This window comes from Clostridium muellerianum, assembly GCF_012926525.1.
Classification (GTDB): Bacteria; Bacillota; Clostridia; order Clostridiales; family Clostridiaceae; genus Clostridium_AM; species Clostridium_AM muellerianum.
In genome coordinates, this window is sequence record NZ_JABBNI010000009.1 from 57,672 (window position 1) to 115,342 (window position 57,671).

Annotated in this window: 48 protein-coding genes and 1 riboswitch (2 of these 49 cut by a window edge); of the genes, 11 read left to right on the top strand and 37 right to left on the bottom strand. The window is 28.3% G+C overall.

Translation table 11 applies throughout. The features are described from left to right. The 8 genes from dnaK to gpr all read right to left on the bottom strand — a co-directional run. Window positions 1-658 carry the start of a molecular chaperone DnaK gene (gene dnaK, locus HBE96_RS04460; protein ID WP_169296557.1) on the bottom strand. 1,223 nt of this gene lie to the left of the window's left edge, so the window shows 658 of its 1,881 coding nt (coding positions 1-658); its start codon is at window positions 656-658; its stop codon lies off the left edge, out of view. 68 nt (window positions 659-726) lie between these two features. Beyond that, entirely contained in the window at window positions 727-1,362 is a 636-nt protein-coding gene (grpE, locus tag HBE96_RS04465; protein ID WP_169296558.1) for a nucleotide exchange factor GrpE, read from the bottom strand. Window positions 1,363-1,421: 59 nt separating this feature from the next. After that, window positions 1,422-2,459: a heat-inducible transcriptional repressor HrcA gene (gene hrcA / locus HBE96_RS04470; RefSeq protein ID WP_169296559.1), complete on the bottom strand. Its 1,038-nt coding sequence runs from the start codon at window positions 2,457-2,459 to the stop codon at window positions 1,422-1,424. 260 nt (window positions 2,460-2,719) lie between these two features. Continuing rightward, entirely contained in the window at window positions 2,720-3,871 is a 1,152-nt protein-coding gene (gene hemW, locus HBE96_RS04475) for a radical SAM family heme chaperone HemW (RefSeq protein ID WP_169296560.1), read from the bottom strand. 90 nt (window positions 3,872-3,961) lie between these two features. After that, the gene (lepA, locus tag HBE96_RS04480; RefSeq protein ID WP_169296561.1) at window positions 3,962-5,770 is read right to left on the bottom strand and encodes a translation elongation factor 4; all 1,809 of its coding nucleotides are present in this window, start codon (window positions 5,768-5,770) and stop codon (window positions 3,962-3,964) included. A 140-nt stretch (window positions 5,771-5,910) separates the two neighbouring features. Then, on the bottom strand, window positions 5,911-6,261 hold the full coding sequence (locus tag HBE96_RS04485) for a hypothetical protein (RefSeq protein WP_206154829.1): 351 nt from the start codon (window positions 6,259-6,261) through the stop codon (window positions 5,911-5,913). Between the two features lie 131 nt (window positions 6,262-6,392). Further along, window positions 6,393-7,475 (bottom strand): stage II sporulation protein P, encoded by a 1,083-nt coding sequence (locus tag HBE96_RS04490; protein WP_425350702.1) that lies wholly within the window; start codon window positions 7,473-7,475, stop codon window positions 6,393-6,395. A gap of 208 nt (window positions 7,476-7,683) precedes the next feature. Beyond that, window positions 7,684-8,658 carry a GPR endopeptidase gene (gpr, locus tag HBE96_RS04495; protein ID WP_169296562.1) on the bottom strand — a complete coding sequence of 325 codons (975 nt, stop codon included), beginning with the start codon at window positions 8,656-8,658 and terminating at the stop codon, window positions 7,684-7,686. A gap of 386 nt (window positions 8,659-9,044) precedes the next feature. Here gpr and rpsT point away from each other — a divergent pair, with 386 nt between their 5' ends. After that, on the top strand, window positions 9,045-9,311 hold the full coding sequence (gene rpsT / locus HBE96_RS04500; protein ID WP_169296563.1) for a 30S ribosomal protein S20: 267 nt from the start codon (window positions 9,045-9,047) through the stop codon (window positions 9,309-9,311). 34 nt (window positions 9,312-9,345) lie between these two features. Here the strand turns inward: rpsT and holA are convergent, their stop codons facing one another. The 15 genes from holA to HBE96_RS04575 form a co-directional block, all read right to left on the bottom strand. Beyond that, window positions 9,346-10,368 (bottom strand): DNA polymerase III subunit delta, encoded by a 1,023-nt coding sequence (gene holA, locus HBE96_RS04505; RefSeq protein ID WP_169296564.1) that lies wholly within the window; start codon window positions 10,366-10,368, stop codon window positions 9,346-9,348. Between the two features lie 202 nt (window positions 10,369-10,570). Next, window positions 10,571-12,349, bottom strand: a complete 1,779-nt coding sequence (locus tag HBE96_RS04510) for a ComEC/Rec2 family competence protein (RefSeq protein WP_169296565.1) — start codon at window positions 12,347-12,349, stop codon at window positions 10,571-10,573. 45 nt (window positions 12,350-12,394) lie between these two features. Next, a complete protein-coding gene (locus tag HBE96_RS04515) occupies window positions 12,395-14,992 on the bottom strand; it encodes a cation-translocating P-type ATPase (RefSeq protein ID WP_169296566.1) in 2,598 nt (865 codons plus the stop codon). Window positions 14,993-15,190: 198 nt separating this feature from the next. Further along, window positions 15,191-16,978 carry a tetratricopeptide repeat-containing glycosyltransferase family 2 protein gene (locus HBE96_RS04520; RefSeq protein ID WP_169296567.1) on the bottom strand — a complete coding sequence of 596 codons (1,788 nt, stop codon included), beginning with the start codon at window positions 16,976-16,978 and terminating at the stop codon, window positions 15,191-15,193. A gap of 50 nt (window positions 16,979-17,028) precedes the next feature. Continuing rightward, window positions 17,029-18,828: a glycosyltransferase gene (locus HBE96_RS04525; RefSeq protein ID WP_169296568.1), complete on the bottom strand. Its 1,800-nt coding sequence runs from the start codon at window positions 18,826-18,828 to the stop codon at window positions 17,029-17,031. A 78-nt stretch (window positions 18,829-18,906) separates the two neighbouring features. Continuing rightward, window positions 18,907-20,148, bottom strand: a complete 1,242-nt coding sequence (locus HBE96_RS04530) for a DUF6385 domain-containing protein (RefSeq protein ID WP_169296569.1) — start codon at window positions 20,146-20,148, stop codon at window positions 18,907-18,909. Between the two features lie 176 nt (window positions 20,149-20,324). Next, window positions 20,325-20,888, bottom strand: a complete 564-nt coding sequence (locus tag HBE96_RS04535) for an acyltransferase (RefSeq protein ID WP_342590152.1) — start codon at window positions 20,886-20,888, stop codon at window positions 20,325-20,327. Next, window positions 20,869-21,966 (bottom strand): glycosyltransferase family protein, encoded by a 1,098-nt coding sequence (locus tag HBE96_RS04540; protein WP_243186836.1) that lies wholly within the window; start codon window positions 21,964-21,966, stop codon window positions 20,869-20,871. Before HBE96_RS04540 ends, HBE96_RS04535 begins: the two co-directional genes overlap by 20 nt. A 160-nt stretch (window positions 21,967-22,126) precedes the next feature. Continuing rightward, on the bottom strand, window positions 22,127-23,227 hold the full coding sequence (locus HBE96_RS04545) for an aminotransferase class I/II-fold pyridoxal phosphate-dependent enzyme (RefSeq protein ID WP_169296570.1): 1,101 nt from the start codon (window positions 23,225-23,227) through the stop codon (window positions 22,127-22,129). Further along, window positions 23,224-24,186: an NAD-dependent epimerase/dehydratase family protein gene (locus HBE96_RS04550; protein WP_169296571.1), complete on the bottom strand. Its 963-nt coding sequence runs from the start codon at window positions 24,184-24,186 to the stop codon at window positions 23,224-23,226. Before HBE96_RS04550 ends, HBE96_RS04545 begins: the two co-directional genes overlap by 4 nt. A 465-nt stretch (window positions 24,187-24,651) precedes the next feature. Continuing rightward, window positions 24,652-25,266, bottom strand: coding sequence for a thiamine phosphate synthase (gene thiE, locus HBE96_RS04555; RefSeq protein WP_169296572.1), 615 nt, complete (start codon window positions 25,264-25,266; stop codon window positions 24,652-24,654). Further along, window positions 25,257-26,069, bottom strand: a complete 813-nt coding sequence (gene thiM, locus HBE96_RS04560) for a hydroxyethylthiazole kinase (protein WP_169296573.1) — start codon at window positions 26,067-26,069, stop codon at window positions 25,257-25,259. The genes thiE and thiM overlap by 10 nt, the downstream gene beginning before the upstream one ends. Beyond that, window positions 26,062-27,222: a putative hydroxymethylpyrimidine transporter CytX gene (gene cytX, locus HBE96_RS04565; RefSeq protein WP_169296574.1), complete on the bottom strand. Its 1,161-nt coding sequence runs from the start codon at window positions 27,220-27,222 to the stop codon at window positions 26,062-26,064. Before cytX ends, thiM begins: the two co-directional genes overlap by 8 nt. After that, window positions 27,215-28,018 carry a bifunctional hydroxymethylpyrimidine kinase/phosphomethylpyrimidine kinase gene (gene thiD, locus HBE96_RS04570; RefSeq protein WP_169296575.1) on the bottom strand — a complete coding sequence of 268 codons (804 nt, stop codon included), beginning with the start codon at window positions 28,016-28,018 and terminating at the stop codon, window positions 27,215-27,217. Before thiD ends, cytX begins: the two co-directional genes overlap by 8 nt. Window positions 28,019-28,122: 104 nt before the next feature. After that, window positions 28,123-28,223, bottom strand: a riboswitch (TPP riboswitch). 497 nt (window positions 28,224-28,720) lie between these two features. Continuing rightward, window positions 28,721-29,209, bottom strand: coding sequence for a GNAT family N-acetyltransferase (locus HBE96_RS04575; RefSeq protein ID WP_169296576.1), 489 nt, complete (start codon window positions 29,207-29,209; stop codon window positions 28,721-28,723). A gap of 718 nt (window positions 29,210-29,927) precedes the next feature. On the opposite strand from HBE96_RS04575, the gene HBE96_RS04580 reads away from it, so the two are divergent. The 10 genes from HBE96_RS04580 (at window position 29,928) to HBE96_RS04625 (ending at window position 36,757) form a co-directional block, all read left to right on the top strand. Further along, the gene (locus tag HBE96_RS04580; RefSeq protein ID WP_169296577.1) at window positions 29,928-31,553 is read left to right on the top strand and encodes a hypothetical protein; all 1,626 of its coding nucleotides are present in this window, start codon (window positions 29,928-29,930) and stop codon (window positions 31,551-31,553) included. Window positions 31,554-31,574: 21 nt separating this feature from the next. Beyond that, window positions 31,575-31,976, top strand: a complete 402-nt coding sequence (locus HBE96_RS04585) for a hypothetical protein (RefSeq protein ID WP_169296578.1) — start codon at window positions 31,575-31,577, stop codon at window positions 31,974-31,976. A gap of 99 nt (window positions 31,977-32,075) precedes the next feature. Beyond that, window positions 32,076-32,462, top strand: a complete 387-nt coding sequence (locus HBE96_RS04590) for a hypothetical protein (RefSeq protein WP_169296579.1) — start codon at window positions 32,076-32,078, stop codon at window positions 32,460-32,462. Window positions 32,463-32,525: 63 nt separating this feature from the next. Beyond that, window positions 32,526-32,708 (top strand): hypothetical protein, encoded by a 183-nt coding sequence (locus HBE96_RS04595; protein ID WP_169296580.1) that lies wholly within the window; start codon window positions 32,526-32,528, stop codon window positions 32,706-32,708. A 90-nt stretch (window positions 32,709-32,798) separates the two neighbouring features. Further along, entirely contained in the window at window positions 32,799-33,257 is a 459-nt protein-coding gene (locus tag HBE96_RS04600; RefSeq protein WP_169296581.1) for a GNAT family N-acetyltransferase, read from the top strand. A gap of 127 nt (window positions 33,258-33,384) precedes the next feature. Continuing rightward, window positions 33,385-33,903: a GNAT family N-acetyltransferase gene (locus HBE96_RS04605; protein WP_169296582.1), complete on the top strand. Its 519-nt coding sequence runs from the start codon at window positions 33,385-33,387 to the stop codon at window positions 33,901-33,903. Between the two features lie 189 nt (window positions 33,904-34,092). After that, on the top strand, window positions 34,093-34,644 hold the full coding sequence (locus HBE96_RS04610) for a Uma2 family endonuclease (RefSeq protein ID WP_169296583.1): 552 nt from the start codon (window positions 34,093-34,095) through the stop codon (window positions 34,642-34,644). A 46-nt stretch (window positions 34,645-34,690) separates the two neighbouring features. Continuing rightward, complete coding sequence (locus HBE96_RS04615) at window positions 34,691-35,212, top strand: cysteine hydrolase family protein (RefSeq protein WP_169296584.1); 522 nt, start codon at window positions 34,691-34,693, stop codon at window positions 35,210-35,212. A 78-nt stretch (window positions 35,213-35,290) separates the two neighbouring features. Next, complete coding sequence (locus tag HBE96_RS04620) at window positions 35,291-36,256, top strand: helix-turn-helix transcriptional regulator (protein WP_169296585.1); 966 nt, start codon at window positions 35,291-35,293, stop codon at window positions 36,254-36,256. Window positions 36,257-36,463: 207 nt separating this feature from the next. Next, window positions 36,464-36,757 (top strand): hypothetical protein, encoded by a 294-nt coding sequence (locus HBE96_RS04625; RefSeq protein WP_206154830.1) that lies wholly within the window; start codon window positions 36,464-36,466, stop codon window positions 36,755-36,757. Between the two features lie 391 nt (window positions 36,758-37,148). Here the strand turns inward: HBE96_RS04625 and addA are convergent, their stop codons facing one another. From addA to HBE96_RS04695, 14 genes are all read right to left on the bottom strand, one after another. Then, window positions 37,149-40,880, bottom strand: a complete 3,732-nt coding sequence (addA, locus tag HBE96_RS04630) for a helicase-exonuclease AddAB subunit AddA (RefSeq protein WP_169296586.1) — start codon at window positions 40,878-40,880, stop codon at window positions 37,149-37,151. A 330-nt stretch (window positions 40,881-41,210) separates the two neighbouring features. After that, on the bottom strand, window positions 41,211-42,269 hold the full coding sequence (locus HBE96_RS04635) for a sensor domain-containing diguanylate cyclase (protein ID WP_169296587.1): 1,059 nt from the start codon (window positions 42,267-42,269) through the stop codon (window positions 41,211-41,213). 236 nt (window positions 42,270-42,505) lie between these two features. Then, a complete protein-coding gene (locus tag HBE96_RS04640) occupies window positions 42,506-43,564 on the bottom strand; it encodes an HD-GYP domain-containing protein (protein WP_169296588.1) in 1,059 nt (352 codons plus the stop codon). 93 nt (window positions 43,565-43,657) lie between these two features. Beyond that, window positions 43,658-44,749: a GerAB/ArcD/ProY family transporter gene (locus tag HBE96_RS04645; RefSeq protein ID WP_169296589.1), complete on the bottom strand. Its 1,092-nt coding sequence runs from the start codon at window positions 44,747-44,749 to the stop codon at window positions 43,658-43,660. Window positions 44,750-44,818: 69 nt separating this feature from the next. Next, entirely contained in the window at window positions 44,819-45,946 is a 1,128-nt protein-coding gene (locus tag HBE96_RS04650) for a Ger(x)C family spore germination protein (protein ID WP_169296590.1), read from the bottom strand. Between the two features lie 29 nt (window positions 45,947-45,975). After that, the gene (locus HBE96_RS04655) at window positions 45,976-47,094 is read right to left on the bottom strand and encodes a Ger(x)C family spore germination protein (RefSeq protein ID WP_169296591.1); all 1,119 of its coding nucleotides are present in this window, start codon (window positions 47,092-47,094) and stop codon (window positions 45,976-45,978) included. Continuing rightward, entirely contained in the window at window positions 47,072-48,175 is a 1,104-nt protein-coding gene (locus HBE96_RS04660) for a GerAB/ArcD/ProY family transporter (RefSeq protein WP_169296592.1), read from the bottom strand. The genes HBE96_RS04655 and HBE96_RS04660 overlap by 23 nt, the downstream gene beginning before the upstream one ends. Further along, window positions 48,168-49,661 carry a spore germination protein gene (locus tag HBE96_RS04665; RefSeq protein WP_169296593.1) on the bottom strand — a complete coding sequence of 498 codons (1,494 nt, stop codon included), beginning with the start codon at window positions 49,659-49,661 and terminating at the stop codon, window positions 48,168-48,170. Before HBE96_RS04665 ends, HBE96_RS04660 begins: the two co-directional genes overlap by 8 nt. A gap of 373 nt (window positions 49,662-50,034) precedes the next feature. Beyond that, window positions 50,035-51,018: a cobalt transporter CbiM gene (gene cbiM, locus HBE96_RS04670; RefSeq protein ID WP_169296594.1), complete on the bottom strand. Its 984-nt coding sequence runs from the start codon at window positions 51,016-51,018 to the stop codon at window positions 50,035-50,037. Between the two features lie 344 nt (window positions 51,019-51,362). Next, the gene (lipA, locus tag HBE96_RS04675; protein ID WP_342590154.1) at window positions 51,363-52,217 is read right to left on the bottom strand and encodes a lipoyl synthase; all 855 of its coding nucleotides are present in this window, start codon (window positions 52,215-52,217) and stop codon (window positions 51,363-51,365) included. A gap of 29 nt (window positions 52,218-52,246) precedes the next feature. After that, the gene (gene lplA / locus HBE96_RS04680; protein ID WP_169296596.1) at window positions 52,247-53,230 is read right to left on the bottom strand and encodes a lipoate--protein ligase; all 984 of its coding nucleotides are present in this window, start codon (window positions 53,228-53,230) and stop codon (window positions 52,247-52,249) included. 346 nt (window positions 53,231-53,576) lie between these two features. Next, window positions 53,577-54,056 carry a PTS sugar transporter subunit IIA gene (locus HBE96_RS04685; RefSeq protein ID WP_169296597.1) on the bottom strand — a complete coding sequence of 160 codons (480 nt, stop codon included), beginning with the start codon at window positions 54,054-54,056 and terminating at the stop codon, window positions 53,577-53,579. Window positions 54,057-54,081: 25 nt separating this feature from the next. Further along, the gene (locus HBE96_RS04690; protein ID WP_342590153.1) at window positions 54,082-55,902 is read right to left on the bottom strand and encodes a MutS-related protein; all 1,821 of its coding nucleotides are present in this window, start codon (window positions 55,900-55,902) and stop codon (window positions 54,082-54,084) included. Window positions 55,903-56,204: 302 nt separating this feature from the next. Next, window positions 56,205-57,671, bottom strand: the 3' portion of a protein-coding gene (locus HBE96_RS04695) for a 5'-nucleotidase C-terminal domain-containing protein (protein ID WP_169296599.1). The gene runs 2,691 nt beyond the window's last position; 1,467 of the gene's 4,158 nt are visible here — the last part of the coding sequence; its start codon lies beyond the right edge, outside the window; the stop codon is at window positions 56,205-56,207.

A 57,671-nucleotide genomic window follows, 5' to 3' on the forward strand; every position in this document is an offset into this window, starting at 1 on the left:
TTTCAGCTTTGAATGTATCTGCTATATAATTCATTACTTTTTCATCGAAGTCATCTCCACCAAGTTTTGTATCTCCATTTGTTGATTTAACTTCAAATACACCATCACCAAGTTCTAGTATAGATACATCAAAAGTACCGCCACCTAAGTCATATACAAATATTTTCTGATTTGTATCCATCTTATCCATACCATAAGCAAGTGATGCTGCTGTTGGTTCGTTTATTATTCTTAATACTTCAAGTCCTGCTATTTTTCCAGCATCTTTTGTTGCCTGTCTTTGGCTATCATTAAAGTAAGCTGGAACTGTTATAACAGCTTGAGTAACTGTTTCACCAAGATAAGCTTCAGCATCAGCCTTTATTTTTTGAAGTACCATTGCTGATATTTCCTGTGGAGTATAATCTTTTCCATCTATATTTGTTTTATGGTTTGTTCCCATATGTCTCTTTATTGATATTATTGTTTTATCAGGATTTGTTATTGCCTGTCTTTTTGCTACCTGTCCTACTAATCTTTCACCATTTGCCTGGAATGAAACCACTGATGGAGTTGTTCTTGCTCCTTCTGAGTTTGTTATAACTACTGGTTCTCCACCTTCCATAACTGCTACACATGAATTTGTTGTTCCTAAATCGATTCCTATAACTTTTGACATATTAATTTACCTCCTAAAATATCAAATGAATTAACATTTTTTCTATGCTTATTGTTTTTATAATAAATTTAATTTGCAACTTTAACCATACTGTGTCTTAAAACTTTGTCTCCTCTTTTGTAACCCTTTTGGAATACTTCTACTACTTCATTTTTTCCATATTGTTCATCATCAATATGCATTACTGCATTGTGAACATTAGGATCAAATTCTCCCTCTGTATTAATTTCTTCTACCTCTAACTTTCCTAAGGCATCATTAAATTGTTTTATGGTCATTTCTATTCCTTTTTTCAAATCTTCTACATTGCCCTCTACAGTAATAGCTCTTTCAAGATTATCTAATACTGGCAGCATTTGTTTTAATATATCTTCACAGGCATTTGTATATATGCCTTCTTTTTCCTTTGCTGTTCTTTTTCTAAAGTTATCATATTCTGCTACTGTTCTTGCTAATCTATCTTTTAGTGCCTGACTTTCACTGTCTAACTTATTATTTTCTTTAACTAATTTTTCATTTTCACTTTTTAATCCATTAATTAAAGCTTCTGTTAATTTGGACTCATCTACTTCTGTATCTTGGTCATTTTCTTTATCTTCTATTCCACCCTCATCCATTTGGTCTTTTTCAACTTTTTCTTCCCCTATGTTTTCTTCAACTAATTCACTCTGCTCTTCCACTTTAACTTGTTGTTTCTTTGACATTTAAATAACTCCTCCAATCTAGCACTTTCTAAATTGCTATCTTATTTTTAAAACCCGTTTTATCTATCCTGGGGATACATGTGAGTTAAAATATAATTTAACTCCCTAACTACATTAGCCATTAAAGACATTATTTTTGAATAAGGCATTCTAGTTGGTCCAATTACTCCTATCTCACCCACGGGCCTTTCATTTATACTGTAAATTGCTGAAATTACACTGCACTGTTCTGCACCTTCTACAAAGTTCTCAGTACCTATTTTTACAGAGATACCAGAATTACTATCTAAAAGGCCACTTATTTTATCCTTATTATCTAATAAAGACAAAAACTCCCGTGCTCTTTCTATATCCTTATACTCAGGATAATTAAATATATTAGTTGAACCTTCTGTATAAATTTCAGACTTATCAACTGCACTTAAACTCTCATATAATACGGGAATTATAGCATTGAATATATCTTCATATCCTTCTAAATCTCTTTTTAGATTATTTATAACTTCTAAATTTATCTGATCACAATTTAAATTTTTTAATCTAGCATTTAATATATTGCTCAGCTTTGTTAAAACTTCTAAACTAACACTTTTTCCTATTCTTATTACATTATTCTTTATAATTCCGTTGTCTGTCATTATTAACAATAATATATTATTAATATCAATACTTAAAAGTTGAACACATTTTATAGAACTTTTACCCACAGAAGGAGCTTTTACTACACAGGCCATTTTTGTTAATTCAGATAGAATAGAAGTAGCCTGTTTTAATATCCTATCTACCTCAAATAATGCTGAATTTAAAATGTGTGTTTTTATCATATATTCTTCTTCAGGTGTCACATCAGGTATTTGCATAAGCTTATCTACGTAAAGTCTATATCCTTTGTCTGAAGGTTTTCTTCCAGAAGAACTATGAAGCTGCTCGAGGTATCCCATTTCTTCAAGATCTGCCATTTCATTTCTGATAGTAGCAGAACTTACACCTAGATCATATTTTTTTGCTATGGTTCTGGACCCTACAGGCTCAGCGGTATTTATGTAATCATTTATTATTGCCTGAAGTATTTTTATCTTCCTTCCATCCATTTCCATAATCTCACCTCTTTATTAGCACTCGACGTTGTTGAGTGCTAATAACTATGATTAAAAAATAGCACTCATGATTTTATTTGTCAACACTACATAATTAACTTTATTTGTTCAAATAAACTTATAGATACATTTAAATTAGCTACATATTAAAATTTCTCTGTTTTTCTAACGAAATCTATTAAAGTCTTTAAATTAAGTATGTGAAAGAAAATACTAAGTGAAAAATATTAATATATTGACTGTTTATTTTTTAATATGTCCTAGGTTAATATAAAGTCACACATCACACTGTTAGACACTTCTATACCTCTTTCACTTAAAAATAAATTATCGTCTTTATGTATAATAATGCCATTATCTGTATACTTTTTTATAATACCTCCATATACATTAAAAATATCTTCTCCAAATCTTCTTTTAAATTCCATTATGGATATTCCAGATATTTTTCTAAGCCCCATAAACATAAACTCTTCCATGTTATCTTCTATAGAGTTTATATGTTCATCTAGTTTTAAGTTATTATTCTCTTCCACAGTCTTAATATATTCTTCAATATTTTCATTTTTTCTATATCTTAAATCATCTATGTAAGAATGAGCTCCTGATCCACAGCCCACATATTCTTCTAAATTCCAGTAAATTAAATTATGTCTGCATTCCTTTCCTGGTTTTGAAAAATTAGATATCTCATATTGTTCATATCCTCTGCTTTTTAAAAACTTTATGCCATAGTTATACATTTTTCTTTCGAGCTCTTCTTCCGGCAAAATTAGCTTTTCTTTTTCATACATAGAATTAAAAGGTGTTCCTTCCTCAATTATAAGACTATAGCAGGATATATGTTCTGGATTTAACCCTATTACTTTATCTAAAGTTTCTTTCCAATTCTCCTTACTTTGATCTGGAAGTCCAAACATCAAATCCACATTTATATTTTTAAATCCTACGTTTCTCGCCATTTTATAGCTTTTTACAAAATCATCTGCAGTATGAATTCTGCCTAATTTCTTTAATATATTATTTTGCCATGCCTGAAGCCCTATACTAAGCCTATTAACTCCCATTTCTTTTAAAAATTTTAGTTTTTCTTCTGTAAAAGTTCCTGGATTTCCTTCTACAGTAAATTCTAAATCATGAGCTTTATTTAATTTGTTAATAGCTTTACTTATATTATCCCATGCTTCTAATGACAAATAGGTGGGAGTTCCCCCACCTATAAATATAGTCTTTATAGTTCTTTCAGAATAATATTCTATGTCTTTTGCTAATGCCCTGGAATAATCTATCATAAGATTTTCCTTACTGGCAAAGGACGGAAAGTCACAATACAAACATTTTTGTTTACAAAAAGGAATATGAATATATAAAGCTATTTCTTTACTTTTACAGATATTTTTATTTTTTATCATAAAATTACAACACCTTTTTATATTTAAAAATTCATTTAGGCATATGAAAGAAAGTAGACTAGCTAACTTTCTAATCATTTTTAACATGCCTTATTCATCTGTTTTAAGTACTGCCATAAATGCTTCCTGTGGAACTTCTACACTTCCAACCTGTCTCATTCTCTTCTTTCCTTCTTTTTGCTTTTCAAGTAACTTTTTCTTTCTAGATATATCTCCACCATAACACTTCGCTAAAACATCTTTTCTCATAGCTTTAATTGTTTCTCTTGCTATAACCTTACCACCTACTGCAGCTTGAATTGGTATTTCAAACATCTGTCTTGGTATTATCTCTTTTAGCTTTTCTGCTATGCCTCTTCCCTTAGCATATGCTCTTTCTTCTGGAACTATCATAGATAATGCATCTACTATTTCTGCGTTTAAAAGAATATCTAATTTAACTAATTTAGCATCCTTATATCCTATTAATTCATAATCTAAAGATGCATATCCTCTAGTTCTTGATTTTAATGCATCAAAGAAGTCATATATTATTTCATTTAAAGGTATTTCATAATTTAAAGATACTCTTGTAGTTTCTATATACTGCATATCTTTAAATGTTCCACGCCTATTTTGAGCAAGTTCCATAACAGCTCCAACATAATCTGATGGTGTTATTATAGATGCTTTTACTATAGGTTCTTCCATATACTTTATTTCTGAAACATCTGGAAGATTTGTAGGATTAGTAAGTTCTATAAGCTCCCCATCAGTTTTCCATATTTTATATATAACCGATGGTGCTGTAGTTATAATATCTAAATTAAATTCTCTTTCTATTCTTTCCTGTATTACATCCATATGAAGAAGTCCTAAGAATCCACATCTAAATCCAAATCCTAAAGCAATTGAAGTTTCTGGTTCAAAGGATAATGCAGCATCATTTACCTGTAACTTTTCAAGTGCCTCTTTTAGTTCTCCATACTTTGCTCCATCTACAGGATAAATACCACTATACACCATAGGTATTGCTGGTCTATATCCTGGTAATGCTTCTTTAGCTGGTCTATCTGCTTCCGTTACTGTATCTCCTACACGAGCGTCTCTAACATTTTTAATAGATGCTGTAAAATATCCAACATCTCCTGCTCTTAATTCATTAACAGGCATATATCTAGGTACAAATACCCCTGTTTCAATTACTTCATATACTTTTCCCGTAACCATAAGTTTTATTTTTGTACCTGGTTTTATAGTTCCTTCTTTTACTCTTATATGACACACTACTCCTCTATAACTGTCATAAGAAGAATCAAATATAAGTGCTCTTAAAGGAGCATCTTCATCACCCTGTGGTGATGGCATTTTTTCTACTATAGCTTCCAATACATCTTCTATATTAAGGCCTGTCTTTGCTGATACTAAAGGTGCATCTGATGCCTCAATTCCTATTACGTCCTCTATTTCCTGCTTAACTTCATCCGCTCTAGAACTAGGTAAATCTATTTTATTTATTACTGGAACAATTTCTAAATCGTGATCTAATGCTAAATAGCAATTTGCTAAAGTTTGCGCTTGTATACCCTGAGTAGCATCCACAACAAGTATAGCACCCTCACATGCAGCCAAACTTCTGGATACTTCATAGTTAAAATCTACATGTCCAGGAGTATCTATAAGATTAAAGATGTATTCTTTTCCATCATCTCTTTTATAAACAAGTCTTACAGCCTGTGATTTTATTGTTATTCCTCTTTCTTTTTCAAGTTCCATATTATCAAGAACCTGTTCATCCATTTCTCTTTTTGTAAGGGTTCCTGTTTTTTCTATCAATCTATCAGCAAGTGTTGACTTACCATGATCTATATGGGCAACTATAGAGAAATTTCTTATATATTTTTGTCTTTCGCTCTGCATAATCCTTTCCCCTCCACTTATAATTTACAATTTAAAAGATTTGCATCTTATTGCAAATCTTATTGTGTACTTTTAATATAAATAATCATAGTAAATTATAACACAACAACAATATACTTAAAAGTAGATTATATATACCTTTATTTAACTTTATGTTGTATAGTACTGCTTACTTTTTCTTCAACATATTTAAATACACTGGAAGTTTTATTTACCATGCTAGATGTACTATTAGAAATTTTCTTTTCCATATTAACAACAATTTTGCCCGAACTGTTTTTTATATTTGTAATTACCTTTGAATTTATGTACAAAGAATATTCACCTACTTCAAATCTAAAGTCAAAAGGTTTTAATGAATAATTCACTTTAAAACCTGATTTTTCTTTAATGAACTTTGGTAAATTACCACTAATAATAATTACTCCATAAATTGATATAAAAAAACTTATAATTATAATGGCAATTAACTTTTTATTTCCTTTCTTCATATATAAAAACACCCCTAAATAAAATTGATAATTTGAAGTTTAGTATATTTTTAATATAAAACCTTCAACTATCCTATTATTTAAGGATGTACCTTTTTCTAATTTTTATTCAATTTTAACATATGCCCACTTTATTTTTTGTTAATACACTCTGCTATTACTCTAGCAAGATATTTAGCTGAGGCTTTTGCTTCATCAGTAGTATTTATATCCGCACCTATCTCTATAAGTACTGCATTATTACTTTTATCCTGATTAAAATATCTTGTTCCATAGTTATAGTAACATACTCCTTTACAAAAACCTGGGAATAACTTATCTGAAGTTTGTATTATTTTATTTGCTAGGGCCATGTTTTTATCAAAATGTGGATTTTTTCTAGCCATAACAAGCATAAACTTAGCTACATTTTCTCCGTTCATTTTAATAGTAACAGCTTGCTTGTTCTCTACCGAATCTCTGTGTAAATCTATTACCAGTTTAAAATCATTATATTGTTTTAAATATTTATCTACTGTTACAGATGATCTTGCATAACTTTGCGTATAAGCTTCTGCATCATGTACTGTTTTATCATTTATACCGGAAATCCCGTAGTTTTTCTGAAGCTCATTTACTAAAGCATCTCCTACTGCACAGACATTCTGAGAATTATCAAAATTGATAGCATTGCCTGGTTTGTAGCTTTCTGTAGTATGGGTATGATATATAAATACTTCTGGTTTGCTAGTATTTAAACTTTTTTTAAGTTTTGGATCATAAACATTTACTGCTTTATTTTCTAAATTTAAATTTTCACCGGAATTATCATTTGATTTTGTGTTCTCTTTTGAAATCTGTTTTTCGTCCAATTTAAAGTGATTAAAACTTACATTTCCATCATTCTTTGAACTATCATTATCCAAATTCATATAAGATATTTCTTTAGATAAAATGGACATAGGACTATTGGTTTTTAATCCAATCATATTTAGTGCTGATTCTTTTAAATGAAACCTATTTTCTGCCATGTCATCTTCACTAAATGAAGTAGCCTTTACTGCTGGCATAGTAAAATTTAAAATCTGTACATAAAGTAAATTTCTTTTTACACTACTGCTATAAGAATTAGCTTTAGCTACAAAAGGTAATACAATAATAATTATTAAACTCATCATTATAATGTAAAACTTTAACGCTAAATTATTTTTTAAATTATCTCTTCTGTATCCCACAAATTACACCACTATGAAAATCTTCAAAGCAGCTTTTCCCCCCTCTCATATAAACTACTATATGACTTGCATTCACAAACAGCTATTATCTATATCACAATAAATATATTGAAAAGCCTTTTACTACTGCATATAACATAGTTTCTATCTTCTCCTTTGTAAACACAATTCCATATTAAATTTATATGGCCCATTTCTAAATTTATAACTAATTTAAAAATTTATTTATATCCTCCAAGTTTAAAGCTGGTTGAAGAGCTATATTTATTCCATTAGCTATTACCTTAGAAACAGAATCTATAACCAAATCTACTTCTTTAGGTGTTACCATTAAATTTCCTACATAAGGGTCTAAAATATTCTGAATCATTTTTTGCTTTTCATCCTTATCTACAGATTTAAGCATATTATAAAATTTACTGTCTTTTTCTGATTCTTGTATCATCTGGTCTAACACCATATCAATGGTATCATTGGCCATAGTAGCAGCATCTACAACTGTAGGAACACCTACTGCTATTACTGGCACTCCTAAAACACCTTCGCTTATTTCCATCCTCTTGTTTCCTACTCCTGATCCTGGGGATATTCCTGTATCTCCTATTTGGATTGTTGAATTTACCCTATCCATTTTTCTTGAAGCTAAAGCATCTATACATATTATTAAATTTGGTTTTACCTTTTCCACTACACCTTTTATAATCTCTCCTGTTTCTATTCCTGTAAGACCTAAAACTCCTGGGGCTATAGCACATACAGGTCGTATACCCTCATCTATTTTATCTGGTACTAATTGTTTTAAATGTCTTGTAACCATCAGCTTAGATACTACCTTAGGTCCTAAAGCATCAGGGGTTATATTCCAATTTCCAAGTCCCACTACCAAAGCAGTCATACTATCCTCAATATTCACCATTTCAGACAAAGTTTTACCAAGGACTTCACTAACCTGATCCATGGTCTCTGCATCATAATGAGTAAACTTTGGCATATCTATAGTTACATATGTACCCTTAGGTTTTCCCATCATTCTCTCCCCTACGTCATTAACAACCTTAACTATAGTAGTTTTTATATCATCTACATACTCTTCTTCTACTTCCACTCCCGACATTTCACCATTATTCTCTTGTTTATAAATTTCTTTAGCTTCAACAGCTAAATCAGTTCTTATATTAAACATAATGTCACTTCCTTAAATAAATTTTCTATTATGTTTTCCATAAACCAATATACATATTCTAACTTTACGTAAGGTATAATAAAAGTTTTGATTTTACAATTTGTATTGTTATCAAATAGATAAAATTGCAGATGTTATATGTGATCTTGTAGAAACAAATAAAGGAATAGTATTTTAACATAACCCAAAATGGAAATTGAAATACATATTGTAATTTTAAGCAAGATGTTATACCAAAATATTACATTTTTAAGCTTGCATAGTAAAAAAATACTTGAAGTGCTTAAAATTTAATGATATAATATCATTTGTTGAATAAACGAAAACTCACTAGCAAATTTCCCCAGAGCTGTTGAGGCCCTATAAAAATACAAGGGGGTGAAAATATGGCAAATATTAAATCTGCAAAGAAAAGAATAAAAGTTATAGAAACTAAAACTCTTAGAAACAGAATGATTAAATCTGCGTTAAAAACTACTATAAAGAAGTTTGAAGTTGCTATAGCTGAAGGAAATGCTGAAGAAGCAAAAACTACTTTTGCGGGTGCTGTTAAAGCATTAGATATGGCTGCTTCAAAGGGAGTAGTACATAAGAACAAAGCAGCAAGAAGTAAATCAAGATTATCAGCAAAATTAAAAAGTTTAACTGCTTAATAATAAACCGGTTCTTTAAACCGGTTTTTTATTTTTATCCTGTAATAGTGTTTATTATAAGTAACTCTATTTCAGTTTTTTGATTTATAGTAGAACTTTTTATTTTCTGTTCTGCATCTAAACATAACTGCAGTGCTCTCTTTAATTGTTTTAGTGTGAACCTTTTACTTTGTCCTATAATTATATCACATGCATAATCTGACCTTATATTAAGTTCTTTCATAATATCCTGTTTACTTTTCTTATTTTCTAGTAATAATCTCACTCTAAATAGACGATTAAATTGTCTTTCTATCATATTTAATATATAAGGTATCTTTTCACCTCTATATATAAGCTCATTTAACACTTCAACAGATTCTTTTACATTCTTTTGAGATATTGGATTTATCAAATCAAAAATATCATCATCATTATTTTTTAGAAATAACTCCTTTATATCCTCTTTTGATATTGATTCATTACAGGTATAGCAGCATAGCTTTTCAATTTCATTCTCGATAATACTTAAGTTATTTTCATTCATAAGACTAGAAAAAGCTCTAAGTTCGACTTTTCCAATTTGTTTACCTTTTGCTTCAAAAAAACCTTTTATTTTTGTCTCAAGCTGCTGTCCTTTTATCTTATCAGCCTTTACTACACATAACTTTTTATCTAACTTATATATATTTTTTCCAGGCTTATCTCTTTTACTTTTAAAAACATCATAAAATATAAGTATACAGGAATTGGGTAATTTAGGTATGTACTCATAAACCTTTTTTAAATTACTATCATTTTTATCATCTTGAAAAAAATTAGCTCTATATACTAATACTACTTTTTTATCACTCATAAATGGTAGTGTTTCACAAGCATTAATAACAGGATCAAAACTTTCTAGTAGGCTGCCATCAAATTTAACATAATTTAAATCCATAAAGTTTTTATCTATAACTTTATTTATTATAGAATTTATTCCATCCTTCATAAGCTGTTCATCTATACCACAAAACAAGTAGCAGTTGTCTATAATATTTTTTTTAATATTTTCATTAAATGTAAATATATCAATCAAAAAATTTTCCTCCATCCTTATTTCTAATTTAAAAAAATTAATAATTAAGAATTAATAGTGAAAGATGATTTTTAGCTGTCTCAAAAAATCTTTAAATTTATATAAATAAGAGATCAACAATGTTCTGCTTTAGCAAGACGAGCCTTCAAGAATTTAATCAAAGATTTTTTTGTAGTATAACAGAAAAAATCCACATTAACTATTAATTTACTTTATATATTCCGTTAAATATTATAGCATATAAAGTGTACTTTTCCTCATTCCTATAGCCGGAATATTTTCCATTATCTTTTAAATGACCTGGCAAAAATTCTACTTTATTATAGTATTTCAAAATTGCTCTATCGTGTTTTTGACACTCATGACTTAATAAAGCAAACTTACACTTACCATTATAAATACACACATTTATAGAATCATTTTTATAACACGGCATAGTTTTTATATATAATTTATTATTTAATTTTACTATTCTACTTCCTTCAATGGTATTAATAACTTTATTTACATTCATTTGTTCTTTTAAATTTATAATGTCTTTGACATACCTTTCATCATAATTACATATCATTGTACTCTCTCTTTTATATTTTACAATAACTGCTTCAGCATTTTGAAAATTTATATAATATATTTTAGGAATAAAATCATAGTTTTGAAAAACCATGGGTATAAGTAATAAAAACGGCATATACTTATATTTTCTATATCCATGTTTATATAATAAACAGCTTATAAATATTAGTGTTAACACTATACCATCTAAATAAGTTAAGTTGGTTACTTCAGGACATGTTTTTAAAATCAAATAATTTGCTCCATCTAAAGCAATCATTATAAAATTAAGAATTTTACACATAAATTCAAACATTATTTTAGAACCACATACAAGAAGAACCAGGTTGCCTAAAATAACTATAATAGAATACATAGGCAGTAAAAGCAAATTTCCAATTATAAAACCTGGACTAAAACTTTTTATGGTAAAAGCTATATATGGAACAGAAAATATTTGAGAACTCAAGGTTACACTTAAACTTTCATTTAACTTTTGTGGTATTTTATATAAAACTCTAGAAATCTTTTTATAATATAAAAGTATACCTAAAGTAGCTAAAAAAGATAGCATAAACCCTATGTCAGTTATATAATAAGGTTTTATTAAAAGTAAAATCAAAGCTGCTAAACTTAAAGAAGATATACTATCATAATTTTTGAATAATATCTTTGAAAGCTTAAATATTAATATCATAACAAAAGATCTTATAGTAGCAGGCTGCAGTCCTGTAAACAAAACATATACAAAAGAAACTAGTATTGCCAGCTTTAATCCTACAATTTTCTCCATTACCTTATATATTATTGCAATGTGAAATCCTGATACACTAACTGCATGAATAACACCTAACTTTTGAAATTCACTTTTAGAATCCTTAGATAGGTATTGTGTATCTCCATAACAAAGAGACATTATTATAGCTGCTTTATCTTCTCCTAAACTCTGCCTTAATTGCAAATAAATATTTCTTTTTATTTCATACAAATAAAAAATCCAATCCTTCTTACAACACTTGTAATTCTTTATTTTGTATACTCCAACTATTCCTCTTTCTAAATCCATTTCCTTTTGAAGTTTCCCATGAGCACTAATCTTTTCCCCTTCCTGGAATTTAGCTATATTTCCCTTTAATATTAATTTTCTTCCTTTATAATTTGCTAAATAGTAATAACCTTTTCTTTCAATTATCCTTACATTCACATTTTCGGGAACTTGAATATAAAAATACATCATGAAGCTTAAAACTCCGGTAAAAAAGAATGCTATGTTTATATAAAAGAACTTTCTATCTATATTTAAAAAAAGTATAACAAAAAGGGATGCAGTAATAACTGCACCCGCAATAACACTCTTAAATAACATTAAAGCAGAAAGGCATCCTATAAACAATGAAATGGCATAGTACACTAATGGTTTTTTCATTATTTATCCCCTCCTACTACTAATCTTATCCAGGTAGTAGAAGATTTAATCATATATCTCTTCTTTATCAAATTTTTTAAATAGGCATATTATAAAACAAATACCTATAAATATACCTATTGTTCTTAAATAATTAAGATTAAATATAACATTAAAACCTGAAATAAAGTATAAAATGATCCATTGTATAATAAAGCTTATAAATATAACAAAATTTGAAAATGCATTTTTAAAAAATAATTTATTTGAAAAACTATAAGTAAATATTATAGAATTTAAATTTAATACACCAATAGACAACGCTTGTGCAAATATTATTCCTTTGCTATACCCTAATTGAAATGCTATAAAAGCAGCTATTCCCATTAAAGCAGCATTAGATATTATAAAGAACTTATTATCTTTTACAATATCCTTATCTATTATGTAACTATCACATTCTCTTTTTTCATTCTTGTATTGATATGTAATAGCTATACATGATAATACCATTACTAAACAACTAAATATTAATCCTTCCTGCATCATGAAGGGAAGTTCTTTCTTATAAAGATGCATCATACAAACAAAGATAAACATAGCCGCACTATTAGTAATAATATATAAAATTACCTTTTTTATTACACTTATTATCTTTCTGCTATCCTCAATAGAATTTAAAATTTGTAAAAAGTTAATATCCTTAACAACTATATCAGATAGTTTTTTTACTATATTACTGCTTGATGTAGTAATTCCTACATCTGAAACTCTTAAAGCAGGTAAATCTGTTAACTTTGCTCCCGTAATAGCTGTAGTGTAGCCATACTCCTTTAAGTTTCTTATTATTTTAACTTTATGTCTTGAATCTATTCTTGAAAAAATATTTATTTTATCCCCAACTCTTTTAAATTCTTCATCAGGCATGTTATCAATTTCAACACCAGATAAGATCTGCTGCAGATTAGATATTGTTTCTAATTTCTTTCCTAATGCAAATGCTGTAAGTTTATTATCATCTGTAATTATAATAGGTTTAATATTTAAAAAGCTGCTTTTTTCTATTGCCTCTAAAGCATCCTCTCTTATAATATTTTCAAACCCAAACAATCCTGCAAAAACCAAATGACTTTCTATGTTTTCATTTAAACTTGGTTCATAGATGAAATTTCTATAGGCCACAGCAATAACTGATAGACATTCATTAGACATGTTTATATCTGCTTGCTTTATTTTTTCTATATCCTCTTCTGTTATTTCTGCCTCTAATCCATCCTTCATAATATAAGTACATCTAGATAATATAGAATCTACTGCACCTTTAATATTAGCTCTATAATTTTCATCCACAACATTTATAGTTGTCATCATTCTTCTTTCTGTGTCAAAAGATATTTGTTTAACTCTTTCGTGCTTTCTTTCTAAATCTCTTTTATCTATTCCATTTTCTCTTGCAAATTTTACTAAGGCTATTTCCATTAAATCATCCTTAGAATTTACTAACTTTCCTCCACTACTTTTAGTGTCATTACAAAGTAACCCTATATTAGTCATTCTGTACATGTTTACATCTTTATCTTCAGATATACCCTGTTTTAATTCCTCTCCTATTGCATCAATTAAAACTTCATCAGAATATATTTTTGCAACTTTCATCTTATTGCTGGAAAAAGCACCTATTTTATCTGTACAAATAACAGAAACCTGCGATAACTTTTCCATAACAGATAAGTTTTTAAACTCTATAGATTGTTTTTTTGCTATCCCCAGTAAAATAATAGATACAATAGACATAATAACTATCATTGTTTGAGGTATAGAATTTAATAGCATAGTTGAAAAAAACTTAATTAAATATTTCACATTTTGTTTCTGAAAAAAATCAATGCCTAATATCATAATTAAAGGTATCAACATATATAAAGTAAATAAATTTAATATACCATTAACCCTTTCATTAAAGGATTTGCCATTTTCTTTTTCTCCAAGAAATAATTTAATTATATTAGATATTTGAGTATTCATACCGGTGGCAATTACTATACCTGTACCACTTCCATCAGTCACATAAGATGATTTGAAAAGTATATTTTTCATATCCGATAATTTTAACTCTTTATCTATTATTTTCGTTTCATATTTTTCTGATATGAAATTTTTTCCTGTGACGGAACTTTCATTAACTTTTAAATCATCACTTTCAATAACTCTTAAGTCTGCTTTTATAGAGTCTCCTTTACCTACTATTAAAATATCACCAACTACTAATTGTTCTGCAGGTATTTTAAGGGTTCTTCCTTCTCTAACAACTCTAGCTAAGCCCATATTTAACTTCTGCAGTGTTTTTAATTTTTTTCCTTCGTTATATTCACTTAACACAACAAATAAGAAATTAACTATAATTATAAAAAAACCTACACCAGCTGGAACATATTGACCTAAATAAATAAATGCCGCAGAAACTATAATTAAAATTATCATCCAGAAATTTTTAATTTGGTTTTTAATTAACTTCCCTAATGTGGGCGGCTTAGGTACTGCTATTTTATTACTTCCATATTTATCTCTATGAGGTTTTATTTGTTCCTCATCCAATCCTGAATACATATTGCTTTCCAAAGTTTTAACAACTTCAGTCCAAGGCTTATCATACCATTCAATCATAAGTTTTCACCTTTCTATAAATTAAGTAAATCTTATCCATATATAATTGTACTTATTTTAATTCTCGTTTCTTAAATAAAAGTCTTTAATATATAGTCAAAATAAAGAACTTTAGTAATGCCAATATCAAAATAAATACTGGCATTATATTTAAGACTTCATTTATAAATTCTATTTGCTACACAGATTTAACTAAGATTACTCAATGTTAATTTTAAGAATATCTAATGCTTCTTTATCTATTATATCAAATAACTTTATAGATCTTATTATTTCTTTTCTTGCCATATCTATATACCCATGCTTATTGTATAATTTTCCAAGCTGTAGTAATACTGACTTATCACTTACTAAATTCAATAAATTCAAAGCTTTTTCCAATTTATCAAATTCTTTATTTATAAGAAGCACTTCACAAATTTCAAATATAGTTGATGTATAATCTATTTCATTTTCATCTTCAGATAAAATAGAAGTTTCATTACCACTAATAAAATTTAAAAATTGCTTATATACTTCTAACACCTTTTTATTATAATCAAGCAATCTATCTTTCAATCGATTTATTGTGCCAAATGCTGATTCATATTCATTAATAATAGCAAAACAAATAACCCTATACATCATGATTTGAAAATAATATAAACTATTCCCAGATATATTTTTTGTATACTCAATGCACTCATGAAATTTCGATGATCTTATAAGACATTTTACTTTAAAAAATTTAAGCTCATCTGAAACATCTGTTTCTATTTCATATTTATTTATATATTCTAATGCGGTTTCATAATATCCTTCCATATAAAATAAATCTGCAACTATAGTATATTCTCTCGGAAAATCAGTAAAGAAATTTTCTATAATATTCTTAAATTCATTCAATGGTGTTTGTTTTTCCTTTAATATATGAGCAATATTGTATAGTGGTACTAAATAATCAGGTTTTAATCTTATTGTTTGAACACAATAATCATACGCTGTATCATAATCTTTTAGTTTCATATATATTTGCGCTAATTCATGAGAAACTCTAAAACCATCTGTTCCATAAATAGACTTAAGCATTGATGGTGTTTCTCCAATTTGTATACACTTTTCAAATGCTCTTATTGCTAGCGTAGGTTTATCTTGTGCAGCTAATATTAAACCTTTAAAATAATATAAATCTGTAAATTGTAAATAGTATTTAAGTCCAGTACCTATAAATTCAAGAGCTTTATTATAATTTCCTAGGCTATAATTACTCATAACTATTCTTTCAATTAACTTTGGAGCAAAACCTGTGGTTTCATCAAATTCTTCATATGCCTTGTAATAATTTTCTAATGCTTTTTCTTCATTATTTATTGAAGAATACTCATTTCCCAAATTAAAATAATTAAATTTATTTTGTGGATTCTTTTTTATTTCTTCCTCTAAAATGGTAATATTTCTTTTACTTTTATTTTTACTTATTAAACTATCATCTAAATATCCATAGTGGTATATTTTTATAGGTTCATTCTTTCCCTTAATAGAATGTTCGTTATTAGTTAATTGATTGTGTATAGCTCCTTCATAACAATACCCATAATTATTTTTAAACAGTCTTGGATTTAAATTTATAGTCAAATTATTACTTGCCTGAACTCCAAAATAACACAATGTTTCAAAAAAATAAACCATATTATTATCAAGATTCTTAACTACATTTCGAAATTTTTCTTCGTCATCTTTGCAAAATTCATCATCTGCATCCATAATCAAAATCCAATCTTTTGTTGCATATTTCAGTGATTCATTTCTTGCAGCGCTAAAATTATTACACCATTTAAAATAATATATCTTTGCGTCATAGCTTTTTGCTATTTCAACTGTTTTATCAGTAGATCCTGTATCAACTATTATCATTTCATCTACTATATCTTTAACACTTTCAAGACATCTTGGAAGATTTTCCTCTTCATCTTTTACAATCATGCATAAACTGATTCCATTGGACATTTTCTCCGTCACCTCTACCACATTATTCAACATACTTAATTCAATGTATATTATGAATTACAATTGAAAAGTGTGCTCTGAAGGATCCCTACCCCTTCCCTATCAATTGTCTCAAAAAGTTTTATTGATCGCATTATTTCCTTTTTTGCCATATCTTTGTACCCATGTTTATAATATATTTTTCCAAGCTCAAGCAATACAGATTTATCACTTATTAAATTCAGTAAATTTAAAGCCTTCTCCAATTTATTAAATTCTTTATTTATAATAAATATATCAACAATTTCAAATATAAACTCATTATAACTTTTTTCTTCTTTGCTTTCTGATAAAACAAAGGTTTGTTTATCCATAAACAAGTTTACTAATTGTCTATATACCTTAAACATTTTTTTATCATCATCAAATAAATCACTTTCATCAAAGCTATTTATAATATTTAACGCCAAATCAAACCTATCTATTATAATTAAACTTATAACTTTATACATTGAAAGTTTCAAGTAAAGTGAATTATCTTTAGATATAGAATCTATTTCAATACACTCACTAAATTTAAATGTTCTTACAAGACATTTAGTTTTAAAAATCACAATATCTTGTGAAAGCTCTTCTTTTGCCTCTAACTTTTCTATATATTCCAAGGCAATTTCATAGTATCCCTCTGTGTAAAATAAATGTGCAATAAAAAAATATTCCCTTGGAAAATCGGAAAAAAAGCTTTCTATTTTATTTTTAAATTCATCTATTGGTGTATTCTTTTCTTTAAATATGTGTGCAATATCATATAACGGTCCTATATAATCAGGCTTCGATTTTATTGCTTCAATACAATATTTATACGCAGTATCATAATCATTTAGCTTCATATATATTCTGGACATTTCATTGTATGATCTGAAACTTCCTACTCCATAAATTGATTTTAGAGAAGCAGGTGGGGCTCCTAACTCTATACATTTTTGAAATGACTTTATTGCTAATAATGGCTTATCTTCATCATTATATATAGTTCCCATCATATAATATAAGTCTGTAAAACTTGGATAATAATGAAGACTAATATTTATAAATTCCAAAGCCTTATTAAAATGTTTTAGCTCATAATTTACAATGATTATTTTTTCCAATAACTTTGAAGAGTACCCTAAACGTGGATCAAAGCCTTCATATGCTTTATAGTAGCATTGCAAAGCTTTTTTCTTTTCATTTAAACAACAATATTCATTTCCTAAATTAAAGTAATTAAATTTATTGTCTGGTTGTTCCCTTATCAACCTTTTTAGAATATTCATATTCCTTTCTCTCTTATTTTTATCAATCATATTTTTCTTCATATATCCATAATGATATATCCTTAATGGTTCCGACCTTCCAATAACCGAAATGTCCGAATTTAATAGTTGATTATGCACTGCTCCACTATAATAATATCCAAAGTTATTTTTAAAAAGACGTGGATTTAAATTTACATTTACATTTAAACTTTTTTCATCTCCTAAATAACTTAGAGTTTCAAAATAATATAAAATATTATCATTAAGATTTTTAATTAACTTTTTAAACTTTTCTTTATCTTCCATACAAAATTCATCATCTGCATCCATAATCAAAATCCAATCTTTTGTTGCATATTTTAAGGATTCATTTCTTGCAGCACTAAAATCGTCACACCATTTAAAATAATATACCTTAGCCCCATAACTTTTTGCTATTTCCACCGTTTTATCTGTAGACCCTGTATCAACTATTATTATTTCATCAACTAAATCTTTAATGCTTTTGATACATCTTTCAAGATTTTCTTCTTCATTTTTTACTATCATACAAAGACTAATTTCATTAATCACTGGCAAATCACCTCGTAATTCTTTTTAATTTATGAAAAAGCCAAGAAGCACATTAAAGTACTTCTCAGCTATTAATCTTTAATACCTTCCATTAAACCAAATCTGCACAGATTGTGAATGAGTTGCTGTACTTGCTTTGAGTTGAAGCCTAGTATAATGGAAATAGTAATCTGCCGTAATAATCTTTGGTGTATTATCTTCTAATGAAACTTTTTCATTAGTTTCTACATAAGTGGCTCCATGAGTTGGTGCTACTGAAACTTGTACAGTTACTGGTACTACATTACTACTTGTAACATTCTTAATATACCAACTTGTATCTTGAAATTTTGAAGTATCTATAACAGTTCCATATTTCATAACATTTCCTACAGAATCAACAGTTTCATAAATTTCAACAAACTTTCTATCATTAACGTTAACCATTAATTGTCCAGTAGTATCAACTTTAATACCTTGAACAGTTCCTCCGTTATAACCACAGATTTGAGCAGTTCCTAATATATTAACTTTAGCTAACGTTCCAAGTGTGCTTACTTTTGTTACTGTTCCCAAAGTTCCTATTGAACTAACTTTCGTTACTGTTCCTAAGGTTCCTAATGCGTCTACTTGACTTACTGTTCCTAATAAATTAACCTTTCCCAATGTTCCAAGTGTGCTGACCTTTATTACCGTTCCCAAAGTTCCTATTGAACTAACTTTCGTTACTGTTCCTAAGGTTCCTAATGCGTCTACTTTGCTTACTGTGCCTAATAGATTAACTTTACCCAATGTTCCAAGTGTGCTTACTTTTGTTACTGTTCCCAAAATTCCTATTGAACTAACTTTCGTTACCGTTCCTAAGGTTCCTAATGCGTCTACTTTACTTACTGTGCCTAATAAATTAACTTTACCCAATGTCCCAAGTGTGCTTACTTTTGCTACTGTTCCCAAAGTTCCTATTGAACTAACTTTCGTTACCGTTCCTAAGGTTCCTAATGCGTCTACTTTGCTTACTGTGCCTAATAAATTAACCTTTCCCAATGTTCCAAGTGCGCTGACCTTTGTTACCGTTCCTAATACTCCTAATGCGCTAACTTTTGTTACCGTTCCCAAAGTTCCTAATGCGTCTACTTTGCTTACTGTGCCTAATACCCCTATTGTGCTAACTTTTGTTACTGTTCCTAATATATTAACTTTAGCTATTGTTCCAACCTTAACATCTAATGCTCCACTTGAGCTAACACTCACTGATTTATAACTACTTGAGCTTGAGTCATAACCATATATCGCCGTTTTTAATTGACTAGCTGAATCTTGAAATACTATACTATTAGCCAAAGTTCTTCACCTCTTAATTTTTAGTTAATATTAAAGTACATTGCCTTGTACTTCAATATATACTATTAATAAAAATTAAAAGTGTGTCATAAAAACAATAGATAATTAAAGTTAAAATCAAAAATTGTGGAAATATACTATTGATCCACAATTTTTCTTTAATTAGGCATATGAAACTACTTTGTAAAATATTCTATCTTAGTATTTTCACCATTTACAATAACTTTACCTATTATTTTTGCTGGAGTGCCAACAGCCACACAATTATCTGGTATATCCTTATTCACAAAACTATTGGCTCCAATGATGCAACTATTTCCTATGCTTACATCTTCTTTAATTACAGACATACTACCAATATAAGTATTATTTCCAATGTAAACATTCCCTTTTTTTAAAGGAACCTTTCCACCACTTATTACATTCAATGAAGAATCATGAGTATATATATGGACACCTGCAGAAATATCACAGTTATCCCCTATTGTAAGTTTACCATTTATACCTTCTAACAGCGTAAAAGGACCAATCCACACATTTTTTCCAATGCACACATTTCCCATAATAACACTACTATCATATATGCTAGTATTTTCTCCACAATTGACATATTCCGCCTTTTTCCACCTGTCAAAAAACAATTCATTAGTAGGCAAAACTCTATTCCAATTTTTATATAGCATATCTCTCTTTTGTTTAATATAATTTTCAAATTCTTTTTCAAACTCTATAATTATCACTTCCTTTATATAAATCTAGTAATCTTTTTGATACAATTAAGTGATCATGATACTTTTCAACATACTTTCTACCTTTAAAACCTATATTTTTTAACATATCTCTATTATTCAATATAAACTCTAACTTTGTTTCTATTTCATCACAATTAGCAGAAATAACTGGCAAATCCTTAGGATAATAACTTTTCATATAATTACTTATATAACAAATAACCGGTTTTCCCATAGCCATACATTCTAAAGTAAATAATCCATACTCTCCTAAAAGTAGCTGATCTATAATTAAATCAGCCTCCTGATAAATTTTTTTTGCCTCTTCATGTGAAAAATTTTCTACTAATTTAAACTTAAAATCATATTTAAGCTTTAGCTTTTCTACTGCATCTATTATGAATTTAGTACCCTTAACAGTTCTATTAGTAGGTGCATGAACAATTAGAAATTTTTTATTCTCTTTTATACTTTTGGTTGATAAATCATACTTTTCTATTTCTATAGCCTGTGGAATTACTGCTACATTTTTATAAAAATCTTTTACATAACAATATAGTTCCCAATCTGCCACAATACAACAATCTATATATTTTGATAAAAAATCTAGATTTCTCTTAATACTTTCTTCATCCAAATTCTTAGTCTCTACATATGGATTAATTTTTTTTGCAATAGAAATTCTTCTTACATCTGATCCCCAATGATGCATAATAACTTTTTTATTTAAACTCTTTAATATCTTTAAATCAGAATTATCCAAAGTTAAAGTTGTACCAAAGTGAAAATGAAAAATATTGTTTTCATCAATGAGTTTTGCTGCTATTTTTTTAGTCTCTATATCTGCTTCATTAATATATTTAAAACAACATACATCTAAAGTATAATCATTTTTATATCCTAAATAACTTGGGTAATAATTTAAGGTTTTAGTATCAACCCCTAATTTTTTTAATCCTTCGCTAATAGTATGCATTTGATTGGCAATTTCAATAGTCCCATGTATAACCTTCAAATTGCTATTATCAATATCACTAAAATTTAAAGTAGAATTTTTTAATTTCATATCGGGATTTTCTTGTTTCAATTTATCCCTTCTTTCTATATATACAAAATCATCTTAATTTGAAATAAAAGCTTGCTTGCAATAAATTTTTCCTTTATTTAAGTCTTAAAAAAGATTATCTACGAACATATCATCTGTTATCCCACATATAAAAGAGATGAAAGCTTGACTGATAAAATTTTTATTGCAATATACATTTTATAGCATCACAAACAAAACTTATATCTTTTATATCTAATTCACAATGTAGCGGAAGTGCTAATCCTTGGTTATATGCTGCAAGAGCATTTTTAAACAGATTATCATTATATGCATATTTTTGCTTATAGTAATCCTGATAGTGTACTGCATAAGCTCCTATATTTGTTTCTATTCCTTTATCTTTTAATTTTTCTTTTAATAAATCTCTATTAATTTTATTATTCAATAGAACATGATAAGTTTGATATACATGTCTTCCATAACTTTGTTTAACTGGAATTTTTAAATTAATCTGTTTTTTTAATAATCTATCATATTCTTTAGTTAAAAGTATCCTATAATCAATAATGTCTTTTAGTTTTTTCATTTGTACAATTCCCAAAGCACCTTGAATATCAGTCATTCTGTAATTAAATCCAGCTGCAGTAAAACTTACATTTCCATTTAAATAACTTATACCATGATTTCTAAGAATCTTAATTTTTTCATAAAGTTCATCATCGTTAGTTACTACCATCCCACCTTCTGCTGTAGTAATAGCTTTTCTAGGATGAAAACTAAAACATCCTAGATTACCAATAGTACCTACCTTTCTTCCCTTATATTCTGAGCCTAGTGCACATGCAGCATCTTCAATAACCTTTAATTTGTACTTCTTAGCTAATTCCATTATCTTGTCCATATTAGAACTTTGACCAAATTCCTGAACTGGCATAATAACTTTTGTTTTTTTTGTAATGTTTTCTTCTATTTTAGTCTCATCAATACAAAAACTATTTAAACTTATATCTACAAACTTACTCTTAGCACCTACAAGTTCCACTACATTAGATGTTGCTGGAAAAGTAAAATCAGGAACAATAACCTCATCTCCAGATTTTACATTCAAAGCTATCAAAGCTAGATGTAATGCAGCTGTTCCACTACTAACTGCTATGCAATGTTTGACATTCAAATAGTCTGAAACCATATTTTCAAATTCTTGTACTTTTTCTCCTTGTACTAAATATTTTGAGTCCAGAACCTTTCTTATTTCTTCTAATTCGTCATTTCCAATATCAGGTCTAGATAACTTAATCACTTTTCTACACTCCTATACCATTCTATTGTTTTTCTTAACCCCTGAACTAAATCATATTTAGGTTCAAATCCCAATAACTTTACAGCCTTTTCTATGCTTGGCACTCTCAGCTCTACATCTACGTAATTTTTAGGTACATAGACAATTTTAGATTTTGAATTTGCTATTTGTTTTATTAATTGTGCCAACATACCTATTGTTATAGTCCCCTTTGGATTTCCAATATTAAAAGAGTTTCCAACTGCTTCTTTTTTATCAAGGCATAAGTTAATCCCACTTACAAAATCGTCTATATAACACCATGACCTTATTTGATCGCCATCTCCATGAATTTGAATTTGTTCATTTTTAATTGCTCTTATAATAAATTCATGAACAGCACCTTCCCCTACTTGCCCTGGTCCATATATATTAAATGGTCTTATAGTAACCATGCTTAAGCCATATTGCTTATAATAACTATTAGCTAAATGTTCTCCAGCCAGTTTACTTACCGAATAAGTCCACCTTGCTTCTCCAACTGGGGCTAAATTAGTGGTACTTTTTTCATCTACTTTATATGCATAGGTTCCAAAAACTTCACTAGTAGAAAAATCAATGAATCGCTCTATATTGTCTGCATAGTCTTTTAAACTTTCCAAAATATTATAAGTTCCTATCATATTAACTTTCATAGTTTCAACAGGATTTTTAATAACTGTATCTATTCCTGCTATTGCTGCAAGATGGATAACAATATTAGGTTTAAATCCATCTACAACTTTTTTCAAATAGGAATAATCTAGTACATCACCTTGGATTATATTTATATTTTTCTTTTCATATAAAGATGTGTTTTTTATTGAATTTCTATTTAAATTATCATAAATTAATACTTCATTCTCTGATGATAACATTTTGCATATATTTGAACCTATAAATCCAGCTCCGCCAGTTAGCAGTATCTTTTTATTTTTCATATAGGTACCTTCTTTCCCTTAACTTACTTCAATGTCATATTGTCTTCTATATCTTGCATTTCATTATTATATTATAGTTATAGATGTTAATTTTTGTGATTGTTATAAATTGAGCACATTGCAACGCAAATAAGCGAAGAAACGTTAAGCTGTATTCTTGCTTTATATGCCTATCCTGAAGGCTTATGCCTAAATTGTTTTTTATTATTCTTAGCGAAAAATTTATGAAAGCCTTAGAACTTTAGTCTTGTTTGAGGGAACCGAGTTTGACAAAGTTCTTAGGCTTTCATAAATTTTGAGCTTTATTTTAAATTTAATTGGAAACTCCTCTTCGTTTTCTCAGAGGAGTAAGCGATTCGCACAAAATCATAGATTTTGGCTTTCTGCTTAACATTTAGCAGTGATGAAACACTTACCCTATATTACGAAGTAAAAGTTAAAATTCAAACTTCCACTGCGCTTATTTTATCTATTAATTAAATTTTTCGCAGCTTGTTTTATGTCATCTTTTCCAAGTATAGCTGATATTACAGAAATTCCATTAACTCCTGCATCTAAAACTTCTTTAAAATTTGTTTCATTTACTCCACCAATAGCTACTGAAGGTATTTTTATACTATTGCATACCTCTTTAAGTCCTTCAATTCCAATAGGTGTTTTTATATCTTTTTTAGTGCCAGTATAAAATACAGTTCCTATCCCTAAATAATCTGCACCATCTTTTTCAGCATCTATAGCTTCTTTTATATTTCCCGAGGAAATACCTATAATTTTTTCTTTACCTAGTATTTTTCTTGCAAATTTTATAGGCATATCACTTTGCCCTAAGTGTACACCCTCTGCATCTATAGCTTGAGCTATATCTATTCTATCATTTATTATTATAGGAACTTTATAATATTTTGTAACCTCTTTTACTTCTAAAGCTATATTATAAAATTCTCTAGTGGAAACATTTTTTTCTCTTACTTGTACTAAAGTGACTCCACCTAAAATTGCTTCTTCTACAGCACTTTTCAAACTTCTATCCTTCAAAAAACTTCTATCTGTTATAAGATATAAACTATAATCTATTTCCATATAACTTTTCCTTCTTCCTTTAATTTTTCTTCTGATAAACAATAAATATGATCCATAAGCTTAACTTTAAAAGTTCCAGGAACTTTAGCTTCTTCGTAAGCTCCCTCTCCTGCTATATTCATGGAAAGCACTGCTGCTACAGCAGCTATAAACTTATCTTCACAGCTTCCAGCCATACCACCACAAAGTGCTCCAAGCATACATCCTGATCCAGTTACTTTGGTAAGCATTTCTGTACCATTTTGAATAGCTGCACTTCTCTTTCCATCAGTAATAAAATCTTCTTTTCCAGTAGCTACAACTACACAATTGAGTTTATTTGCAAGCCTTATACAAGATTCTAAAGCTCCTTCAGAATTTTCAAGAGAATCCACTCCCCTTACCTTTGAAGCTTCACCTGCTAAAAATTTTATTTCTCCAATATTTCCTTTTATAATATCCACGCGACCTAGTTCAAATATTCTATTTATTACAGAAAGTTTTCTTGGTATAGCACCACAAGCTACAGGATCTAAAACTACAGGTATATTATTCATTTTTGCAGATATACTTGCAAGTACTGCTGCTTCTTCCTGTTCTTTTGTTAAAGTGCCAACATTTATATATAGTGCTGAAGATAACTTTACAAAGTTAAAAACTTCATCATAAGCTTCGCACATAGCTGGTGAAGCCCCAAAAGCTAAAAGTATGTTAGCACAATCATTTATTGTGACATAATTTGTTATGCACTGTACCAAAGGAACTTTTTCTTTAAGTTCTGTTATACTCTTAGCTACTCTATCAAGATCATTTAAATTATTCATTTCTAACTCCTCCCAAGTTTAAAATTTTTATAGAAGATACATATATTAAAGATACAATAATAAACACAATTAAAGTTGGAATTCCAAAAGATATTTTAGCAAAATAATTATAAAGTACCATTCCAATTAAAGCTGAAATTAATCCTCCCACATTAAGCTTTTCTCCATAACTTGTAGATTTTATAAAATGTTCTACAATAACTACTGTGTAAACTGGAACAAAAATACTTCCTATAGTTAATAAAAAATTTTGATAGCTTTCTATAGGGAATATAAAAGCTATAACTAAAGCTAAAATAGAATAAATAAGTATAAATATATTTTCTTTTTCTACTTTAAATAATTGTTTTGATGATATTACAGCTGAATATATATCTAGGAAGGTTGTAGTAACTGTAGAAAATACTATTATAAATGCTGCTGCCCATTTTACACTACTTCCACATAAAAATTCTATTACATCTTTTCCACTATATAAGCTTATATATAACCCTAAAATATACATCAAACAACTTCCAATAAAATATCCTCCGAAGGTTGCTAAAAGTACTCCTTTTTTACTTTCTCCATCTTTAGTATAATCACCTATTAAAGGTAACCATGACACTGGCATAGATATAGATATTTCAAGAGCTGTAACAAAACTTATAGAGTCTTGTGCTGATACTTGATTTGATGTATTAAAAGAAAAGAATATCATAAAGCACATAGCTATAAGCATTATAACCGAAATATCATTTACCTTTTTAGAATAATTATTAAAGAAATATGACCATAAAAAAACTATGATTGCAGTAATAATTATTCCTAAGAATTTAGGAACAGTAAAAATTCCATTTAAAGCACGTCCACTTTGTATAATCATAATTGCAGACCACCCTATAAGCTGAAGTACATTAAGAAAAGCTACAATTTTCCCACCATAGGAACCTAAACAATCCTTAACCTTTTCCATTGCATTTTTCTTATCTGTAAAGGAAATATATCCTCCTAAAGCTAAAAATATAGTTCCTATAATGTGTCCTAAAATTATGGCTGTAAATCCTTTAAAGAAACCAAGTGGGGCAATTAGCCCTCCTGTATATATTTCAGATATAGAAATGGCAGCTCCAGCCCAAAGTAAAAACATAGAAGAATTTTTTATTTTATTCAAAACTTACACCTGCCTTTTTATATAAATCAATAAAATGTCCTACTGGTCCAACCCCACTTCCTATAGGAAATGAATTTTCTATAGCCATAGTTATATATTCCTTTGAAAGTGCTACTGATTGTTTTACACTATAGCCTTTAGCTAAATAAGAAGCTATTGCAGAAGATAGAGTACATCCTGTTCCATGTGTATTTTTAGTATTAATTCTCTGTCCTTCTAAGTTTATAAATCCTTCATCACATAATAATATGTCATTTGCATCATTACATCTGTGTCCACCTTTTACTAAAACATTCTTAGCACCTAATGCCTTTATTCTTGTTGCTGCATTTTTCATATCTTCTGAATTTTCTATTTTAATATTTGTAAGTACTTCTGCTTCTGGAATATTAGGTGTTACTAAATCTGCAATTGACACAAGCTCCTTTATAGCTTCCTGTGCTTCCGTCTGTAGAAGAAAATATCCACTTTTAGAAATCATAACTGGATCTAATACTATATTTTTTGCTTTAAATTTCAATAGTGATTTTTTTATTATTCCTATAGTTCTACTATTGGAAACCATTCCAATTTTTACGCTGTCCACATCTATATCACTAAATATAGATGCTATTTGCGCTTCTATAATTTCATCTGTAACATCCATTACCTTTTGCACTCCTACAGTATTTTGAGCCGTTATTGCTGTAATAACACTCATACCATAAACACCTAGCGCACTCATAGTCTTTAAATCTGCTTGTATTCCAGCTCCTCCCGAGCTGTCTGATCCTGCAATAGTTAATACTTTTTTCATTCTAATCACTCTCCATATAATTGTGTGGATGTAAACTTAATCTACTTAAGGAAACAAAAAAAGTGTATTACCGAAAAGCAATACACTTAAAAACACATTGATTTATATCATTAATACTTGCTTCCCTACGCCAGTTTTACCTAGATCAGGTTCAAAGGGTTAGAGAAATTCTCTTCTCAGCCTTACAGCACCCCCACAAAAAATTATTTATTAAATTTTTACTTATTATATTTTATATTTTACATTGATCTGTAAATATTTGCAACCTTAAAACTTTAAGTTAATACAAAAATAATGCAGAGCAAAGTGCATTAAAAGTTTTGATTTTAACTTTTACTACGTGATATAGGATAAGCGTTTACTCACTGCTAAATGTTTTCAATTAGTCTAAAGCTCAAAATTAATGAAAACCTAAGAACTTTGCCAAACTCGGTTCCCTCAAACAAGGCTAAAGTTCTAAGGCTTTCCTTAACTTCTCGCTAAGACTAATAAGAAAACAATTTAGCTAATGTGAGTAAACGCTTATCCTATATCCCTGCGTAAAAGTTAAAATCAAAACTAGTAACTTCAGTTGTACATATTAATATTGATAATTTTATAATTTAGCTTTTAAAAATTAAGGAGAAGCCTGTTGTTTTTTTATACTAAATTTAAAACAACTTACTTTTTTATTTTATTAAAAACTCCATTGTTTACATGAAATTATTCACTTTCTATTGGATTATACCTCATTAAATAATGTGTTTCTGTTTCACTATACTTATTAAATCCAAATCGTTTGTATAACTTTTGGGCAGGATTAGACTTAAATACTTTTAGAAATATAGGTTTATTCGCTTTTTTAGAAAGTGATGTAATATATTGCAAATAAAATGAACCTACACCTCTACATTGAGCTACTTCAAGCATTTGAATAGAAATGCCTTCAATTTTATCATCTAGCTCGTTATAGGCAAAAAAACCTACAGGTAAATTATTTAGTAGTAATTTCTGAAAGCACGTTTCTTTCATCATATTATTAAAAGCTCCAGTGTTCATTTTAATTTGAGTATTCTCAATCCATCCCCCGTAATATTCATCAACGTAATTTTTATAACAAACCCTTTTAACATTTATGTAATCTCCCAAATCATCAATGATTACATCTTGCAATGAAAATCCTTGATTTATAAGTTCTTCTGTTAATCGCATTTTCCGCCTCCCGTTACTCCACTATTATATATAGACCAATTATTTAATCTACAATTTACTTTTGATTACGACTGTGACTTAACTTTATGAAAATTATACCATATTATCCATATATTTTTTATAATTATATAAAAAGCATAGATATTTCTAACACTATATTGTTCGTATTCGCTTTACATGCAGTTACATCACATTTTGAAAACAGTATGTAAAATCGTTCTTTGAAACTTGAATAATGCAGTGTATTATATTGTTAATATTAGCCAATTAAGAAAAACTTCATTTTGTAAAAGGGAAAGGTCAATATTTTTGTATTTGAGTTCAATTCAAAATTCATTAAAGCGTTTTTAATATGTACGGTAAAATAAGGTATAATTGACATATATGTGAATTAAAATTAAAATAAAGAGGTATATGAATATTAGTGTAAAAATTACATTTATGCATAATAAAGCAATTAGCATATGGGGGTAAATAAATGGATTTCAGTTTAGACATAGGGAAGTTAACTAATGCAATAAGTCAATAAGTCAATATGAAAATGTAATAAAGGATTTAGAAGAACAAAAAGAAAACATCAACAATGCAATTAAAGAACTTACTGACCAAGATTGGTCAGGTGAAGCAAAAGATAAATTTATGGAAAATCATATTAAAAAGCAGCAATTTTATACAAACTTCATAGAACAAATGAAATATGAGAAAAATGCTTTAGAAAATGAAGAAAAGATGTGAGGACTTTGAAAATTGCATTAAAAGGAGCAGAGGCGGAGTAGCTCTTACAAATGACGATACAGGAATTATTTCACTTCAATATGGAGGACAGTTTCCAATAAATAATAATGTTAGTGAATGTATAGATTACTATAAACAAATGAATTCTAAATTTGTAGAAATACTAAGTTTGGTAAACAGCCTGACATTTACAACATTTCCAATTGCAGATGATGTTATCAATTTACAAAACTCACTTAGAAACCAGACAACAAGTTTGACAGAATTTAATGATTCATTTAATGCATATTGTAATAGTGTACGAGATATGGAATATAATATATGTTCCGTATTTTCAAAGATATCAGGAATAACTGGAGGAATATCTCAAATAAGAGGTATGCAAATTATTTCAGAAGATGGACAAGTAGATAAGAATAAAGTACTGCAGTTAATGTTAAAAAATCCCGATAGCTTGACTAATGAAGAAAAAGAGATGTTAGCATATGTAGAAAAAGTATTAGGTGAAGAGAAATATGCTCAATTAAAAAATCAAGTAGTAAGAGAAAATCAGAATTTATCTCAATTTATGAACTTGATAGGTATGAACGCTCCATCATCTGTAACTTATATTATAGATCCTAAAACAGGCAAAGCAATTGATATATCAAATATTGATAAAGACACCTTAAATCGAATTAACTATTTAGCAGATGAATTAAAATGGTTTGATAAGTATCCAAATAGTCGAATCACTGATAAGGATAGTATAATGTTCTGGAAGCTCCACGGTAGAGATTATTTTGAGCGTGAATTGGCAAAAAAAATAGCAAATATAACCAGTGGTAAATATGTTAATTGGAAGAATAACATAGCTACAATATGGGATGCATCTTGTGAATTTATAGGTGGATATACAGAAAATGGTTTAGGAAAAACATTCATGAGTGCTGGTAAGAAAATACTCTATGCTTCTGCATTTTCAAATGGAACAACTTTAATACCACAGAATAAATTAGAATCTAAATCCAAAATTGCTCTGGGAACAATCGTTGGTGGAGGATTATTCACTACAGGGACTTATTTAAGAGCTGAAGGTAGTAGTAATATGTTTGAAGCTGGCACTAAGTTTGTAAATATTAAATATCCTCAAATAGTTGTATATAACCCTTTAAAAGAATTAACTTACAAAAAAGCATTTGGTAATATAAACGGAGAAAAATATTATAATTTAGTTGGTTTAGGTACTGCAGGAATTTGTATAACAGAAGATTTTAAAACTCTTTCAAGATATACTAACTTAGAGGATAAAGTTAAACTATTCCCAAGGCCAGTTAATGTGTCAAAAGCAGAAAAATTAAACCTACCTGTAGAAAATATAACTAAGCAAACAGTTGAAGAAACAATAAAAAATGGTGCTAAAATTACAGTTGTTACAACAACAGACACTGCAAAAGTAGCAGATTTAACCACTACAACACCTATGATTTTATACCACAAAGTTACAGAGCATCCCTTACTTAATAAATTGGAACTTTCAAAAAATACCTTTTATACTGGTGTAGATTTTAGAAATACCAATAGTACAATAGATTCATTACAACCAAAACCTGATACGGATAAAAAGTAAAATTAGAAGAAGGGAAATTGTATGAGCACAGAAAAAAAACCTACTAAATGGGGAGAAAAGTATATTAAGAAACCGCCTAAGATAAAAAGAAAAATAAGAAAAAAATGGCATGCTTATTTAATTGGATATATTATAGGGTATATTATATCCTTATGTGTTACAGGTGTTCCAAGTGTTGACTATTTAATTCCTTTTAAATATGATGTTATACTTTTATGTGCAATCATAGGAGAATCACTAACAGCTCCACCTGTGGACATAAAAGACACTTTAAGCCCTCGTTGGCGAGGATTTGTTTTTGGAGTTGTATTATCTGCTTTATCAGTAGTATTTCTTATAGTTATGCATATATTAGAGACATATAATATAGTAACCAATATATATCCATTCATAGGTATATTTGGACTTTTGAAAAAAAGCTAGCTTTAAATATAAGTAAGCTCAGCCAAAACTTAACAATATGACTTCTTACAGAAATTGGAAGTTAGCTGACAATCTCTGTTGAAAAAGAAGGTAGATTATATGAGTACAGAAAAGAAAGCTACTAAATGGAGAGAGAATTTTATAAAAAAGCCAAAGAAAAAGAAAAGAACCTGGAAAGCATATGTAATATTATACATTATAGGATATATTATATCTTTATGCTACACAGGCATTCCAAACCTTATTTACTTGATTCCAATGAAAATAAATGCTATTTCCTTATCACTATTTGGTGGATATTTATATTATCAATTTAAACAACCTAAACAGCCTAATGAATCAAATAACCTTTATATAGGTAAGATTAGAGGTAATTGTGCTATTTTTGCAATATTAGTCATGGTAATATGGTGTTTATATATTGTAGTTATACACTTGTTATTTACATTACATATAATTTCAGATAAAGTTCCATTCATGCATTGATTAATATAAAAATAAGAATGGGTACAACTTATTAAAGTCCATTTGAATATAGAAGGTAGAAATATGAATAAAAAAAAATCTATTAAATGGGTAGAAAGTTTTATTAAAAAACCTCCTAAAGTAAAAAGAAAATGGCTTGTTTATTTAGCAACCTATCTAATAGGATGTACTATATCATTATGTGCTACAGGTATTCCAAATCATAACATTGAGAAAGTTACCTATTCATCTTCAGAAAGTTTATAGTACACAATAAGTATTTTTAAGAAAAGTTAATTCACAACACTATTATATTGCATAAGAAGGAAAAAAATAAGTTTTTATTAGGAGATTGAAATGATAAGAATAGCAACTATTAACGATATAAATAGTCTTGTAAAATTAAGAATAAAATTACTTAACGAGGCAAAAAAGAATATTGAAAATTATAATTGGGATAAGTATTCACAAACATTAAAATGCTATTACAATGATGGTTTATTAAATGGAAACGTTGTGGCGTTTTTGGCAGAGGAAAATGAAAATACTGTTGCAATAAGTATTATGTGCTTTTATAACATCTGCCCTTCGCTTTTTAATTTAGATGGGAAAATAGCATTAATTACAGATATGTATACTATCCCAGAATATAGAAATAAAGGGTTAGGAAATAAACTTTTAAGTAATATTATGGAACATGCAAAAAACTTAGGATATACAAAAGTTACTTTAAATACTACTGACGCTGGTAGAAGGCTATATGAAAAATATGGATTCAAAGATGTAACTGGAGAAATGTCTTATAAGTTCATATAGTTCTTATATAACGAATTATCAACAAAGTTATTACCATGTTATACACATAAAATTGTATAAGTAGAAAGGAGGTTAACTTTAGTGATGGTTTGGTACTTATTATACACTCTCTCACTAGAGACAGTTTATGAAAGAATTATTTTTAGTTAAACCTAATAAAAAATATCAAAAGAGTTTTGAAAATTATGCTCTAGCATACAAAAAAATAAACGATGAATTTTATTTTGATAAATATAAGAAGGCATTAGAAAGTTTCCAAGATTATTTAAATGATCTGCACAATTACTCCCAGGGAAATGACTTACCCCAAGGTGAGGTTGCAACTTCAACATTTTGGCTAATTGATAAAAAAGAAGTTGTTGGAGTAGTAAGAATTAGACATCAAGAGGTAGAATGTGCTGGTCATATAGGCTATGATATATCACCAGACTATAGAACTAGAGGATATGGTTTTCAAATTTTAAAATTAGCATTAAATGAAGCTGTAAATATAGGAATAGATGAAGCAATCTTAACTTGTAATATAACTAATATAGCCTCAAAGAAAATTATAGAAAAAAACAACGGTAAATTATTAGGAACTATTTTTGATGAAGAGGAAAATGAATATCTGTATAAATATAGTATTGCATTAACAGATAGCTAACTTCTTTTACTTTATTCTTATTTAACGAAATAATTAGAAAGCGAATAATTTTTATAAACACTGCATTATTCAATTGATGGTGAATTAGAAAAATGTACGGAAAGTATAGAAGAATATTTATAAATAGTAGCTTATAAAACTGATGTATTTTGTTATAATTATATTAAAGATAAAAAGAGGTGAAGCAGTATGTATGCTAAGAATATACACTACACAGAAAATGATTTCGAAAATATTCAGGCTAATTATAATGGTAAAGCTGAGTATAGTAATGGATATATTGTATTATCATCTAATACTTCTATTCAACATAATAAAATAATATCAAGACTAAATTTTAAATTAATGACATTTCTTGATAAAAGCAAATGTGATGTATATACGGAATCTATTGAAGTAATTTTTAAAAATAATGAAGAAGTTTATAAGTATAAACCAGATGTATTTATAATGTGTGAAAAATCTACTAGAGAAGGTGAAAGTTTCACCTCAGCTCCAAAGGTTATATTTGAAATTATTTCAAAAAGTACTGCAACTCATGACTATATAACAAAGTTAGATGTTTATCAAAGATTTGGTGTTCTTGAATATAATATAGTTGAACAAGAAGGGTATATAGTACAATATTCATTAATAGATAATCAATATAAAATAACAAATGTTTTTAAAAATAATGATAATTATATAAGTACAGTTTTTCCAAATATATCTATAAACCTAGAAGATATATTTAAATTATAAGATTGAATCTTCACTACAAAATAGTAACTTTGAAAGGAATATAAACATGGTTTTATTAGTAATTGATACACAAAAATTAATAATCACTGAAAAATTATATAAATTTGATATGTTTGTATCTAATATTAAAGAAATAATACATACAGCTAGGGAAAACAATATTGAAGTAATATATGTACGTCATGATGATGGAATAGGAAATGAATTAACAAAAGGAAATGATTGCTTTGAAATATATGAGAATTTCCAACCAATGAGTAATGAAAAAATATTTGATAAAAAGGTTAATAGCGCTTTTAAAGAAACAGGATTACTGGAATATTTAATGGATAAGGGAGAAAAAGATATAATCATTGTAGGGCTTCAAACAGATTATTGCATTGATGCTACTATAAAATGCGGATTTGAACACGGATTTAATATTATAGTTCCAGCATATTCAAATACAACAATTAATAATAAATTTATGTCAGCTAAGCAAAGTTATCAATATTACAATGAATTTATGTGGAATGGAAGATATGCAGAATGTATTTCATTTGATGAAACAATTAAAAGAATGAAATAACAGCAAGTAAAATCAAGCAGTAATCTATCTAGTTCTTTATAATAAATGTAGGACGGTTGAAACGAGGTGAACAAACGAATGTACCAGTGGCAGAAGCAAATTCAAATAATCATTGATGAAATTGATAAATGTATTAAAAATTATAATAATGAAGCCTTGACACTACACTTTCTTTCTCGCAGACTAGGTTATTCGGAATTTTATACAACGAAAAAATTCAAAGAAATATCAGGTATGCAATTTAGGGATTATCTGCGTCATAGAAAATTAGCCTTTGCACTAAAGGAGGTTCGGGATAGTGAAAAAAGCATTTTGGATATTGCCTTTGATTATGGCTTTTCATCACATGAAGCTTTTACCAGAGCCTTTAAGAAAACATATTGTGTAACTCCAAGTGAATATCGAAAAAAGCCTAAGCCTGTAGTTCTTCGTACAAAAATAAACCCTTTCGACCGCTACTTTTTAGGATTTGGAGAGATTGGTATGATGAAATCTACAGATGATGTTAAAATTTATTTTGTAACCATTCCTGCACACAAATTTTTGCACATTAAAAACTATGAAAGTAATGGGTATTGGGATTTTTGGCAAAAGCAAAGTCTTATTCCAGGACAGGACTACGAAACAATTTGTGGCTTACTGGATAGTATCAAGGGCAAATTGGATGATGATGGTGGGAGCGAATGTAACAGCGGAAGTGGTCAAATTATGGCATACATTAATGACCCGGACGGCAGACTCTGCGATTGGGGTATTCCACGTACAGAGTGTTACGGTGTGCGTCTTCCTCTTGATTATAAAGGCGAAGTACCACCACAAATGCTTATGATTGATGTTCCTGAAGCCGAGTATATTGTTTTTGAACATGGACCATTCGATTATGAACAGGAAAATCGTAGTGTGGAGGAAAAAATTGAAAAGGCAATGGCAACTTTTGATTTTACAGGTACTGATTACTGCTTTGATACTTCCCCTGGTAGAATAATTTACTTTTATTTTAATCCGGAACGTTTTTTCAAGTATATCAGACCAGTGCGCAAGTAAATAAAACAGGCTGCCTATCCACTATTGTTTCTAACGAGAAAAGCAAACAAGAAATAACAAATTCTACCTTAAGGATAAGTATTATAAATAGTAATTTGTAGAGATGGTAGAAATGAATAATGTTATCATAAAACAAAGATTATAGATTAGATTTGGAAAAGAGGTATTAATATGAATGATATCAAAGTAATTACAATATGTGGGAGTATGAGATTTTCAAGAGAAATGATACAAATTTCAGAGGAATTAGAATTAAAAGATGGATATGCAGTAATTCAATGTGTCTATATTGTGGATGGAAAAAAATATGGAGGTCTTGACACTGAATTATTAGGTAAAATTCATCGCAGAAAAATAGATATAAGTGATGCTATTTATGTAGTCAATGTTAATGGTTACATTGGTAATAGTACAAGAAATGAAATCGAATATGCAAGGTCATTAGGTAAAGAAATATTATCGCTTGAACCATTAGAATTGGAACAAGTAAAAATACCCTAATGGGTGTGATGTAATAATTCCGATAAGTAATACAAATTCCAATTTATTAAAATTACTTACAACAATGCAACTAAATGTGTACAACTGAAGTTACTAGTTTGGATTTTAACTTTTATGTAGTGATATATGATAAGTGTTTCATCACATTAGCTAAATTATTTCTTATTATTCTTAGCTCAAAGTTTTTGAAAGCCTTAGAACTTTAGTCTTGTTTGAGGGAACCGAGTTTGACAAAGTTCTTAGGTTTTCAAAAACTTTGAGCTTTAGAATAATTAGAAATATTTAGCAGTGATGAAACACTTATCATATATCACGGAGTAAAAGTTGAAATCCAAACTGCCACTTTACCTTATGTCGCATTATGCTTAAAATATAAAAGTTGAATTATTGTCTAAAGCTCTACTATATTGTCATTAAAAAATAGGTACAAATATTTATTTCTCACACTTTTTCCTGTTAACCTTTCAAGTGCATTTTTATAATATTCAATTTGAACTAAATATTTTTCTTTAACCTTATTTAAATCCTCTACATAATCTGTTTTATAATCTAAAAGCACTAATTCATCATCTTCTTCAAAATAACAATCTATTATTCCCTGTAAAAGTACTTTTTCATCCTCATATATGTCCTCTGATAAATCCTTATAAAGTTCTGTGCTATCCAAATTTATAATAAATGGAACCTCTCTAAACACTTTTTTTGATTTTATCATTCTTTCTCCCAAAGTGGACTTGAAAAATTTTAATATTTTATTTACATCAATTGACTTAACTTCTTCTTTTCTTATAAATTCTCTATTTACTAAATCATTTATCTGACTTATAATTTCCTCCAGACAGGAAACCTTCTCCAAATCTATATGTTGCATAACAGTATGAATTAATGTTCCCCTCTCCGCTGCAGATAGCTTTCTTGTTTCTTGAAGGAACACAGGTTTACTTAACTTATTAGAACTAACTAAAGATGAACTTCCTTCATCTGCTGCTAAAAAATCAAATCTTCTTTTTAGCTCTGATACAGAAAACTTTGAAGGTATACTGCACGCTTCCTTATATCTATACTGCCAATTAAGTCTCCTGTTAATTTCCTCATAATATTCACTAGTATCGCTTTTTAAACTTTCATTCTTTACTATTTCAACTATATCCTCTTTTTCATTTTCATCATGTAAAGTACTTTTAAATTCTTCCTTTTTCCAAAGCTTAACATACCATTTAGATTTATCTTCTATCAAGTGTTCAAATTCATTTGCACCACATATTTCTCTTATGACTTTTCCAGAGCAATTTCTAGCTATAACAGGTACCAGCCAATCCAAATAATTCTTAGCATTTATAACTATATATTCAGGTATTTTATTGTCCTCATATTTTAAAGCTTCACACCATTTTTCCGAAGATTTTTCTAAATCCTTAGCAGAACCCGTTATTATAAGTTTTTCCTTTGCTCTTGTAAGTGCTACATATAATATTCTCATTTCTTCAGATAAGGTTTCCACTTTTATTTTCTTTTTAAGTACCTGCTTAGCAATAGTTGGATAGCTTATTCTTCTTTCTGTGTTTACATATTCCGGTCCCAATCCTAATTCTCCATGAAAAAGCACACTTCTATTCATATCCATAAAATTAAAATTTTTACCTGTTCCTGAAAGTATAACTATTGGAAATTCTAGTCCTTTACTTTTATGCACACTCATAATTCTTACAACATCTTCATTTTCTCCAAGAATTTTAGCACTTCCCATATCTCCGCTGCTGTTTCTTAACTTATTTATGAAGTTTATAAAATTAAACAGCCCTTTATAACTGGTACTTTCATATTGCTTAGCTCTTTGGAACAAAATTCTTAAATTAGCCTGCCTTTGTTTTCCCCCAGTCATAGCACCTGCAAATCCATAATAACCTGTATCGATATATACATACCATATAAACTCATCAATAGGCATATACAAAGATTTTTTTCTCCACTTATTAAGTTTGCTAAGAAAATTATTTATTTTCTCCTTAAGTTCTTTACTTATATGTTTAACCCTATCATCTGTATCATCACTTTCTACTATTATTCTAAGTACATTATAAAAATTTATATCCCTATCTACCATTCTTATATCTATAATTTCTTCTGCTGAAAATCCCTCTATAGGAGATCTAAGTATTGATAACAATGGTATATCTTGAATAGGATTATCAATTATCTGAAGCAGAGATATTATTGTTCTTATTTCTACATTATCAAAATATCCAGTATTAGTATCTGCAAATACTGGTATACCCAAATTTTGAAGTTCTTCTACAAAAGTTGGTGCCCAATTAGATGTAGTTCTAAGTAAAATAACTATATCTTTATATGTAACATGTCTATACCCTTTTTCATTTTTATCATACACTTTAAAATTCTCATTATTTATTAAGTCTAGTATTCTTCTTCCTACTAATCTTCCTTCTATCTGTATATTATCTGGAGTTTCTTCATCCGTACTTCTAGTCAAATCACTTTCTGAATTCAAAGCACTTTCTTCATCAATATCATTATCTTTTTTGTCTATTAAATGAAGTTCTATATTACTTTCATCATTCATATCATTATCTTCTGATTCAGGAAAATTAGCCCCACTTTCTAGCATTTCTCCTTCATCATATTCCAGCTCACCTATGTTTTTAGACATTATTTGATTAAACACATAGTTTACTGCAAAAATTACCTCAGACCTACTTCTAAAGTTTTTAAAAAGTTTTATTTTTCTCTCATTACCAACCTTATCACCTGAATACCTATTATATTTATCCAAAAATAATTCAGGTTTAGCCTGCCTAAATCTATATATACTTTGTTTTACATCTCCTACCATAAACATATTTGGTATATCATTTTTTCTAGAAATAGCATTCATAATTACTTCTTGTACTTCATTACTATCTTGATATTCGTCTATGAGTATTTCTTCAAATTTCTGCTTATAGTCAAGTGCTATTTTAGAAGGTACCACCTCCCCATTTTCTTCTGTATCTATAAGTATTTGAAGACAAAAATGTTCAATATCATTAAAATCTACTAGTCCTCTGTCCCTCTTTTTAGCTTCATACTTTTCATTAAACTCCATTACCATGTTTCCTAAACACTTCATTTTAGGATGCATCTCTTTTAAATCTCTCCCCATGTTATCAATTCTTAAAAAAACATCTTCTGAGATTTCGGTAAGTTTCTTCTTCACATCATCTCTTATTTTTTTAGCCTTTTCTTTTGCTTCTTTATCCGCATCTTTGTTTCTTTTAACAGGAAGCTTTTCAAACTGTAAATTATTAAATTGTTCTTTTAAATCTTCTAAATCACTGCACTCCATTATACTATTTATATTTTCTAAATCTTTTTTTATAGGCTCTAAATAATAATCTATTCCTTCAGCATTCTCCACTATTTCTAATGCTTTATTTATCTTACTTTTACATCCTTTTACTTCAATTATTATATAATCTGAAATTACAGAAAACCAAGGAGATTTTTCAAAACTAAAATTCTCATCTACATTAAACCTTTCTACCATAGTGGAAATCCACTTTTCAGGCCATGGATTACTTTCAGCAAACTCATATAAATCTAATATCATGTTTTCAACTTTAAAGTCGTTTTTGCCTCCATAACATTTTATAAGTTCTATAAAGTCTTCATTATTTTCTTCATACTTATCTTCAAAAATTTCATCAATAGCTTCCTGCTTTAAAAGTATGGATTCAGTTTCATCACAAACTCTAAAATTAGGATCTAAATCTATAACATGAAAATTACTTTTAATAACTTGAAGACAAAAAGAATGTATAGTCATTATATTTGCTTTGTTAAGCAGCATAAGCTGTTTTTGAAGATTTTTTGACTCCGGCATAATCTCTAATTTCTTTGAAATAGCATCTCCAATTCTTTCTCTCATTTCAGCAGCCGCTGCATTGGTAAATGTAACAACTAAAAGTTTATCTATATCAACATCATCTTTATCATCTGTTATTTTCTGTATTATTCTCTCTACAAGTACTGCTGTTTTTCCAGCTCCTGCTCCTGCTGCTACTAAAAGATTGCAGTTTCTTGTAAAAATCGCTTCTTTTTGTTCCTGCGTCCATTTTGTCTCCATACTTATCACCCAATCCTAATTTATTACATATATAAAAACCTATTTTCTTTTACTAAAATTATTCAATATAAAGTAACATTATCCTTTATTATTTCCTATAAACATTACTTTAACCTTATTTATATTTCGCACATACATAATTTTATAATTTATGTCTTAAAAATTAAAACGGATCCTTCTATTTTATTATACTAAATTTAAAACAACTTATTTTTTTGTTTTATCTAATAAATACCGCTTACTGCTTTTAAAATAATAGTATTTTAATCATTAAAAAATACTGTTTACATAATTGAAACAGTATTTTTATACAGATTATAATATTTTTTATTAAAAAATCACTCTATTTTTTCCTAGGTTTTTGGCCTTGTACAAATTTAAATCTGCTTTCTCTATAATTTTCTCTAAAGAAGCATCTACACTCTTACTCATACCTATTCCCATAGAAACAGTAACATTAGATTTTATACTTTTATAACTTATTCTACTTTCTTCTATAAGCTTTCTTATATAATTCATTCTGCGGTATATATCATCTATATTTTTCATATCAAACATATAAACTATTATCTCTTCGCCGCCATATCTAGCTATAATATCATCTTTTCTAAGGTTATCTTTTATAATCTTAGATATAGTTTTTAAAACATAATCCCCATATTGATGTCCAAAAGTATCATTGCACTTTTTAAAATTGTCTATATCTATCATAATTATTGCAATTTCTTCTTTGGAGTTTTTAAACTTGTTCTCCATAATAGAAAAAAAATAACTTCTATTATATAATCCGGTTAACCCATCTATTTGCGAGTTTTCTCTTATTGTATTATAAAGCCTATTATTTTCTAAACATATAGCTAAATGATTACTCAAAGCAGTTAAAAGTTTTACATGTTCCTGTGTCAAATAATTATGTCTATTGTGTTCTACTACAATAGCACCTAAGATAGTATTTTTTAAATAGATTGGCATAAATATAGAAGAATGTATTTGAATACTTTTATCCTTAGAAATATTCTGAGTATCGTTAAAAACAGCAATTGCTAATTTTGAATTTTTTTCATTAAAATCATTAATTATATAGTGATGACTAGTATCCTTTAAATTAGAAACCTTCAATTTTAATTTTCTATTTTGCACCAAATAAACACTGGAATATGTTACTCCCAAAATTCCTATCATTATGTCATTTATCATAGAAACAATCTCACTGCTTCCCAAATATTTATTTATATACTCACTAATTTCTACTATAAGAGACATCATATCCAACTTTTTATCTAATTCCATTATTTTTGTATTCTGTTTTTGAATTATTCCTTCAGCCATTTTTTGATAGCTTTCATAATCACTTTTTAATTGATTATAATTATCCTGCAATGATAGCATATAAATCTCCTTTATTTTATTGATAAAAACATTTTACATTAATTATAAAATATTCTTATAAATAGAATACCATAATTTATTCTAAATTTACTAGAAAAATAATATAAAATATATAACTTTTCTAGTAGCTTAAAAACAAAGCTTAATTTTTCAATAAAAAACCGCTAAAAAGTTATATATACATTACAATTTTTACAATTAAAATACTTACAAAATAGCTTTAGTACAAATTTAATCTAATAAACAAGTGATTCTATAATAGTATTAAAAGTTGTCAGTAGATCAATTTCATAACTATTTATTTTTTCTTTTGTAATATGATCATAGTTAACTCTTATAACAGGCCTATCTGGAAAATACTTATTTTGCTTCACTACATATCCTTCTATTCCATTAGAAAGCTTTACACAGCAACCTAATGGATAAATAAAAAAATTTTCTTTGAACTTTTCTACTATTTTAGTGTCAAACATAATATCTCCATTAGATATTATATATTCATAAGCTTCATTAGGATTATATCTTTCTCTATAACTTCTATTAGCACTTAAAGCTGTAAAAACATCACAAACACTAATAATTTTTGCATAATCACTGACTTTATCTCCACTTATCCCTAGCGGATAACCTTTTCCATTTACTCTTTCATGATGTTCTACTACTGCAGACAAAATGTTTTTATTATCTACTCCAGCCTCCTTTAACATTCTGTAACCGTATACTGGATGTTTTTTAATTTCTTCAAACTCCTGCTTTGTAAGGGGTTCCTTTTTATTTATAATTTCATTTGAAATTTTTATCTTTCCTATATCATGGAGCATTGCTGAAATTCCCAATTCTGTCAAATCTTCTATTTTTAGATCTAAAGAGCGGCCTAAAAATATAGACATAATTGCTGTATCTACGCAATGAATATATGTATAATTGTCATATTTGCTAATCTCGTATAAATTAGTATTTACATCACCTTCTGTAGCAATATATCCAGCTAAATCTTCTACTATTTTAAAGGATTCTTCAACAGTATCTTTATTCCCCTGCATTATATTAGTAAATACATTAGGAAGTCTTTCAATAGTTGATTGTTTTAACTGATCAATTTTTTTATCTTCTTTTATATCATCCAATTCTTTGTCTTCTATATAAATGTAATAAAATCCACTTTGCTTTATTCTATTTATATATGGAGTATTTAATTTCGTGCCTGACGGAAGTAATACCTTCCCGTATCCGTCAAATAAAGTTTTTCCTAATATTTCATCGCCCTTTAAATTTCTTACCAGTTCAAATCTCATAACATATCCCCATTTCCCAAATGGAATAAAAATTGAAACTATTCTAATATCATTTTAATTCATATATAGCAAATATTCAACGTAATAAATAAATTATTTTTCTATTAAATTTTTTCTATTATTTATACTTATGAAAAATGCTATTAAAGAAACATATGACAAATTAAATAACACATATATAGGTATAATCTTACCAGCAAAGGCATCTCTTATTATAGTGTTTTCATATTTAGAGGATAAATAAAAAATTATAGGATATGTAATAATAATAAAATCTTTTCTCTGTACTTTTTTAATTATTTCGTTTAACCCAAAAGTAAATGAATAATAATAATTTGCTATAATTTTAATCATTATTAATGTCCACATTATTATAAATACATATCTAAAACTATTTATAATAGGTAGTGTTAAAGCTTCCGTTGTAGTGACTAAAGGCCATATAAACTTAGGAGCAATATCAATACTTAAATAATATATAGTAATAAAAGTAAACCAAGTATATACAGTTCCTGTAATTAATATGCTCCTTACCCCACACTTCTTCAAACTTTTATTTTCTTGTAAAAAAGGATAAATCAAAAATAAAATCTCCATACCAGAATACGCAAGAGCAGTTTCTTTTGTGGACTTTACCATATTAACTACACCAGAACCAAATACAGGCATTATATTTATTATCATACCTTCTTTTAAGGCAACTATAGGAATAAAAAATGAAACAACAGTCAAATAAAAAATAATTTCATTAGCTTTTCCAAGAGGCTTAATTCCTTTATATGCAACAAAAGCTGCTGGTAAAAATATTGTTATTAGAATTTTATTTTTATCTAGAAAAAATATCATATATATTTTAAGTAAATTTGCTATTCCTGAAGCTGCTTCTGTTAATATTAGTAAAAAAAATGATACAAATATAAAATTTAATATAGTACCTATGATTTTGCCAAAACACTTTTTACTTAAAATTAATATATTTTCTTTAGGAAACTTTTTATACATATAGTTTGCTATAAAGAGCATATATATAGGGTATATTAAACCAAATATGCAAGATATCCATCCATCCTGCTGAGCATCTTTTATAACATCAGCAGGTAACGTTAACACTGAACTTCCAATCATGCTTCCAACTAGTATATAAGTCAATTGATTTTCAGTTAAAAAAATATCTTTATTATTCATTCATTTCTCTCCTAAACTTATACCCAAAATTTGCTTTTGTTTTATATGACTGAAACTAATAATACCTTTTTAATATTCTCCTCTACCTTCAGCATTTACTTTAACTTTTACATTTACATATATGTCAGATTCACTTACTACCTTATTCCAATCTACACCAGTATGTCTCCCGTACTTAGCTGCTGCATATTTACCTAAACTTAAAAAATCTACTTTATATTGAGATTTAGTACTATTTATAAAATCTTCACAGGTTTTTTTTATTGATTCTTCCATATCTTTAACAAATTCTTTCTGAACTTTTGGATCTTTATTAAAATTTTCATATAATTCATTTGATGCCACAGTACCATTCAAATTCAAATCAATTATAAATTTATATTTTTCACCTTGCTTATAACATTTAACCTTTCGCTTAACCTTTGTCTCATAGTCTATATACCTCTTAGATCCTTTTTTTATAGTAAATATTCCTCCTCCACTATCTTTTCTTATCAAATTTACAATTTTAGCTTGTTGTAGATCTAATTTTCCTATCATTGTATCGCCTTTAAATATGGCAATACCCGTAACCTCAGGTAAATTTTCTTTTAATTCTATATAAGGAAGTACTAAATTTCTTCCTTCAGCGTCAACTCTTGTTATTGAATTTATAAAATTGTATTCACCAGAAAAAAAATTATAGTATTTAGAATTTATAATTAATGACTCTATATAGTCTGCAGCATTTGAATATCCTTTAATTTTGTAATTTAAAATATCTTCAGCTTTTCCCTTACATACTACCATAACCGCTCTATCATTTACCTGGGGACTATTTAACAATATATCTAAAATATTATTAATACCATATTGAGCATAACTTTCACTTATTATAAGTACTTTTTCTAATCCCAATAAAAATTTCTTTTCAGATCTTAATTGTCTCTTACCTCTAGTTTCACCTATATTTTTAGCTCTACCAGTAATAACCTCACTTTTTATCTCTCCCGAAGGATCACTTATGTATGTAGCAATAGGAATGCTATAATATACATCTCCTTTATTTCTTTTTTCTAAGTCATACCCTATACCTACAGGAACAGCTAAGTCCTCTATTAATTGACCTTTAGTACCTATAAAACTCCACAAAAAAATCATTACGATAGATATTTTAATAATTATATTCTTAATAGCATTCTTTACACGTTTAATCATTTCTTCACCTTTTAATAATCATTAAAGATTTAATATTCTCCCCTGCCTTCAGTATCAACTTTAACTTTTACATTTACTTCTATACCTGATTCACAAATAACCTTATTCCAATCTACTCCTGTTTCCCTTCCATATTTGGCTGCTGCTACTCTTCCTAAATCCAAAAAATCTACTTTATATTCACATTTAGCCTTACTTAAAAAATCTTTGCATTCTTTTTTTATTGAATTTTCCATTTCATTTATAAACTCTTTTAATACTTTAGGGTCTTTATTAAAATTTTTATATAATTCATTTGACGCTATAGTACCTTTTAAATTTAAATTTATTACAAATTTGAATTTTTCACCTTCTTTATAACACTTAACTTTTCTTCTAGATTCTGCATAATAATTTATATATTCTTTTGAATTTTTTTGTATACTTAACATACCTTGTACTTTGTTTTCTCTAAGCAAATTGGCTATTTTAGCTTCTCTAATATCTAATTTTGCCACCATTTTATCCTTTTTAAATACAGCAACACCTGTAATTTCAAGACCATTTTCCTTTATCTCCAAATATGGAAGTATAGTGCTTCTTCCTTCTGCGTCCATTCTCACTACTAAATCCATCATGGTATACTGAGGTGCAAAAAAATTAAAGTAATTAGAATTTTTAATCATTCCTTCTATAAATTCTGTTGAATTAGCATATCCTTCTACTTTATGCTTTAAGATATCCTCAGATTTACCCTTACACACTGTCATAAAAGCCTTATCATTTATTTGAGGATTATGAACTAATATATCTATCATTTCATGAACTCCATCTCTAGCAAACCCTTCGCTTATTACATATACTTTTTCCAATCCTAATAAATATCTTTTATTATTTTTTACCTGTCTATTTTCCCTTGTAGCTCCAATAGTACTAGCTTCTCCAACAATAACACTACTTGTTGTATTACCAGAAGGATCAAATACATATAATGCAATGGGAATCCTGTATAATTCATCTTGTTTTGTGTTTTTTACTATATCCATTCCTACTCCTATAGGTACAGATAGATTTTCTACTAATTCACCCTTAGATCCTATAAAGCTCCATAACAAAATTCCACTTAGTATTATAGAAATAATAAACTTAATGTGTAACTTTTTTTTCATATTGATCTCCTTTTTTTATAAAGAGTAAAAGGGCTACAGCAGAAACATATATTAAATTAAAGAGCACATATAAAGGAACTGTTTTGCTTAAGAAACTTCTTCTTATAGTTGGATTTCCATACTTCATAGATAAATAAAAAACTATTGGATATATCAAAAGAACAAATTGTTTTCCACTTATATGCTTAGTAAATTGGCTTAATCCGTGGACCAGTGCAAAATAAAAATTAGACATGGTCCTAAACATTATAAGGGACCATAACATCATGAATATATATCTAAAGCTATTTATCACAGGTATTATTACTGACTCTGATAGTGTTACAACAGACCATAAAAATTGGGGAATAACTTCAATTCCCAAATAAAATATGGTTACAAAAGTTATCCAAGTATAAATAATTGAAGTAAGCACTGCAGCTCCTATGCTGTAACGTTTAATTTTTTCCCTGTTTTCTAAAAAAGGATATATCAAAAATATAACTTCTATTCCAGAATAAGCAAATGCAGTTTCTTTAGATGCTTTTATTATATTTATTACTCCAGAACTAAATACAGGCATAACATTTAAAAAACTACCCTGTTTTAAGGCTGCTATAGGAATAAAGAGTATAGGAAAAGTACAGCAAAAAATAATTTCTCCTAATTTACCAAGAGTATTAATACCTTTATATGCAATAAAAGCTGGCACTAAAAATATAATTGCCATTATTTTTTTCCTACTCAAAAAATTTACAATATATATTAAAAAAACATTACATGTTCCTGCTGCTACCTCTGTAAGCAAAAATAAAAAAAACATTACAAATATAAAATTAAAAATTCCACCTATAATTTTTCCAAAGCACCTTTTGCTTAACGTTAGTATATTATCTTTAGGAAACTTATTACTCATATACAATGCCATAGTGATCATATATAAGGGATATGTTATACCTAGTATGCATGAAATCCATCCATCCTGCTTTGCAACTTTCACTACATCATTAGGCAAAGTCAATATTCCAATTCCAATCATGCTGCCTAATAATATAACCGCAAATTGAGTAATAGTTATTGTATTTTCCTTATTATTACCCATTTTTGCTCCTCCTAAATTTCCATCTGAAATTCTTTTGTCTGACAGGATTGTTATTAGGTATACCTTCAGGTCTTTTATTCATTTTCCATATAGGTGCTCTTATAAAAATGTCTTTTAAATCACCTTTATAGAAAGATAAATAAGGAACCCCATAACTATCTAAAGAACAAAGATAAGCTATTAAAAAAAACCATCCTATAGCTATTCCTAATGCTCCTAACCAGTTAGCTAATATTAACAGGGGGTAATTCAGCAGCCTTATAGAAAGAGACATTTCATAATTAGGTATTAAAAAAGATGCAACAGTTGTAATACCAACTACAAGTAGTGTAAGTGAACTTACAATTTTAGCTTTAAGTGCTGCATCTCCTATAATAATTCCACCTACTACACTCACAGTTTGACCTATTTTGCTTGGTAATCTAAGTCCTCCTTCTCTTAAAAATTCTATAACCAAATTCATAGACAATATGGACATAAACGGTGTTAAAGCTATACCTTTTCTTGATTCAATAATAGATTGTATAAAAGTTAATGGTATTAGTTCTGAATTAAATTTTATTAAAGTTATGTACACACTTGAAAGTGTGATTACTATGAAAACTGCTATACATTTTATTATTCTAGTAAAGGATGATACTATTGTTCTATGGTAATAATCTTCTACTGTTTGAAAAAAATCTGTAAATAAACTTGGTAAAGTTATAACAGAAGGAGTTCCTTCTGGCATCAGAGCTATCCTTCCTTCTAATAAATTGGCTTGAACTATATCTGGTCTTTCTGTAGCAAAAGTTTGTGGAAAAATACTGTAGGGATGTTCCTCTATAAGCTGTTCAACCATAGCGCTTGATGAAACACTATCAACCTTTATAGATTGTATTCTATCTTTTATTTTTTTTAATAAACTTTTATCAACTATATCATCTACATATACAATAGCTAAATCTGTCTGTGATCTTTCGCCTAAAGTGAATATTTCCATTTTTAAATTTCTATCTTTTAATCTTCTTCTTATAATACTTAAATTGGTTTCCAAATTTTCTACAAAAGAATCTCTAGGACCTCTTAACGAAGTTTCATTCACAGGGTCAGATATAGCTCTAAAGTTTCCACCTGTTGTGTCTATTATAATAAAGCTGCTACTTTCCTGGATCAACATCAGAGTTTTTCCTCGCTTTACAGCATCTACAGCTTTATTTATATCTTTTTCTAATTGCGTGTTGCTAATAGTTATATATTTTTTACATACATAATCTTCAACCTGGGGTATACTACTTAAATTTTCCCCTATGTGAAGCATTAATGGATTTAAAATATCCCTATCAATCATATCTTTATTTACCAGACCATTTACATAAATAATATATGCTTCAATAGGTTCTTTACTTCCCATAACAAAATTTTTAGTTATTAGCTGTATTCCATTTCCCATTAAATTCTTAACTTTATCCAAATTCTGTTGTAAGATAAGTTTTTTATTCTCCATATACACACCTCACTTTACAAAACAATATAATCTTTGTTTTTAGTATGGATTTAATTTTAAAAAATATTAGACAGATTATGCCTTTAGTGTAGGTATTCTATTGTCATAAGTGGGTATTTATTACAAACAGCTAATTAAATATTAAAAAAGAAATAACAAAAACACTAAACTTTACTTATGTAAAATTTAGTGTTTCTATTAACAATTTAAAGCATATTATTTTTTATTTTATTTAATAGATATTACTTACTACCTTTACAGGTTATATTTTAAATTATAATTAAAGATATATAATTTAAAAGCACATAAATAAAAAATAGATTATTACAAATTCTATGTTTTTAAAACTATTCTCAAAGCTCCATTATTCTTTCTATGATGCTTTATTTTGCAAATCTTTTTCCTTTTTAAACGAAGCAATTATTTTAAATATAATTAATAGAATTGCCACTCCAGCTACTGCTGAAACAATATATCCTATTTTTTCAGGCATAACACTTGGAGCATAATCTGGTGCTATTGCATTAAAATTAAATCCGTTTTCAAAAGCTTTTGGTACATATCCAACTAATGATTTTACTTGCTCAGCATCCCATTCTCCCCATGCAGTTCCGCTAGCTAAAAGCCCTAATGGACATAATACTATTAATGCACCAAGAAGTCCATATAAAGATTTTCTATTCGTTTTCTTTCCTTCATATATAATACCTGGAGACATCTTTTTTATATAAGCATAAACTCCAGCTGTTATAGCACCTTCTAAAATTCCTACAAGTAAATGTGGCAAAACCATAGCAGGCACCGAAACACTTAATGTATAAGGACAATAAATTGCTGCACCTGCTGCATCCTTAAATAATAGTGGTTGTATTCCAAATTCAATAGCTGCACAAAATGCTGCTGCTAATATTCCCATATAGCCACCAATAAAAGTTGCTATGTATTCCCCTTTTTCTGTACTTACTCTATTTTTTATAAATCTGTAAACAAAGTATCCAACAAACGGCATCACAAAAGCCATGTTAAATGTATTTGCTCCGTAAGCAAGTATTCCTCCATCTCCAAAGAATAATGCTTGAATCAATAATGCTATACTGACAGATATAGTTGCCGCATATGGACCCACCAATATTGCTATTAATGTTCCACCCACTGCATGAGCAGTAGTTCCCCCTGGAACTGGTATATTAAACATCATTACAAGAAACGAAACAGCTGCACAAACACCCAGTATAGGCATTTTTCTCTTGCTTACTTCTTTCTTTACTTTTTTTACTGCTCTTGTCCACACTGGTAGCATTATAACCCCCATTGCTGCACAGGTTGATGGACTTAAATAGTTATCTGGAATATGCATAATAATCCCCCCAAAATTTTAAAACTCAAGTTTATCATATTCTATATATTAAAATAAATTTCTCTGCTATCATTTAAAAGCAATTTTTATGCCACTAGTTTTAGGCATCTAAAAAAATAACAAGTCCAATATGTGACGGATATTTTTTTGTAAGACAATGAGACAGATTCTGCAGAAGCTTAAGCTATCTAAGGGTTCTGTGGACACAGTATTACAGAAAACAAACTAGTATATGGACTTGTTATTTTTTTTAGATGTTTTAAAGAGTAAAAGCAAAAAATTCTCAAAACGATACTTTTTCAGTTCCATTTTGAGAATTTTTTCATTTTGATAGACAAATAGAATTAAGAATTAAACACCTCTTCTGCATGATATGAGCTTCTAATTAAAGGATCAGAAAAAACATGTTTAAATCCCATATCTAAAGCTATTTTTTCATATTTCTTGAATATATCAGGGTGTATATATTCTACTAGCTCGTGATGTTTTGGAGAAGGTTGTAAATATTGTCCAATAGTCACAATTTCGCAATTAACATTCTTTAAATCTTTAAGTATTCCAACTACATCTTCTTCATTTTCACCAAGTCCAAGCATAAACCCGGATTTAGTCATTATAGAATCGTCCATTTCCTTTACTTTCTCCAAAAGCTCTAATGACCTATTGTATACTGCCATAGGTCTTACCTCTTTATAAAGTCTTGGCGTTGTTTCTACATTATGATTTATTACATTTGGCTTAGAATCCACTACCTTCTTTAAAGCTTCCTCATCACCTTTAAAATCAGGTATAAGTACCTCTACAGTAATGTTTTTATTTAATTTTTTTATCTCATCTATTACTTTTGCAAAATGTCCTGCTCCCCCATCTTTAAGGTCATCTCTTGTTACAGATGTTATAACTGCATGTTTAAGATTCAACTTATCAATAGCTTGTGCTACATTATGTGGTTCGTTTATATCAACCACCTCTGGTTTTTCTTTTGTCACATTACAAAAAGTACAATTACGTGTACAATGTTTACCAAGTATCATAAAAGTAGCTGTTCTCTTACTAAAACACTCCATTCTATTTGGACAATTTGCTTCTCTGCAAACTGTATTTAATGAATACTTCTTTAATATTTCCTGAACGTTACCAGAAATTTCTCCTCCCCTTATTTTTACTCTTAGCCATTCTGGTTTCCTTTGATACATGATGTTATCCCCCTTTGAAATCGTTTTATATGTTAATTAAACATTACCTGCATTAAGTTGTCCCCATTAATATTACTTATGTACTTTTCAATAGGCATGTCCTTCAAAATGCCTCGTACATCTTTTTCTGTATACTTTACTCCAATTAAAGCTTTTTCTAATTCACTAATATCCATTTCACTAAAAAAATCCCCATACAACTTAATATCACTTATTAAGCCTTTTTCTACATTTATATTAGCTTGTACTATTCCCCCTAAAAACTTTATCTCATTAAAGTAGTTAAACTTTGGCGATTTTCCATAATTCCATTCCCATGTAGAATACTTATCATCAGAAATCTTTTTTACACAGATCATATCTTCCTTTGTTAATTCATAAAGCTTTACTTCTTTTTGGTCACTTATAATAGATCTCGCTAAAAACTCTTTAAACTCCTCTAAATTCATTGGAGTTTTTAAATGTTCACTTATATTAGTAACTCTGCTTCCTACAGACTTAACTGCCTTGTCTTGAAACTTTATATTTTTTACTTTTAATGCTGATGTTAAATCATTCATACTAGCTGAAAATAAAATGCTTCCATGATGAAGAATTTTATTTTTATAATTGTACTGTGCATTACCTGAAAACTTTTTTCCATCTATGGTTAAATCATTTCTTCCTGATAACTCCGCATTTATTCCAACTTTTTTAAGTGCATTTATAATTGGATATGTAAATTTAGAAAAATCTGCAAAGTGATTTTTCTCTTTACTAGATATAAAAGTAAAATGTAAATTACCAAGATCATTAAAAATTGCCCCACCACCAGACATTCTTCTTACAACTGGTAAGTTACGACTTTTTACATAATCCACATTTATTTCTGATAGAGTATTTTGATTTTTTCCTATTAGTATACAAGGTTCATTTCTCCACAGCATAAAACAATCTTCTTCAAAATTTTTCAACATATATTCCTCAATAGCATGATTAATATATGGATTGGTATTATCATTCTTAATAAAAAGCATAAAGACCTCCAAATAAATATACTAATTTAAATTTTGCAAATAAAAAATCGTTTTCATTTAATATAAACAAAAAGCGACATAACCTTTTCAGAGGACATTTGACAAAGGACAGAGGACAGTGAATGTAAGTTTTCTTCCTTGCGTCAGAAAACTAATTTATTTCTAAAACTTGTTTTGCTAAGGCAAAACAAGTTTTAAATTTATATAAGTTAGCAATATTAACTTTAGTGAACCGAGTATTTGAAAATTCAATTAAAGATTTTTCGTAGCATAGCGGAGAAAAATCCTCCTTCACTGTCCTCTGTCAATTGTCCTCTGTCCTCTAAAAAATAATCTGTAAAAATAACTATCTAACCTTATAAGTAAATATGACATCCTGTCCTGCTGATACATCAATCTCTGTATTTACCTCTATATTTTTAACTCTAGAAGTATTAGCAATTAAAACAGGAGTAATTAATGAATATTCCTTTTCCTTCATAACTTCTCTATCAATTTTTATTACAGGATCTCCCGCTTTAATTCTACCACCTTCTTGTGCTATCCTTTCAAATCCTTCGCCATCAACTTTTGTTGTATCTAAACCTATATGCACCAAAATTTCTACTCCATTATCAAGGGTAATGGCAAACGCATGATTTGTTTTAAATATTATACTAAGTACACCATCTGCTGGTGACACTACTATGTCCTCAGAACAGTCAATGGCAACACCATCTCCCGCTAACTTATTAGCAAAAATTTCATCTGGTACCTCTGATAATTTTAATACCCTTCCAGACATAGGTGCTATTACAGAATAATCCTTCTTAAATAAATCAAACATATATTACCCCTCCTAAAATTTGTATTTAATTGTACATATCATTTTTAATTTCTATTCCAGCCATTTTCATCAAATAAAGAGCATTCCTAGTTTTTGATATGCCATTTTGAAGTTTATAGTCAAAATAAATTTGGTTATTTTTGTAATACTCTCTAAAATGGTAGTTCTTTATTTTATTATTACTTTCTTCTTGTAAATCACCTAATTCTAAATCATGAGTAGATACAAGTCCTAATGTTTTTTCTTTACTTAAACTGTTTATTAAAACCTTAGCTCCCATATGTCTATCTAGTGAATTAGTACCTTTAAATATCTCATCTAGTAAGAAAAATATTTCTTTTTTCTCTTTAGATGCTTTAACAATATTTTTTATTTTTAAAAGTTCTGCATAAAAAGAAGATATATTTTTTTCTAAATTATCACTAACCCTCATACAAGTATATATTTCCATCATAGAACAGCAAAAACTTTCAGCACATACTGCTGAACCTGAATAAGCTAATACTAAATTAATTCCTGAAGTTCTAAGTAGTGTGCTTTTACCCGACATATTAGAACCTGTTATAAGTCCTATAGTGGATGGTTTTCTCATTATTAAATTATTATTTACGCCTTTATCCCCAAGCAGTGGATGTGCCATTTTAAAAGCTTCAAACACTAACTCATCTTCAGTAATTTTAGGAATACACCACTTTGGATAGTCGTGATTTATAATTGATAAACTACATAATTCTTCAAATTCACCAATGGTATTAATCCATTTTCCCAAATCATCTCCGCACTCATTCTTCCATTTTTCTAGTGCAAACATGCATTGATAATCCCATAAAAATAGTATGTTTATAATAATATACATTGAATTTCTTCTCTGGGAAATTGAATCACATAATTTAACCAATTTTACTATTTGTTTAGATGCTGTATTTTTATCATTTATAAGATTACTTTTTAGCTTTGTTAAATGTGTAGAATTGAATTTTTCCTTTTCAATTAATTTTATCATTTTATCATAAATTTTTATACTATTTTTAAATTCATAAACTACTCCCAAACTTCTAAATCGCTGTCCTGCCTTTGGTATAAGTAAAAAAATCTGTAAAGCTATTAATGCTAATGGTACAGATCTTGACACATTCTTAGTTGTAAAATGTAATACAATCATACTGCATGTAACTAATGGCAATATTTTAAACATTAAAATAAAACCTATATTTGTATAAAGAGGATTTCTACTCTTGGCTATTTCTATCATAGGAGCTGGATCTTTTATTTTTTCATGTATAACTTTTCCTTCAGCTTCAAACTTTTGTCTCCACTTAAGCTTTTTTGATAGCTCTCTTATTGCCTCTTGTCTCTTTCTTATTTTACCTATATTCTTTGAGCATGAGGAAAGCGAAGCCTTTAATTTTTCCCTTCCAAAATAAGTATTAGAAGTGTTAATCCACTGAAAAAGTGACCCTTTTCCAAAAATATCTAAATCTGAAGAGTAATTATGATTATCATCTATAAATTCTTTTCCACTATCACTAAACTCTTTCCACTTACCATTAAAACGCTTTGCAGAGTTATCATTTATTTTGCTAATTACTACAGCATAATTTTTATTTTTTTTAACTTTTCTGTGCAAAGTAACTATAAAAACAAATAATATTAAAAAAACTAAAAAAGAACTTATACTTAAATAAACATATTTTTTAGTATATAAAAAACTAGTTATTAAAATTCCAGCAAAAAAAATAATAAACCTTATGGTACTCATAGTACTTATAACTTTTTGCTGCTTTTTTATTAAATTTAAATAATGACTTTTTCTTTTTTCATAAAACTTTTCTCCAATTATGTTCAACCATTTTCCTCCTTTTATGAAAAGCTGCATATTTTGCAGTGCTTTTTAAAAAAATTCACTTAAAAATGCCATATTTTAATTATATTCTACTTCCACAATTAAATATCCTTCATTTTTACTTTATGTGTAAATAGTAGATTACTTAGAATTTTTTTATTATATTAAAGCCTTATACTTGCTAAAGTTAATCTTTAAATATTACATCCATACCATCAAATATAATCCACTAATTCAAAAACATGTATATAAGTAAAAAGTGGCTATTGCACTAATTAAAATTAGTGCAATAGCCCTTTTAAAATTTATTTGCCTACACCTACTGGAAGTGCAGTTTGTCCTCCTAGTAATACTACAATACTACTAGAATTAGTCTTGCTATTAATATAATCTACAGTTACCTTTGGAACATTTTTATAAACTAACATTATTGGAGAAGAACTTTGTGCTGCTAATGCAGAACCTGATAATCCATCTGCAAACTCAGTACCAGTTTGGCCATCTCCTAATGCTACAAACATTTTGTCAAATTTCAAATCATTTTGGAATTGTTGCATTACTGCTACATTTGTTTCAAATCTGTCACTTCCGCCAAGTCTTACTGCTTTATTAGATAAAACTTTATCTACAGAAGCCTCTACTGATTTATCAACTGCGCCATTTAATCCAATTATATAAAAACTCTTTGTCCTATTTTGATTAATATATAAAGCTGCGCTGTCTGGAAGTCTATTACCTTCTGTTAAAATTATTGGCATTCCTTTTGATGCAGCCACTGATGATACTGATAAAGCATCTGGGTAATTATATCCATTAACCAAAATAGCTTTGTCTTTAATTCCCACTTCTTTTGCAATATTTACAGAAGTTTCAAATCTGTCTTTTCCATATATTCTCTTAACTTCTGGTTTTACTTTTAGGCTGTTTTGTATATTGTTTTCTATTGTTTTAGATACAGAACCTTCGCCACCAACAATTATTACATGTTTTACATTTAATCTTTCTAGCTCAGCTTTTGAAGACTCTGGAAGCATATTTTGCTGTGTTAATAATATTGGTGCATTATACTTTTTAGCCATTGGTGCTGCACAAAGAGCATCTGCAAAAACTTCACCATTAGCAATTATTGCCCAGTCAGAACCCTTTTCCCATCCATTTTTAGAAATGGCAGCTGCAGTTTCATATCTATCTGCACCCTTTATTGTTTGTACTGTGAATGGATATATTGGAGTAGTACTTATTTTCCAATTGTTTGCTGCTACTGGTGTAATAGTTTTATTATCTTGAATATATTTATTCATCATGTTTCTAACTTGGCCATCATCGCCTAAAGTCTTAGATGAATCATACATTACTACAGAGGTATCTCCAGGTTTTAAACCTGCTGCAGCCATAAAACCTCCACCGCCATTAAATCTATAGTTATTTATAGCTACTGTAAATTCATCTGTATCTTTTACTGATACACCATTAAACTTTAAGTTCTTAATTCTATTTCCTGATTTAACTTCTCCTGTTTTAGTATCTACTGTACATGCTGGTTGAGTTACGTCAATATCATAAGTTGCTCCATATAATTGATCTAAATTATAATCTGGAACATTTAGAATTTTATCCTTCTCTACTGGATCATTAGGATTGTTTACCTGTTGATAGTATTTTGCAGAAAACTCCATCCACTTTTTAAGCTGTGCTCCATTCATTTTTATTCCATATAGGAAGTTTTCAAATACATATACTCCCATTATATTTTGAAGTGTTATGTCACCTTT

Bases quoted from the DNA above. Each gene is read 5' to 3' on its own strand.
- grpE (WP_169296558.1), bottom strand. From the start codon at position 1,362: ATGTCAAAGAAACAACAAGTTAAAGTGGAAGAGCAGAGTGAATTAGTT.
- hrcA (WP_169296559.1), bottom strand. From the start codon at position 2,459: ATGGAAATGGATGGAAGGAAGATAAAAATACTTCAGGCAATAATAAAT.
- hemW (WP_169296560.1), bottom strand. From the start codon at position 3,871: ATGATAAAAAATAAAAATATCTGTAAAAGTAAAGAAATAGCTTTATAT.
- lepA (WP_169296561.1), bottom strand. From the start codon at position 5,770: ATGCAGAGCGAAAGACAAAAATATATAAGAAATTTCTCTATAGTTGCC.
- HBE96_RS04485 (WP_206154829.1), bottom strand. From the start codon at position 6,261: ATGAAGAAAGGAAATAAAAAGTTAATTGCCATTATAATTATAAGTTTT.
- gpr (WP_169296562.1), bottom strand. From the start codon at position 8,658: ATGTTTAATATAAGAACTGATTTAGCTGTTGAAGCTAAAGAAATTTAT.
- rpsT (WP_169296563.1), top strand. From the start codon at position 9,045: ATGGCAAATATTAAATCTGCAAAGAAAAGAATAAAAGTTATAGAAACT.
- HBE96_RS04510 (WP_169296565.1), bottom strand. From the start codon at position 12,349: ATGAAAAAACCATTAGTGTACTATGCCATTTCATTGTTTATAGGATGC.
- HBE96_RS04515 (WP_169296566.1), bottom strand. From the start codon at position 14,992: ATGATTGAATGGTATGATAAGCCTTGGACTGAAGTTGTTAAAACTTTG.
- HBE96_RS04520 (WP_169296567.1), bottom strand. From the start codon at position 16,978: ATGTCCAATGGAATCAGTTTATGCATGATTGTAAAAGATGAAGAGGAA.
- HBE96_RS04550 (WP_169296571.1), bottom strand. From the start codon at position 24,186: ATGAAAAATAAAAAGATACTGCTAACTGGCGGAGCTGGATTTATAGGT.
- thiE (WP_169296572.1), bottom strand. From the start codon at position 25,266: ATGGAAATAGATTATAGTTTATATCTTATAACAGATAGAAGTTTTTTG.
- thiM (WP_169296573.1), bottom strand. From the start codon at position 26,069: ATGAATAATTTAAATGATCTTGATAGAGTAGCTAAGAGTATAACAGAA.
- thiD (WP_169296575.1), bottom strand. From the start codon at position 28,018: ATGAAAAAAGTATTAACTATTGCAGGATCAGACAGCTCGGGAGGAGCT.
- HBE96_RS04575 (WP_169296576.1), bottom strand. From the start codon at position 29,209: ATGCGATTAACAGAAGAACTTATAAATCAAGGATTTTCATTGCAAGAT.
- HBE96_RS04580 (WP_169296577.1), top strand. From the start codon at position 29,928: ATGAAGAAAAGATGTGAGGACTTTGAAAATTGCATTAAAAGGAGCAGA.
- HBE96_RS04585 (WP_169296578.1), top strand. From the start codon at position 31,575: ATGAGCACAGAAAAAAAACCTACTAAATGGGGAGAAAAGTATATTAAG.
- HBE96_RS04590 (WP_169296579.1), top strand. From the start codon at position 32,076: ATGAGTACAGAAAAGAAAGCTACTAAATGGAGAGAGAATTTTATAAAA.
- HBE96_RS04595 (WP_169296580.1), top strand. From the start codon at position 32,526: ATGAATAAAAAAAAATCTATTAAATGGGTAGAAAGTTTTATTAAAAAA.
- HBE96_RS04600 (WP_169296581.1), top strand. From the start codon at position 32,799: ATGATAAGAATAGCAACTATTAACGATATAAATAGTCTTGTAAAATTA.
- HBE96_RS04605 (WP_169296582.1), top strand. From the start codon at position 33,385: ATGAAAGAATTATTTTTAGTTAAACCTAATAAAAAATATCAAAAGAGT.
- HBE96_RS04610 (WP_169296583.1), top strand. From the start codon at position 34,093: ATGTATGCTAAGAATATACACTACACAGAAAATGATTTCGAAAATATT.
- HBE96_RS04615 (WP_169296584.1), top strand. From the start codon at position 34,691: ATGGTTTTATTAGTAATTGATACACAAAAATTAATAATCACTGAAAAA.
- HBE96_RS04620 (WP_169296585.1), top strand. From the start codon at position 35,291: ATGTACCAGTGGCAGAAGCAAATTCAAATAATCATTGATGAAATTGAT.
- HBE96_RS04625 (WP_206154830.1), top strand. From the start codon at position 36,464: ATGAGATTTTCAAGAGAAATGATACAAATTTCAGAGGAATTAGAATTA.
- addA (WP_169296586.1), bottom strand. From the start codon at position 40,880: ATGGAGACAAAATGGACGCAGGAACAAAAAGAAGCGATTTTTACAAGA.
- HBE96_RS04635 (WP_169296587.1), bottom strand. From the start codon at position 42,269: ATGCTATCATTGCAGGATAATTATAATCAATTAAAAAGTGATTATGAA.
- HBE96_RS04640 (WP_169296588.1), bottom strand. From the start codon at position 43,564: ATGAGATTTGAACTGGTAAGAAATTTAAAGGGCGATGAAATATTAGGA.
- HBE96_RS04645 (WP_169296589.1), bottom strand. From the start codon at position 44,749: ATGAATAATAAAGATATTTTTTTAACTGAAAATCAATTGACTTATATA.
- HBE96_RS04650 (WP_169296590.1), bottom strand. From the start codon at position 45,946: ATGATTAAACGTGTAAAGAATGCTATTAAGAATATAATTATTAAAATA.
- HBE96_RS04655 (WP_169296591.1), bottom strand. From the start codon at position 47,094: ATGAAAAAAAAGTTACACATTAAGTTTATTATTTCTATAATACTAAGT.
- HBE96_RS04660 (WP_169296592.1), bottom strand. From the start codon at position 48,175: ATGGGTAATAATAAGGAAAATACAATAACTATTACTCAATTTGCGGTT.
- HBE96_RS04665 (WP_169296593.1), bottom strand. From the start codon at position 49,661: ATGGAGAATAAAAAACTTATCTTACAACAGAATTTGGATAAAGTTAAG.
- cbiM (WP_169296594.1), bottom strand. From the start codon at position 51,018: ATGCATATTCCAGATAACTATTTAAGTCCATCAACCTGTGCAGCAATG.
- lplA (WP_169296596.1), bottom strand. From the start codon at position 53,230: ATGCTTTTTATTAAGAATGATAATACCAATCCATATATTAATCATGCT.
- HBE96_RS04685 (WP_169296597.1), bottom strand. From the start codon at position 54,056: ATGTTTGATTTATTTAAGAAGGATTATTCTGTAATAGCACCTATGTCT.